General features: G+C 41.1%; 59 protein-coding genes and 1 tRNA gene (2 of these 60 only partly in view). 35 read left to right on the top strand and 25 right to left on the bottom strand.

What is annotated here, in order from left to right; genetic code table 11:
• The 3 genes from PQ461_RS03395 to PQ461_RS03385 form a co-directional block, all read left to right on the top strand.
• Positions 1-981, top strand: partial view of a sigma 54-interacting transcriptional regulator gene (locus PQ461_RS03395; RefSeq protein WP_274208231.1) — the 3' portion only. Its footprint begins 960 nt before the window's first position; only the last 981 of its 1,941 coding nucleotides appear in the window; the start codon falls outside the window, past its left edge; the stop codon is at positions 979-981.
• Positions 982-1,222: 241 nt separating this feature from the next.
• Entirely contained in the window at positions 1,223-1,738 is a 516-nt protein-coding gene (locus tag PQ461_RS03390; protein WP_274208230.1) for an RNA polymerase sigma factor, read from the top strand.
• Positions 1,731-2,309: a hypothetical protein gene (locus PQ461_RS03385; RefSeq protein WP_274208228.1), complete on the top strand. Its 579-nt coding sequence runs from the start codon at positions 1,731-1,733 to the stop codon at positions 2,307-2,309. The genes PQ461_RS03390 and PQ461_RS03385 overlap by 8 nt, the downstream gene beginning before the upstream one ends.
• 119 nt (positions 2,310-2,428) lie before the next feature.
• On the opposite strand, the gene PQ461_RS03380 is transcribed toward PQ461_RS03385, so the two are convergent.
• Positions 2,429-3,058: an NAD(P)H-dependent oxidoreductase gene (locus PQ461_RS03380; protein WP_274208227.1), complete on the bottom strand. Its 630-nt coding sequence runs from the start codon at positions 3,056-3,058 to the stop codon at positions 2,429-2,431.
• 57 nt (positions 3,059-3,115) lie between these two features.
• Between PQ461_RS03380 and PQ461_RS03375 the strand changes: the two genes are divergently transcribed.
• Together PQ461_RS03375 and PQ461_RS03370 are read left to right on the top strand one after the other, a co-directional pair.
• A complete protein-coding gene (locus tag PQ461_RS03375; RefSeq protein WP_274208226.1) occupies positions 3,116-3,508 on the top strand; it encodes a winged helix-turn-helix transcriptional regulator in 393 nt (130 codons plus the stop codon).
• A 97-nt stretch (positions 3,509-3,605) separates the two neighbouring features.
• Positions 3,606-4,508, top strand: a complete 903-nt coding sequence (locus PQ461_RS03370; RefSeq protein WP_274208224.1) for a DNA-methyltransferase — start codon at positions 3,606-3,608, stop codon at positions 4,506-4,508.
• Here the strand turns inward: PQ461_RS03370 and PQ461_RS03365 are convergent.
• The 3 genes from PQ461_RS03365 to PQ461_RS03355 all read right to left on the bottom strand — a co-directional run bounded on the left by PQ461_RS03365 (position 4,486) and on the right by PQ461_RS03355 (position 6,160).
• On the bottom strand, positions 4,486-5,508 hold the full coding sequence (locus PQ461_RS03365) for a MamI family restriction endonuclease (RefSeq protein ID WP_274208223.1): 1,023 nt from the start codon (positions 5,506-5,508) through the stop codon (positions 4,486-4,488). The two genes, PQ461_RS03370 and PQ461_RS03365, sit on opposite strands and share 23 nt — an antisense overlap.
• Entirely contained in the window at positions 5,492-5,716 is a 225-nt protein-coding gene (locus tag PQ461_RS03360) for a helix-turn-helix domain-containing protein (RefSeq protein ID WP_274208222.1), read from the bottom strand. The genes PQ461_RS03365 and PQ461_RS03360 overlap by 17 nt, the downstream gene beginning before the upstream one ends.
• 367 nt (positions 5,717-6,083) lie before the next feature.
• A tRNA-Met gene (locus PQ461_RS03355) sits at positions 6,084-6,160 on the bottom strand.
• 83 nt (positions 6,161-6,243) lie between these two features.
• On the opposite strand from PQ461_RS03355, the gene era reads away from it, so the two are divergent.
• Positions 6,244-7,122 (top strand): GTPase Era, encoded by an 879-nt coding sequence (gene era, locus PQ461_RS03350; RefSeq protein WP_274208221.1) that lies wholly within the window; start codon positions 6,244-6,246, stop codon positions 7,120-7,122.
• Positions 7,123-7,254: 132 nt separating this feature from the next.
• Positions 7,255-8,556: a ribosome biogenesis GTPase Der gene (der, locus tag PQ461_RS03345; RefSeq protein WP_274208220.1), complete on the top strand. Its 1,302-nt coding sequence runs from the start codon at positions 7,255-7,257 to the stop codon at positions 8,554-8,556.
• A 58-nt stretch (positions 8,557-8,614) separates the two neighbouring features.
• Here the strand turns inward: der and PQ461_RS03340 are convergent, their stop codons facing one another.
• Positions 8,615-9,154, bottom strand: coding sequence for an STM3941 family protein (locus PQ461_RS03340; RefSeq protein WP_274208219.1), 540 nt, complete (start codon positions 9,152-9,154; stop codon positions 8,615-8,617).
• Between the two features lie 312 nt (positions 9,155-9,466).
• Between PQ461_RS03340 and PQ461_RS03335 the strand changes: the two genes are divergently transcribed.
• From PQ461_RS03335 to PQ461_RS03325, 3 genes are read left to right on the top strand one after another with little or no spacing between them, the layout of a single operon-like run.
• The gene (locus PQ461_RS03335) at positions 9,467-10,423 is read left to right on the top strand and encodes a hypothetical protein (protein ID WP_274208218.1); all 957 of its coding nucleotides are present in this window, start codon (positions 9,467-9,469) and stop codon (positions 10,421-10,423) included.
• A gap of 2 nt (positions 10,424-10,425) precedes the next feature.
• Complete coding sequence (locus PQ461_RS03330; protein ID WP_274208217.1) at positions 10,426-11,478, top strand: PAAR-like protein; 1,053 nt, start codon at positions 10,426-10,428, stop codon at positions 11,476-11,478.
• 2 nt (positions 11,479-11,480) lie between these two features.
• A complete protein-coding gene (locus PQ461_RS03325) occupies positions 11,481-12,080 on the top strand; it encodes a DUF8188 family protein (RefSeq protein ID WP_274208216.1) in 600 nt (199 codons plus the stop codon).
• 100 nt (positions 12,081-12,180) lie between these two features.
• Here PQ461_RS03325 and PQ461_RS03320 read toward each other — a convergent pair whose 3' ends face one another.
• The 4 genes from PQ461_RS03320 to PQ461_RS03305 form a co-directional block, all read right to left on the bottom strand.
• Positions 12,181-12,336 carry a hypothetical protein gene (locus PQ461_RS03320; RefSeq protein WP_274208215.1) on the bottom strand — a complete coding sequence of 52 codons (156 nt, stop codon included), beginning with the start codon at positions 12,334-12,336 and terminating at the stop codon, positions 12,181-12,183.
• 103 nt (positions 12,337-12,439) lie between these two features.
• On the bottom strand, positions 12,440-12,751 hold the full coding sequence (locus tag PQ461_RS03315) for a hypothetical protein (RefSeq protein ID WP_274208214.1): 312 nt from the start codon (positions 12,749-12,751) through the stop codon (positions 12,440-12,442).
• A gap of 130 nt (positions 12,752-12,881) precedes the next feature.
• On the bottom strand, positions 12,882-14,996 hold the full coding sequence (locus tag PQ461_RS03310) for a prolyl oligopeptidase family serine peptidase (protein WP_274208212.1): 2,115 nt from the start codon (positions 14,994-14,996) through the stop codon (positions 12,882-12,884).
• Positions 14,997-15,068: 72 nt separating this feature from the next.
• The gene (locus PQ461_RS03305) at positions 15,069-16,508 is read right to left on the bottom strand and encodes an MBL fold metallo-hydrolase RNA specificity domain-containing protein (RefSeq protein ID WP_274208211.1); all 1,440 of its coding nucleotides are present in this window, start codon (positions 16,506-16,508) and stop codon (positions 15,069-15,071) included.
• Between the two features lie 107 nt (positions 16,509-16,615).
• On the opposite strand from PQ461_RS03305, the gene PQ461_RS03300 reads away from it, so the two are divergent.
• The 3 genes from PQ461_RS03300 to PQ461_RS03290 are packed head-to-tail and all read left to right on the top strand — an operon-like array spanning position 16,616 to position 19,115.
• The gene (locus tag PQ461_RS03300; protein WP_274208210.1) at positions 16,616-17,086 is read left to right on the top strand and encodes a hypothetical protein; all 471 of its coding nucleotides are present in this window, start codon (positions 16,616-16,618) and stop codon (positions 17,084-17,086) included.
• Positions 17,087-17,088: 2 nt separating this feature from the next.
• Positions 17,089-17,460: a BlaI/MecI/CopY family transcriptional regulator gene (locus PQ461_RS03295; RefSeq protein ID WP_274303974.1), complete on the top strand. Its 372-nt coding sequence runs from the start codon at positions 17,089-17,091 to the stop codon at positions 17,458-17,460.
• A gap of 2 nt (positions 17,461-17,462) precedes the next feature.
• The gene (locus PQ461_RS03290) at positions 17,463-19,115 is read left to right on the top strand and encodes a M56 family metallopeptidase (protein WP_274208209.1); all 1,653 of its coding nucleotides are present in this window, start codon (positions 17,463-17,465) and stop codon (positions 19,113-19,115) included.
• Between the two features lie 24 nt (positions 19,116-19,139).
• Here the strand turns inward: PQ461_RS03290 and PQ461_RS03285 are convergent, their stop codons facing one another.
• Positions 19,140-19,928: a DUF3108 domain-containing protein gene (locus PQ461_RS03285; RefSeq protein WP_274208208.1), complete on the bottom strand. Its 789-nt coding sequence runs from the start codon at positions 19,926-19,928 to the stop codon at positions 19,140-19,142.
• Positions 19,929-20,092: 164 nt separating this feature from the next.
• Here PQ461_RS03285 and PQ461_RS03280 point away from each other — a divergent pair, with 164 nt between their 5' ends.
• From PQ461_RS03280 to PQ461_RS03265, 4 genes are all read left to right on the top strand, one after another.
• A complete protein-coding gene (locus tag PQ461_RS03280) occupies positions 20,093-21,613 on the top strand; it encodes a M28 family peptidase (protein WP_274208207.1) in 1,521 nt (506 codons plus the stop codon).
• 73 nt (positions 21,614-21,686) lie between these two features.
• Positions 21,687-22,364 (top strand): hypothetical protein, encoded by a 678-nt coding sequence (locus tag PQ461_RS03275; protein ID WP_274208206.1) that lies wholly within the window; start codon positions 21,687-21,689, stop codon positions 22,362-22,364.
• Between the two features lie 41 nt (positions 22,365-22,405).
• A complete protein-coding gene (locus PQ461_RS03270; protein WP_274208205.1) occupies positions 22,406-23,791 on the top strand; it encodes a LutB/LldF family L-lactate oxidation iron-sulfur protein in 1,386 nt (461 codons plus the stop codon).
• Positions 23,788-24,348: a dihydrofolate reductase family protein gene (locus PQ461_RS03265; RefSeq protein WP_274208204.1), complete on the top strand. Its 561-nt coding sequence runs from the start codon at positions 23,788-23,790 to the stop codon at positions 24,346-24,348. Before PQ461_RS03270 ends, PQ461_RS03265 begins: the two co-directional genes overlap by 4 nt.
• Here the strand turns inward: PQ461_RS03265 and PQ461_RS03260 are convergent.
• A complete protein-coding gene (locus PQ461_RS03260; protein ID WP_274208203.1) occupies positions 24,345-25,196 on the bottom strand; it encodes a DUF4198 domain-containing protein in 852 nt (283 codons plus the stop codon). The two genes, PQ461_RS03265 and PQ461_RS03260, sit on opposite strands and share 4 nt — an antisense overlap.
• A gap of 60 nt (positions 25,197-25,256) precedes the next feature.
• Here PQ461_RS03260 and PQ461_RS03255 point away from each other — a divergent pair, with 60 nt between their 5' ends.
• Positions 25,257-27,233: an alpha-ketoacid dehydrogenase subunit alpha/beta gene (locus PQ461_RS03255; RefSeq protein WP_274208202.1), complete on the top strand. Its 1,977-nt coding sequence runs from the start codon at positions 25,257-25,259 to the stop codon at positions 27,231-27,233.
• A gap of 22 nt (positions 27,234-27,255) precedes the next feature.
• Here PQ461_RS03255 and PQ461_RS03250 read toward each other — a convergent pair whose 3' ends face one another.
• On the bottom strand, positions 27,256-28,152 hold the full coding sequence (locus PQ461_RS03250; RefSeq protein ID WP_274208201.1) for a menaquinone biosynthesis family protein: 897 nt from the start codon (positions 28,150-28,152) through the stop codon (positions 27,256-27,258).
• A gap of 50 nt (positions 28,153-28,202) precedes the next feature.
• On the bottom strand, positions 28,203-28,895 hold the full coding sequence (gene mqnB / locus PQ461_RS03245) for a futalosine hydrolase (RefSeq protein WP_274208199.1): 693 nt from the start codon (positions 28,893-28,895) through the stop codon (positions 28,203-28,205).
• A 76-nt stretch (positions 28,896-28,971) separates the two neighbouring features.
• Between mqnB and PQ461_RS03240 the strand changes: the two genes are divergently transcribed.
• From PQ461_RS03240 to PQ461_RS03220, 5 genes are all read left to right on the top strand, one after another.
• Complete coding sequence (locus tag PQ461_RS03240) at positions 28,972-29,388, top strand: 6-pyruvoyl trahydropterin synthase family protein (RefSeq protein ID WP_274303973.1); 417 nt, start codon at positions 28,972-28,974, stop codon at positions 29,386-29,388.
• Between the two features lie 7 nt (positions 29,389-29,395).
• Positions 29,396-30,034, top strand: a complete 639-nt coding sequence (folE, locus tag PQ461_RS03235; RefSeq protein ID WP_274208198.1) for a GTP cyclohydrolase I FolE — start codon at positions 29,396-29,398, stop codon at positions 30,032-30,034.
• Between the two features lie 122 nt (positions 30,035-30,156).
• The gene (gene fabD, locus PQ461_RS03230) at positions 30,157-31,041 is read left to right on the top strand and encodes an ACP S-malonyltransferase (RefSeq protein ID WP_274208197.1); all 885 of its coding nucleotides are present in this window, start codon (positions 30,157-30,159) and stop codon (positions 31,039-31,041) included.
• Between the two features lie 81 nt (positions 31,042-31,122).
• Complete coding sequence (locus PQ461_RS03225; RefSeq protein WP_274208196.1) at positions 31,123-34,866, top strand: ATP-binding protein; 3,744 nt, start codon at positions 31,123-31,125, stop codon at positions 34,864-34,866.
• 100 nt (positions 34,867-34,966) lie between these two features.
• Positions 34,967-35,866 carry a metallophosphoesterase family protein gene (locus tag PQ461_RS03220; RefSeq protein WP_274208195.1) on the top strand — a complete coding sequence of 300 codons (900 nt, stop codon included), beginning with the start codon at positions 34,967-34,969 and terminating at the stop codon, positions 35,864-35,866.
• 2 nt (positions 35,867-35,868) lie between these two features.
• Here the strand turns inward: PQ461_RS03220 and PQ461_RS03215 are convergent, their stop codons facing one another.
• Positions 35,869-37,152, bottom strand: coding sequence for a BamA/TamA family outer membrane protein (locus PQ461_RS03215; protein WP_274208194.1), 1,284 nt, complete (start codon positions 37,150-37,152; stop codon positions 35,869-35,871).
• A 203-nt stretch (positions 37,153-37,355) separates the two neighbouring features.
• Here PQ461_RS03215 and PQ461_RS03210 point away from each other — a divergent pair, with 203 nt between their 5' ends.
• The 4 genes from PQ461_RS03210 to PQ461_RS03195 all read left to right on the top strand — a co-directional run bounded on the left by PQ461_RS03210 (position 37,356) and on the right by PQ461_RS03195 (position 41,849).
• Positions 37,356-38,420 carry an acyltransferase family protein gene (locus PQ461_RS03210; protein ID WP_274208193.1) on the top strand — a complete coding sequence of 355 codons (1,065 nt, stop codon included), beginning with the start codon at positions 37,356-37,358 and terminating at the stop codon, positions 38,418-38,420.
• Between the two features lie 149 nt (positions 38,421-38,569).
• Complete coding sequence (locus tag PQ461_RS03205) at positions 38,570-39,583, top strand: SDR family oxidoreductase (protein ID WP_274208192.1); 1,014 nt, start codon at positions 38,570-38,572, stop codon at positions 39,581-39,583.
• 64 nt (positions 39,584-39,647) lie between these two features.
• On the top strand, positions 39,648-40,559 hold the full coding sequence (locus PQ461_RS03200; RefSeq protein ID WP_274208191.1) for a LytR/AlgR family response regulator transcription factor: 912 nt from the start codon (positions 39,648-39,650) through the stop codon (positions 40,557-40,559).
• Positions 40,560-40,691: 132 nt separating this feature from the next.
• Complete coding sequence (locus tag PQ461_RS03195) at positions 40,692-41,849, top strand: acyltransferase family protein (protein WP_274208190.1); 1,158 nt, start codon at positions 40,692-40,694, stop codon at positions 41,847-41,849.
• Between the two features lie 19 nt (positions 41,850-41,868).
• On the opposite strand, the gene PQ461_RS03190 is transcribed toward PQ461_RS03195, so the two are convergent.
• Positions 41,869-42,552: a GNAT family N-acetyltransferase gene (locus PQ461_RS03190; RefSeq protein WP_274208189.1), complete on the bottom strand. Its 684-nt coding sequence runs from the start codon at positions 42,550-42,552 to the stop codon at positions 41,869-41,871.
• Between the two features lie 141 nt (positions 42,553-42,693).
• Here PQ461_RS03190 and PQ461_RS03185 point away from each other — a divergent pair, with 141 nt between their 5' ends.
• On the top strand, positions 42,694-43,407 hold the full coding sequence (locus PQ461_RS03185; RefSeq protein ID WP_274208188.1) for a DUF4397 domain-containing protein: 714 nt from the start codon (positions 42,694-42,696) through the stop codon (positions 43,405-43,407).
• A gap of 114 nt (positions 43,408-43,521) precedes the next feature.
• Positions 43,522-43,668 (top strand): hypothetical protein, encoded by a 147-nt coding sequence (locus PQ461_RS03180; RefSeq protein WP_274208187.1) that lies wholly within the window; start codon positions 43,522-43,524, stop codon positions 43,666-43,668.
• A gap of 7 nt (positions 43,669-43,675) precedes the next feature.
• Here PQ461_RS03180 and PQ461_RS03175 read toward each other — a convergent pair whose 3' ends face one another.
• The 6 genes from PQ461_RS03175 to PQ461_RS03150 are packed head-to-tail and all read right to left on the bottom strand — an operon-like array spanning position 43,676 to position 49,708.
• On the bottom strand, positions 43,676-45,022 hold the full coding sequence (locus tag PQ461_RS03175; protein WP_274208186.1) for a DUF58 domain-containing protein: 1,347 nt from the start codon (positions 45,020-45,022) through the stop codon (positions 43,676-43,678).
• Positions 45,022-46,002 carry an AAA family ATPase gene (locus PQ461_RS03170; RefSeq protein WP_274208185.1) on the bottom strand — a complete coding sequence of 327 codons (981 nt, stop codon included), beginning with the start codon at positions 46,000-46,002 and terminating at the stop codon, positions 45,022-45,024. The genes PQ461_RS03175 and PQ461_RS03170 overlap by 1 nt, the downstream gene beginning before the upstream one ends.
• Before the next feature lies 1 nt (position 46,003).
• Complete coding sequence (locus PQ461_RS03165; protein WP_274208184.1) at positions 46,004-47,170, bottom strand: DUF4350 domain-containing protein; 1,167 nt, start codon at positions 47,168-47,170, stop codon at positions 46,004-46,006.
• A complete protein-coding gene (locus PQ461_RS03160) occupies positions 47,167-47,895 on the bottom strand; it encodes a DUF4129 domain-containing protein (protein ID WP_274208183.1) in 729 nt (242 codons plus the stop codon). The genes PQ461_RS03165 and PQ461_RS03160 overlap by 4 nt, the downstream gene beginning before the upstream one ends.
• A 3-nt stretch (positions 47,896-47,898) precedes the next feature.
• Entirely contained in the window at positions 47,899-48,753 is an 855-nt protein-coding gene (locus tag PQ461_RS03155) for a hypothetical protein (protein ID WP_274208182.1), read from the bottom strand.
• Complete coding sequence (locus tag PQ461_RS03150) at positions 48,737-49,708, bottom strand: stage II sporulation protein M (RefSeq protein WP_274208181.1); 972 nt, start codon at positions 49,706-49,708, stop codon at positions 48,737-48,739. Before PQ461_RS03150 ends, PQ461_RS03155 begins: the two co-directional genes overlap by 17 nt.
• An 87-nt stretch (positions 49,709-49,795) precedes the next feature.
• On the opposite strand from PQ461_RS03150, the gene PQ461_RS03145 reads away from it, so the two are divergent.
• Positions 49,796-50,545, top strand: coding sequence for an RDD family protein (locus tag PQ461_RS03145; protein WP_274208180.1), 750 nt, complete (start codon positions 49,796-49,798; stop codon positions 50,543-50,545).
• Between the two features lie 4 nt (positions 50,546-50,549).
• Here the strand turns inward: PQ461_RS03145 and PQ461_RS21205 are convergent, their stop codons facing one another.
• Positions 50,550-50,870 (bottom strand): DUF2752 domain-containing protein, encoded by a 321-nt coding sequence (locus PQ461_RS21205; RefSeq protein ID WP_443192779.1) that lies wholly within the window; start codon positions 50,868-50,870, stop codon positions 50,550-50,552.
• 37 nt (positions 50,871-50,907) lie between these two features.
• Positions 50,908-51,288 (bottom strand): DUF805 domain-containing protein, encoded by a 381-nt coding sequence (locus PQ461_RS03140; RefSeq protein ID WP_274208179.1) that lies wholly within the window; start codon positions 51,286-51,288, stop codon positions 50,908-50,910.
• Between the two features lie 266 nt (positions 51,289-51,554).
• Here PQ461_RS03140 and PQ461_RS03135 point away from each other — a divergent pair, with 266 nt between their 5' ends.
• Genes PQ461_RS03135 through PQ461_RS03125 form a run of 3 tightly spaced genes read left to right on the top strand, consistent with a single transcriptional unit; the run spans position 51,555 to position 53,427 of the window.
• Positions 51,555-52,529: an ROK family protein gene (locus PQ461_RS03135; RefSeq protein WP_274208178.1), complete on the top strand. Its 975-nt coding sequence runs from the start codon at positions 51,555-51,557 to the stop codon at positions 52,527-52,529.
• Positions 52,530-52,563: 34 nt separating this feature from the next.
• Positions 52,564-53,061 (top strand): hypothetical protein, encoded by a 498-nt coding sequence (locus PQ461_RS03130; RefSeq protein WP_274208177.1) that lies wholly within the window; start codon positions 52,564-52,566, stop codon positions 53,059-53,061.
• Positions 53,062-53,109: 48 nt separating this feature from the next.
• A complete protein-coding gene (locus PQ461_RS03125; RefSeq protein WP_274208176.1) occupies positions 53,110-53,427 on the top strand; it encodes a ferritin family protein in 318 nt (105 codons plus the stop codon).
• 76 nt (positions 53,428-53,503) lie between these two features.
• On the opposite strand, the gene PQ461_RS03120 is transcribed toward PQ461_RS03125, so the two are convergent.
• Both PQ461_RS03120 and PQ461_RS03115 read right to left on the bottom strand, forming a co-directional pair.
• On the bottom strand, positions 53,504-54,499 hold the full coding sequence (locus PQ461_RS03120; protein WP_274208175.1) for a fatty acid desaturase: 996 nt from the start codon (positions 54,497-54,499) through the stop codon (positions 53,504-53,506).
• A gap of 126 nt (positions 54,500-54,625) precedes the next feature.
• Positions 54,626-55,087 carry a DUF4268 domain-containing protein gene (locus tag PQ461_RS03115; RefSeq protein WP_274208174.1) on the bottom strand — a complete coding sequence of 154 codons (462 nt, stop codon included), beginning with the start codon at positions 55,085-55,087 and terminating at the stop codon, positions 54,626-54,628.
• Positions 55,088-55,380: 293 nt separating this feature from the next.
• On the opposite strand from PQ461_RS03115, the gene PQ461_RS03110 reads away from it, so the two are divergent.
• Positions 55,381-56,499, top strand: coding sequence for a Gfo/Idh/MocA family protein (locus PQ461_RS03110; protein ID WP_274208173.1), 1,119 nt, complete (start codon positions 55,381-55,383; stop codon positions 56,497-56,499).
• A gap of 93 nt (positions 56,500-56,592) precedes the next feature.
• Positions 56,593-57,401: the 5' portion of an alpha/beta fold hydrolase gene (locus tag PQ461_RS03105; protein ID WP_274208172.1), read on the top strand. It continues 109 nt past the right edge of the window; 809 of the gene's 918 nt are visible here — the first part of the coding sequence; the start codon lies at positions 56,593-56,595; its stop codon lies beyond the right edge, outside the window.

Here is a 57,401-nt window from a genome sequence, read left to right as displayed (position 1 = left end):
AACATATCCAGCCAGGCGGCAGCGCAAAGCTTTAACGGCATTATTGGCCAAAGCCCACTGCTTAGATCTGTATTTGACAAAATAAGTATTGTTGCGCCCGACGAAACCTCGGTTTTAATTATGGGCGAAAGCGGGACAGGCAAAGAAAGAATTGCGCAAACCATACACAAGCTATCGCCCAGAAAAAACAAGCCTATGGTTACGGTTAACTGCGCCGCATTGCCCATCAATCTGATAGAATCGGAACTGTTTGGTCACGAGCGCGGCGCATTTACAGGTGCTACAGATAAGCGTACCGGTAAGTTTGAACAGGCGGATGGCGGTACCATATTTTTAGACGAGATAGGCGAAATGCCGCTGGAGGCACAGGTGAAACTGCTGCGCGTATTACAGGAAAGAGAAATTGAACGTTTGGGCGGGAACTATAAAAAGAAGATCAGCGTAAGGATTATAGCGGCTACCAACCGCAACCTCGAAAAAGAAGTAGCAGAAGGCCGTTTCAGGCTCGACCTGTATTACCGCCTTAATGTATTCCCCATTGAGCTTCCGGCGTTGAGGCAACGTAAAGAGGATATACCACTACTGGTTAATTATTTCCTTGACCGCTGGGCGAAAAAATCAAACAAAGAAATTACCGGCATCAGCAGCGAAGCCCTACAGGCATTAACTGATTATGACTGGCCGGGTAACATCCGCGAGCTGGAACATCTTATTGAACGCAGCGTGCTGCTAACGCAGGATGGCATGATCGATCATATCGAAATTCCGAAATTACCCGGATCCATTGTATCCAACGCAGAACCTGGTATCCGCATACTCACTATGGAAGAAATGGAGCGGGAACACATATTAAACATACTAAAGGTTTGCAACGGAAAAGTTTTTGGCCCCGGTGGTGCTGCCGAAATGCTGAACATCCCTTCTACAACGCTCAACTCAAAGATCAAAAAGCTGGGTATTAAATATGAGTTTGTAAAATAATGCGCGCAATATTATATGCTAATAGCTTACTTGATAGATTCTATCTCCATTAAGTAAATGTAATTATTTGCACTATTTGAAGACATATATGTATGAGATTGCAAACCAGACAGCGCAATAAATATCTTTTAAAGATTGAAATATTCGTTTAGCCATGCGAACATGAAATAGTCAATTAAAATTTTTCTTTATTTTTTGTAATAAAACAAATTTGTTCCTGACTAACACCTAAAATTCAACCGTGTACAAGCCTCAGCAACAGGAAAGCTTATTTAATGATTTGGTTAAAGACCATAAGCCAAGTATTTACCGTATTTGCCGCGCCTACCTGTATAATACAGATGAAGCTGATGACCTGTACCAGGAAATTTTATACCAGATCTGGAAAAGCCTTAAAAACTTTAAAGGACAATCACAAATTGGTACGTGGATATACCGGATTGCTGTTAACACAGCCATCAGTTATAACTTAAAGCATAAACGGAACCAACACCTGCCCCTGCCGGCATCTTTACAATTGCCTTATGAAGAAACTCTGACCGTGAAGCGCGAGCAGGAAGCCCAACTTCAGCAACTATATCAGGCTATAAGCCAGCTGCCTCCGGAAGAACGGTTAATTATTTCGCTTGTGTTGGAAGAAAAGAGTTATAAAGAGATTTCGGAAATCACTGGTGCAAGTATCAGCAATACCGGCGTAAAAATTAACCGGATCAAGTCACGCTTACTTCAATTAATCAATAAAATAAATCATGGATAATTTTGAACAACTACGGCAAAATTGGCTGGGTCAGCCTGTTAACCAACAGGTAATTACTAAGCAATTGGATAATCAATGGCGAAACCGCCAGCTAAAGGTTTTAACTGTAAACGTATTTCTGACGCTTAGCTTTTTAGTGGCCTTTGTAATTACTGGCTGCATTTATTATAAGTATCATAATCAATACGGTTGGCTATTTAGTCAGAGCATTATTGCTATATACCTGATTTTAACTATGTTTTTAGTAACTACCTGGAAAAGTTTAGGATTTAATCAGCAAAAAGGTGATATGCCTGTAACAGAATTCGTCGATTATCAGCTCCGGAAATATGACTGGCAACGTAGAGTACTAAGCATTTATGTATGGATATATGTTTTGTTATTATGGGTTGCCTTGTGTGGTTTTATTTTAACATTTACTGATAAAGGTTTGCTGCAAACATGGTCTATTATATTAACTACTTTTTACATTTTGGGCATCAGTTGGGCTTCACGTCGTTATAATAAAAAAAGGCTGATATCAATAGACGACTCCATTCAGGAACTTAACACCATGCGTGCAGGGTTTTAGTTCATAGGTAGGAAATATTTAATATGCGCAAATGTATTTTATGCCTTTAAAGCTTAAAACCCATAAAAAGCCTTTGATTTACATCAAAGGCTTCCGCGTAATTAGTCTACAAGGATGTGTTATTTTACAAAAGTTGCAAAATCAGATAGCGGGATCCTTACTTTTTTAAAGCTTGCAAAATAATCGTTTTCAGCATCGCGGTAACCTAAAGATAAAGCAACTACTGATTTAAGGCCTTTTTGCGTAAGTCCGAGCAAAGCATCAAATTTTGCGTTATCGAAACCCTCCATGGGCGTAGAGTCTATTTTTAATTCTGCTGCAGCAATCAGTGCAGTTCCTAAGGCAATGTAAGCTTGCCTTGCAGCCCAGTCAAAGTTATCTTTATCAGACCTTGAAAGTAGTCCGCCTACCAAAGCTGCTTTAAAATCTGCCAGGGCCTCCTCAGCGATGTTACGTTCACTTGCTACATAAGCAATGTAGGCGTCTATCTGTTCTTTAGTTACCTTTTCAAAGGCAGCAAATACCAAAAGATGCGATGAATCCGCAATCTGAGCGTTAAATGAACCTTCTGCAAGTTGTTTCCGTAGCGCGTCATTCTCCACAACAAAAACGCGGTAAGGTTGAAGGCCTGTTGAAGAAGCTGATAAATTGGTAGCTTCTAATATAGTATTCAAATCAGCAGTACTTACTTTCTGTTCATTAAATTTTTTGGTAGCGTAACGCCACTTAAGGGTATCTATAATATTCATCTTTTTTAATTTTTTAATGAGCAAAGTTGAGCATTATTGATTTACTTTTGTCACCAAATGACAAAATATCATAGTGACATCGAGGTAACCACGCCCACAATTACTCCAATACCATCACACGAGTGCAGAAAAGCCATAATGGGTGTGCATGATGCCATGTACATTCTTGGTGGCAAATGGAAAATACACCTGATAGCGGCTTTATTATTTGGCCCAAAGCGGTACTCTGACCTGTTGAGAGATATTAAGGGCATCTCCGGCAAAGTACTAAGCAGAGAATTAAAAGAAATGGAAGTTAACCATTTGGTGAAACGTACGGTGAACAGCACCCAGCCTATCACGGTAACTTATGAGCTGACAAAATACGGGGAATCAACCAAAACAATTATTGCCGTGCTGGCGCAATGGGGAGAAGCCCAAAGAGAAGTGATTGCTAAAGAGGAATTATAATAATATTTATAAAGTAATTATTAACTTCATATACCTACTTAAGATTATTTTTGAAATTTACAAGAATTAGAATAAATTTGCATACTATAATTAGCGCATGAACACTATTGTATTAGGAGATTGCATTCAGGAGCTAGAGAAGCTTGAAACAGGTTCAGTTGATTTAGTAATTGCTGATCCTCCTTACTGGAAAGTAATAGGGGAAAAATGGGATTACCAATGGAGAACGGAACATGATTATGTTGAATGGGCAAATCAATGGATAAAAGAAGTATCGAGAGTCCTGCGGTATGGAGGAACCTTCTATTTATTTGGATATTTTAGGACTTTAGCTTTGTTAATTCCTCATTTTGAAAGGATGGAACTAGATCTAAGGCAACAAATCCTTGTAGATAAAGGGTTACGCTCCGTTTCTGGACGAGCAACTAAAAACTATAAGTTATTTCCAAACACTACTGAAAGTATATTATTTATAATTAAAGATAATAAACAATTTGTTAAGCCTTTCTTGAAAGAACATCAAAGCATTCAAAAGCTAAGCGCCAAACAAATAAATGAAGCATTGGGTGTAAAAAGTAATGGAGGTGGAATGTGGAGTATATATACCGGTAAAAACGTATGTGAACAATTCCCTACTAAAGACCTTTGGATTAAATTACAAACTATTCTTCGATTTAATTTGCCATATGAAAAGGTTGCCCAAACATTTAATCCGCAGCTTGGTCTTACTGATGTATGGCGCGATATAGACTTTTATAAAGAAGATAGGGTTCATCCAACACAAAAGCCATTAAGTTTAATAAAACGTTTAATACTTGCTAGCAGTAATGAAGGAGACTTGGTTGTTGATCCTTTTGCAGGGAGCGGCTCTAGCGTCATAGCATCAATCCAATTAAAGAGAAAATACTGTGCATTTGAATTAGACGGGAAGTACTATGAGGAGATAAAGCAACGTATAGAAAAAATCCAAAACCCTCTTAAAAACTTTGCTTTCGTCTAGCATATAATGATTTGGCTACTGATATTATATCAGTATCTCGTAATTTTAAATAAGCCCTTGTTGATTCATTAATACATGGCAGCATTGACGTCAATTCAGTCCAATCCAGTTTTCGTTGCCTTGCAGTCTTTTGTATATCTGAATAATCAAACCCTTTAGAGAGTTGCATAACAATCATCTCTTCCGGAACATTTTCAATCAATTCTTTTATTTCCATAGGATCTAAAAGAATAGTAGGCATACTTTCAGGTTGAATGTTTGATCTATCATGAAATGGATCTACGAAGTGATCTACTTTGATAGTTGGATTGGTGTTAGCGTTAGTTACAATACAGTTAAAAACTTTAACAGGGTTACAAAGATAAAATTGGTATGAAAAAGGCCAAAAGTTTTTAGGTGCCGGAGTTTTGTTTGCATTACGTTTCTTATGCTCTAAGAAAATTTTGTAATAATAGTTAGACATAAGTGTTTCAAAGTGCTTATGTCGATCTGTGTTATTCCAAATCTCAAATGCTTGAATACGTATAACATCAAAGTTGTGGGACCTAAAATGTGGATAGTCGGCAATCGTCAAAAATACTCTATCTATATCTTTAGTAAGCAACTTTAATTCTGATTCCGATCTAATACCAAACAACCACTTGCTATCATCCATCCTTTTTATATTGGTAGATTCACAATGTGGACAAATCGTTTCAATTCGTAAAACTTTATTGCCGCAATAATTACATGTATCAAGTTGGTCAACTCTACTGCATGATTTTACTTCTGTTCCATCTCTTAGATCATCGCCTCTTGCACCTGTTCTAGCACCTTCTATACCTGTTATCAAAGAAGCTAAGTGTTGGCCTGGATATCCAATTTTCATGTTTGGAGTCTGTTTAGTAACTTTTGACCACTCCAACGCTTTAAGTCTGGGTTGTAGAACTAACTCTTGTAATAATGCTTCAATCTTGTTTACATTATCTCCTATTGTTATAAGGTCACTTTTGGGTATCATCAAATAGTTCTATAATATTGACATTTAATGCTCTAGCAATCTTTTCAATATTAACAAGAGTTATGTTCTTCTCTGCTCGTTCGATCATACCAATATAGGTTCGATGTAGACTAGCTTTAAATGATAGCTGATCTTGAGAGAGACCTTTTTGTTTTCTAAGCTCTCTCACTTTTTCACCAAAGGCATGTAGTATATTCTCTTTGCTCATTAAAAGATTAAAGCTAGTAAAGCTATTTATAGTAGGCATCGAAATCAACATACTAAAGTTAGCATTGTATATATAGAAGAAGAGATTTACTTAAGCGGAAACGCGAATTGAGAAAAACGTCCTCATAGAGATTGCCGTAAAGTTCTTTTTGTTGGCTTTTGGTTTATAAAGACAGGAAAAAATACTAAAATGATGTAGCATAACCTGTTGTTAAAAGCTGACAATTACAATGCCGATAATATTAACTGATATACAGATGATACAGGAAAATATTACGCATATCTCGGAGGTCTTTAATGTGTCTTGGGCTTACCTCAAACACCAAAGCAAAAGCCTCTCAGATTTCTCTAAGAGGCTTTTCTTTTCTTGGGTAGCGGGAGCAGGACTCGAACCTACGACCTTCGGGTTATGAGCCCGACGAGCTACCAACTGCTCCATCCCGCACTATGTTTGTTTTTTTATTGGACTGCAAAGATATAATTCGTTTCTTTGTACTCCAAATAAAAAGTAAAAAAAAAAAAATTAAAATGAGTCACCGGGCAGGTTTTGTGAGTATTGTTGGTAAGCCCAACGCTGGTAAATCGACGTTAATGAACGCTCTTGTAGGCGAAAAAATGTCAATCATCACTCCCAAAGCGCAAACTACCCGGCATCGCATTCTTGGTATTGTTAACCACGAAGACTATCAAATTGTTTTTTCTGATACGCCCGGTGTTATAAAACCTGCTTATTTATTACAGGAAAGCATGATGCACCAGGTGGAGGGATCAATTGTAGATGCTGACCTGATACTTTTTGTTACCGATGTCAACGAAAAGTATGATGAAAGCGATGTAGTACTTAAATTACAGCATACCCAAGCCCCGGTAGCTGTGCTGATTAACAAAATAGATGAAAGCACACAGGAAGCCGTGATGGCTAAAATTGCTTACTGGGAAGAGCAGCTACACCCTAAGGCCATATTTGCCATTTCTGCATTAAAGCAGCATAATGTACAGGGCATCATGGATTTCATTACCGAAAACCTGCCCGAGCATCCTGCTTATTACGAAAAAGATTTTCTGACTGATCGTAACGACCGCTTTTTTGCTGCCGAAATGATCCGCGAGCAGGTGTTTAAACAGTACAAAAAAGAAATTCCTTACAGCACCGAAGTAATTGTCACCAGCTTTGAAGAGGGCGATAAGCTTTACCGCATCAGCGCAGAGATCATCGTGGAGCGCGAGTCGCAAAAAAATATACTGATCGGCAAAAACGGTGACATGCTGAAAATTGTTGGTACCTATGCCCGCCGCAGTATGGAAGATTTTTTCCAGCGTAAAATATTTTTACAAACCTTTGTAAAAGTTATTCCAGACTGGCGCAGCAAAAAAAACTACCTGAAAAAGTTCGGGTACGAAGACTGATTTCAGATATGAGAAACAAGAATCAGGAATTAAGACATTTTCCTGATTTGTAAAATTTATAATTAAGTGGAATCATGTAGCCTAATGAAATATGTCTTGTTTCTTGGCTCTTGATTCTTGATTCTATAAAATATGAGCAATATAGTAGCTATAGTCGGACGTCCGAATGTTGGGAAGTCGACTTTATATAACCGACTTACCGAAACCCGCAAAGCCATTGTTGACGACATGAGCGGCGTTACCCGCGACCGTCATTATGGTGTAGCCGAATGGACCGACCGTAACTTTACCGTTATTGATACCGGCGGTTATGTGGCAGGCAGCGATGATGTGTTTGAAGCCGCTATCCGCGAGCAGGTAGTTATTGCCATTGAAGAAGCTTCGGTTATCTTATTTATGGTGGATGTGACCACAGGCATTACCGACCTGGATGATGAGATTGCCACGCTTTTACGCCGCAGTAAAAAGCCTGTTTTTGTAGTATCAAATAAGGTAGATAATACCAGCCAGGTACATGAGTCGAGTATATTTTACAGCTTTGGCTTAGGCGAGGTTTATAATATTTCATCCATGACGGGCTCTGGCACAGGCGAATTGCTTGACGATGTGGTTAAAGCTTTTGATGATGAAGTAGTAGAGGAAAATACGCTTCCCAAGTATGCCATTGTAGGCCGTCCCAATGTTGGCAAATCATCCATGATCAATGCCCTGATCGGTAAAGACCGCAACATTGTAACCCCGATTGCAGGTACCACACGCGATAGTATCCATATCCATTATAACCAGTACGGGCATGATTTTATGCTGGTTGATACTGCAGGTTTACGCAAAAAGACCAAGGTAAAGGAGAACATCGAGTTTTATTCGGTGATGCGTACCATCAAAGCTTTGGAAGAAGCCGATGTGGTGATCCTGATGGTGGATGCCGTGGAAGGACTGGAGTCGCAGGATATTAACATTTTCCACCTTGCAGAGAAAAATAAAAAAGGTATCGTGATTGTTGTAAACAAGTGGGACCTGATTGAAAAAAACAATAAGACCATTAAAGTTTTTGAAGATCAGATCCGCGAGAAAATAGCGCCGTTTACCGATGTGCCTATTGTATTTACATCTGTTAATGAAAAGCAACGCTTGCTAAAGGTTATTGAAACGGCCAACCAGGTTTATGAAAACCGCAGCAAAAAAGTACCAACCAGTACGCTTAATGATGTAATGTTGCCCATTATAGAAAACTATCCGCCGCCGGCATTAAAAGGTAAATACGTTAAGATCAAATACATTACACAGATTAATGGCGTATCGCCAATGTTTGCCTTTTTCTGTAATCTGCCACAATATGTTAAAGAACCATACCGCCGCTTTATAGAAAACAAGCTTCGCGAAAACTTTAACTTCAGTGGTGTGCCGGTGCAGATCTTCTTCAGGCAGAAATAATAAATACAAAAAGACAAAAGATAGAAGGACAAACTAATTAAAGCTTTGTCCTTTTCTTTTATATCGGGTTTTTATCCCCGTATGAATAATATTTTACGAAGTAAGATTTCACAATGTCGTGTATTTCGTCAAGGCTGATTTTAGTTTCATCATCCGGGATGTTCACAACAATGCCTTCTCTCGCTAATAAATTGTCCTTTGTCTTGTTAGCAAGTTTGGGAAGATACTTGTCCTTATCTTTTACTTTTATAGCAACAGCCCGGTTTTTATATGCTACAATAACCGCTACTTCATTAACATCGCTCCAGGGTATAAAACCTACCTTACGTCCATCAAGTGTAACTCTTGATAAAATGCCATCATCGTTTATAAGCAGGGCGGTTTGATCTTTATCCAACAGTTGTTTAATAACGGTAAACACTGCAAAAAAACAGAGTACTGATAACGCTAAAGATAACAGTACGTAATAAATGTATATTTTTTCTGAAAAGAAAAGCAGATAGGCAAAGGCAGCCAGTAAAACAAGCCCGCCTATTAAAAAGCCAATTAAAAGTTTAACACGCTTTTTATTATCATATTCAATAACTGTCTCTGCCATAAGTAGAATAGGTTAGATTAAGTATCTGTTTAACTCTACTTAAAACATAAATGTTTTTAATCTGAAATTTATTAATGCTTATATATTCCATTATGGGATTGGAGATTAACTAATTAATGATTTATTAGGCAACCCTTTCGGCAGAAGGCAAACTTGTTAAATCAAGATATTTCAAATGGAATTAGCTGTATAACACTTGAGTACCAAATTTCGTTAAAATATATTTATATATACTTGCCGTAAAACAAATTAATAAATATACCGTATTTATTAAGCACAGATTAATGGTGTGTTACCCCAGTACCTGATCTTATGAGCAAATTTAAGTTTTTTGAAGATGAAGCGGACTATCAACCTATTGCTCCGGTTCAAACAGTTAAGCCTCAAATCGCTATCAATGCCAAAACAGAAAGTTTGGCAAACCTACCCGAAGAAAAAGCCCGTTACCGTGTAGAACAAATGACAATGACCCGCTTAAATGGCATTGTGCAAAGCCATGCGGAAACCCGTCGTGAGTTTTTGGTTACCCGTAAAGGAACCGGTAATAGTTTATGGGTGAATGTAACTCTGGTAGAAAACATTATTAACGTTTACCCTGAGGCCTTTAAAGATGCTATTGCGATGGTAAGCGATGTTGACCTGGTTAAAAGCGACGTGCAGGCGCAGGTAAATATGCAAACCGGTAAAATACTGCACATACTTAATCACCAGGAGATTATTGAAAAATGGAAAAAGCATAAAGCTGCAGTATTGGATAAATACAGCTTTTTGCGTGACCCGGAGACTAAAAACAACCTGTTGAAATTTCTAACTGTTTGTGAAAGTATTATTGTTAACGAAAAAAACCTGATCGAAGACCTGAATACCAAACTTTTTTACGATCTGTTTTTCGATAAGCACCTGGTAGCCAATAATAATGCATTCGAGCCGTATTCGCGGCCGTTTTACTCGCAGTTATTTGAAGGCGAAACCTCGACCCTCGATTTTACTCAGCAAATAACCGGTGAAACAGCGGATAGTGTAAGCCTTTCAAAAACCGGCAAACTGAAGCCCGGCAGCTACAATAGTGCTGAGATAGAAAAACAATACGATCAAAAGTATAAACCTGTAGTGCAATATCGGTTCTCTGAATACGATGTAAAAATTACCGAACAAACCTTGCTGGATACCGCCGGGAAGTGGATTGAAACCTCAGATGTAAACATTACAGAAGCGGTGAAAAATAACGTTGAGATACTGATCGATTACAAACTTAGAAAAATTGAATAATCATGTCGCAATCATATGTACCGCAAAACACCAAGGTGATATGTACCAACATGACCACCAGCACACCGCAGGAAATAAAAGCCACACGCTCATACATCGTTATACATAAAAGTAACAATCAGCCCTTACTAACCCTTGTTGATACTAAATTATCCAATACTTTTAGCTGCAAGGTATCGGGCAAATTGTGGGGCGGTTTTCAGGCGCTTTGCATAGGCATAGCTATAGGTGCCGCTATAGTACTTACAGGCGGCTTAGCTACAGTGGTAATTATCGCAGCCCTCGCTGTGAGCGTTATTGCCGGAGGCACAGCTATTTATAAAATGGCGCACGACTGCGATGCTACATTGCAGGTGAAATGGAAAGATTACAATAAAACAGTTTTTATACAAGGTCAGCAGGCCATACTTCATAATTCTACCTTGCCCTGCCCTAAAAAGGGTGTAGTCAGCATCATTATGGATCCGGCCATCGCAGCTGATGCGGCTAAGGAGATAAGCAGGAATAATAACGACGAGATTTTAGCTCAAATGACTTCCCAGATGTTTATAGGTGCTGTAGGAACAGCTACCGCCGGGGCACCTGTTGCTGCTGTGTTAGCTGCAAGCTTAACCGCTGGTATGTATTTCCCTGCCGAAGCAGCTGGTAATTCATCAAACGAAGTTTTAAAAAATGCTGCTACTACCAATATTGGCGGGGCAGCAATTACAGACGGTGTTGCCGGTGCTTTTGGCAAGGGTGCCATAGTGAACAAAAATGTGTGGAACCTTTTAAAAGGTAGCTACCAAAGTGCGGCAGCAGAAGTAACCGGCGATGCTGCCCAGGGTTTAGAAGGGGCATTTAGAATTGCTATAGCAAACAAAAACCTTAAAGGCTTTGAAGAAGGAAGTAAGTTTAGCGGCTATACGGCTATTGGCGGAGTACTGGCTAATATTACGGTTGGCTACGCTTCTGATAAATTAGAAGAACATTTTGCAGAAGAAGCAGGAAAAGCTAAGCAAGAGGCGAGTGACAGTGATAGAAAAAATGGTATAAATGTTTTATCCGTTAAATAATTATGAGTGCATATAAACCATTTTTCTTTTTATTATTTGTGATTCTTTTCTTTGTAGTTCTTTATAAAGTATCACACAGTCCAGAGAATGATGCAGAAAAGTATTTTAAGTCATACTATACCAACATCATCAAATTAGAAATTATGCCAATTGATAGATTTGAGCATAATTATACTGTTGACTACACACATTATAATACTGGCTTCAGCCTAATAGGTTATAAAGCCCTATCGGGAAAGATATTTGTATTTAACTTCCAAGACTCCATTAGTAAAAAATATTTCTCATTAAGGATTTTTGATAAGAGCATGGAATATACAAATTACATACTGCCACATCTTTTGGATAAGCATATAATGGTTTATGCTAATAAAGAAGATTTTGATAATCCGGCTTACGGAACCAAGCAAAACCCAGTTCCTATTTTTAGCTTCAAAGGGATAGAAGAACCTATTAGAATTACCTCAGAGGCTCCGGAATCAGTAAACGGATACGAAAGCATAGAGCCTACGCAAGCCGAATACGAACATAATGTTCTCCTTTATTTAAAATATATTATGCCTAAAGAGGATTTTAAGAAAAGATTTGAGGGTGGGAAGTAAGTCCAATTAATACTCATAAGTATAAATCTATTTGCCAGTGTTATTAATGTTAAAAAGTGGCCAGACTTAATTTATCAGGCCACTTTCTACGCAGGCGAAATTATTTAGGTTGAGTAGTAGTGTTACCGGTATTGGCACTATGGTTTGAACCGGCAAGATAACCGGCAAGTGTACCTAAAAGGCCTACAACAGGCGTTATTTGTGCATTATCGAAACCGGCAGGTATTAAAAATACCGACACAGTTCCAATAAACATAATTCCAATGAGTTTATAAATTGGAAAAGTATTAGCTTGTGAAGCACTCTTAAATAATAGCACAATTAATATTAAAACTACGCCGAACACAAGTGTAGCAATACTAAGTGTTGTTGATTGGATTTCCGCGCTTGCGGTTTGTGCAGGCTGCATGCTTTGCACTTTTTTTTAACACTTTCAGCTGATCGGCAAGGGTATCGCTTTGCTTTTTTAGCACATCTGCATTTTTTGCGCCTGGCGCCATTTTCAGGATTTGCTGGTCGATCAGTATTAAAGAGTCCTGCTTGGCAATAATCGCCTTTTTCAATGAATCGGCTTTTTCTTTTGCATCCAGCTTAGTTCTAAACTGACCTGGACCGGCAAACATCGTCTGGCAAAGGCAGACGAACAGTAAGGTTATAAAATATCTTTTCATGTTATGATGGTTTAGTTATACTAAATTATATATACCACCATAACTACAATACCGTTAAAATACCTTATTTTCAATCACATACAAAAAAGGCCATAATAAATTATGGCCTTTTTAAGAATTACTTTTCTTATTACCAGTTGATGCCCATGTTGGCAAACATAAACGCCCACTTATCTGCCTGCTGATTAATCACTTGTGCAGTGCTTTGTCCGGCGCCGTGGCCTGCATTGGTTTCAATACGGATTAGTACAGGTGCTGTGCCTTTTTGCATCTCCTGTAAACGGGCTGCAAATTTAAATGAGTGTGCCGGTACCACGCGATCGTCATGATCGGCAGTGGTTACCATTGTAGCAGGGTATTCTGCCGGTTTTAAAGCATGGTATGGCGAATAATGATACAGGTATGCAAACATCTCGGGCGAATCTTCTGCCGTACCATAATCATAAGCCCATCCTGCACCTGCTGTAAATTTATTATAGCGCAGCATATCCATTACACCTACAGCCGGGAAAGCAACCTTGCATAGGTCCGGACGCTGTGTCATGGTCGCGCCAATTAACAACCCGCCGTTTGATCCGCCCGATATAGCCAGGTAGTCTTTAGATGTATATTTATTTTTGATCAGGTATTCGGCAGCAGCAATAAAATCGTCAAATACATTCTGCTTATGCAGCTTGGTACCGGCCTTATGCCAGGTTTCGCCATACTCACCACCCCCACGCAGGTTAGGAACAGCATATACGCCGCCATGTTCAAGCAGCACAATGTTGCTGGTGCTAAAAGCAGGTGTTAAACTCACACCAAAACCGCCGTAGGCATACAGCATGGTAGGGTTATGGCCATTTAAAACAATACCCTTTTTATAGGTGATAATCATTGGGATGCGGGTGCCGTCCTTTGATTTATAAAATACCTGTTTTGACTCGTACAGATTAGGGTCAAACTGCACGTCAGGTTTTTTCCATACAACAGACTTCCCTGTATTTACATCATACTTAAAAACAGTTGGCGGGTATATGTATGATGTGAAAGTATAATAAAGTTGCTTTTCATTCTTCCTGGTGCCGTAAATGGCAGCCGTACCCACACCCGGCAGCTCGACAGTGTGCTCAAGCTTGCCATCCATATTATATTGCTGTACAAATGAAGTGGCGTCCTGCAAGTATTCTGCGAATAATTTACCGCCGCCAGTAGTCACGGTAAGCGCATTTTTAGTTTGCGGGATAAGGTCTTTCCACAGCGTGATTTTAGGATTGGCAGCATCAACTGTTACTACCTTATGGTTAGGTGCGTAAAGATTAGTGTAGATGTAAAGCTTACTTCCAACATTATCTACCACACTATGCTCATTGTCGAAATTGTTAACAATAGGCACAATACTGCTATTAGGCTGCGACAGATCCTGGATATACAATTCATTACCTGTTGTACTATTGGCCGCAGTGATTACCAGGTAACGTTCATCTTCGGTTAAGTAAGCACCTATGTAACGGCGCGGCGTTTGTTCACCGCCAAAAACCAATTTGTCTGTATTTTGAGGGGTGCCCAATTGATGATAGTACAATTTATGATACTGCGTCATCCCGCTGAGGGTGCTGCCTTCTTTAGGCTTGTCATAACTGCTGTAATAAAAGCCTTCATTTCCCTTCCAGGCTATGCCACTGAACTTAACGTCACGCAGGGTATCTCCTACTTGCGATTTAGTTGCAGCATTAAGAACAATTACCTTGCGCCAATCGGACCCGCCTTCTGAGATCTGGTAGGCAACCAGGCTGCCATCTTTGGTGAAATCCATTCCCTGTAAAGAGGTAGTTCCATCTTTAGAGAAGGTATTCGGGTCAAGGAAAACCTCGGGTTCCTGTCCGGGCTTTTGCCGGTAAACAACGTTTTGGTTTTGCAAGCCGCTGTTACGGCTGTAGTAGGTCCAGTCACCTTCAATCATGGGGGCGCCAAACTTTTCATAGTTCCACAATACCTCCAGTCGCTTGCGTATGGCATCGCGGTAAGGGATCTGGTCAAGATAGGCGCGGGTTACTTTATTTTCCTCCTGTACCCAGGCTTTGGTATCAGTAGCATGGTCATTTTCCAGCCAGCGATACGGGTCGGGTACGGTGGTATCGAAATATTTATCAACCGTGTCTACCTTTTTGGTAGCCGGGTAAGGCAGCGTTTTCAAATTCATGGTTTGCGCAAATGTAGAACCGCCCAGCAGAACAGCTAACGGTAAACAGATAAGTTTTTTCATAGCTTTTTAGGGGTGTATAAAAAGCTAATATAGGCGTTAGCGTTCTGTTCGGCAAATAGTTGCAGCAGCTAATTAAGCTGCTGATGGTTCTTCCGTTGCCGGGGCTTCTTCATTTCCTAATTCGACACGCTGATGCTGATAAGGTATTTCTACATTTTTAAAGCCCACGTTCTCTAACTTTTGAGCAAAGTGCTTTTGCGTTTCAAACTCGCCATGTACTAAAAATACTTTTTTCACCTGCGCGGGATCCTGGCACGACATAAATTTGAGCAGGTCTTCATAATCGCCATGAGCACTCATGGATTTGATCGACTTCACCTCGCACTTTACATCATAATCTTCATGGAAGATATTTACCACACGGTCCCCTGCCAGCAAATGCCCACCCAAAGATGATGGTTCGCAGTAACCAACAATAAGTATGGTGTTTTTTTCCTGGCCGATATTGTTACGTATATGGTGCCTTACACGGCCGGCTTCGGCCATGCCTGATGAAGAGATAATCACACATGGTCGCGGATCATTATTAAGGGCAATAGACTCTTCTGTAGACTGGACAAAGCGCAATCCTTTAAAAGAGAAGGGATCGGCATCCACTTTCATAATCTCCGTTACACCTTTATTATATTCTTCCGGGTGATCCTTTAAAACCTGTGTAGCCTGGTCGGCAAGCGGGCTGTCTACATAATAAGGCACATCTGGTAATTTGCCATCTAACTCAAGCGAGTTTAAAGCAAAAAGTAATTCCTGCGTACGGCCAACACTGAACGCCGGGATAATTACCTTGCCGTGGCGCACGTTACAGGTATGCTGTATGATATCATGTAGTGCGGTTGCAATTGGTTTAAGGTCTTTATGAAGCGAATCGCCATAGGTTGACTCCAGCAAGATATAATCCGCCTGTGGAAATGGCTGCGGGCTTCTTAAGATCAGGTCGCCGTAACGGCCAACATCACCGCTAAAAGTAATTTGCGTGTATTTGCCATCTTCTAAAATGGTTAAATGTACAGCAGCGCTGCCAATTACGTGACCGGCATCTGTAAAGCGAACTTTTACACGAGGAGATATTTCGTAATCTTCATTGTATTCTACCACCTTAAATAAGCTCATAGCTGCCATAGCATCCTCTTCGGTATACATGGGGTCTTCCAGCGGCAAGCCTTTTCTTTCGCGATAGCTATTTGCGTATTCGGCGTCAGAAGTTTGTATGCGTGCCGAATCTGCCATCAGTATGCGGGCCAGGTTCATGGTTGCAGGTGTCGAAAAAATCTGCCCTTCAAATCCTTCTTTCACTAATCTTGGGATCAATCCGCAATGATCAATATGTGCGTGCGATAATATCAGATAATCAACCTTTTTAGGGTTAAAACCAAAGTGCCCGTTCAGGTCATCGGCATTGTATAATCCCTGAAACATGCCGCAGTCTAATAATATATTGGTGCCATCATTCAGTTGCACCATGTGTTTGCTGCCCGTTACATTACGTGCAGCACCATGAAAAGTAATATGCATTTATATAGGTGTTTATTTATTAACCCTCAGTAATAAATAAAAGTTTGTAAAATAATTTGTATAACTAAATATTTAGTTATACCTTCATGCTATTAGCAGTCAATATCATGAAAAAACTACTGATAATCGTATTTGCACTTGGTATTAAGTATGCGCAAGCGCAGCATATTGCTGATACTTTTCAACAAGCTGAGGCTAAAGGCTACAGCATGCAAAGCTTGGACAAAAAATATCCAGGTGCGATTGGTGCCGGTGAGGTTGTTTTTAAAGGTGATGACGAAAAGCGACTGATAGCAGCATACAGTAATATGATGCAGGATTTGAGTACCTATCTGAATAAAAATGATTTTTACTGGGACAAACCTGTACGCATATTTAATCGCGTGTATTTTGAGCCTGATGGCAGTATAAGCTATTATCTGGTCAACCTTGCCCCTGTCGGACTGCAAGAGGTCAAGCAGCAAAGATTTTTATCCTTGCTGAATTCATTTATTCAAAACTATAAAATTAACATAACCGCTAAGAGCAGGTTTGCACAATGCAGCCCTGTGATATATAGTAATATAAACAAAAACTGATGATGGAAATGAAAGAATTGACACGTGCCGAAGAGCAGTTAATGCAGGTACTGTGGCAGATAAAAAAGGGATTTGTAAAAGACGTAATAGATCAGTTACCCGAGCCTAAACCAGCGTATAATACGGTATCTACCTTTATACGCATACTGGAAACCAAGGGCTTTGTGGGGCATACCGCACATGGCAAAAGCCACGAATACTATCCTCTGATCAGCAAAGAGCAATACCAAAATTTTGCGACCGATAAGTTGCTGACCGGCTACTTTGATAACTCGGTTAAACGGATGTTCTCCTTCTTTGTGCAAAAAGAAAAAATTGACATGAAAGAAGCCGATGAGATTATGAAACTGATTGAAAAACTTAAAGATAAATAGTTATGACCTGGTGGCAATATCTGATACTGGCAAACATTTATTTGGCGCTGTTTTATGGCTTCTATGCCTTACTATTCAAGCGCGAAACATTCTTTCAGCTCAACAGGGTTTACCTGGTTAGCTCAGCAGTTTTATCGTTTATTATTCCATTAATCCAGTCTGATTGGGTGCGCAACCTGTTTATCACCCAACGTATCAATCAAACCATCTATCAGCTACAGCCGATAAGCATTGGCAATATTCAGCAGCAGGACACCTTACAGCATTATACCATTGGACAGATCATCGGCTTTATATACTTCGCGGGTATTATCATCTTAGCTGGCAAGCTGATCATGCAGTTGATATTGGTGCGCCGAAGCCTTAAGGATAATCAAAGTGACGATGCCTACTCGTTTTTCGGAACGATAAAACTGAGTGGAAAAATTGCTGATAAGGATATTATTATGGCGCACGAGGAAGTGCATGCTAAGCAATGGCATTCTGCCGATGTGCTGTTGATTGAATTGGTGATGATTGCCTGCTGGTTTAATCCTATTGTTTATTTATATCGTAAAGCGGTTAAGCATATCCACGAGTTTATTGCCGACCGCAACGCTATAAAAAGCGGCACCAGCAAGTCAGAATATGCATTGCTACTATTAAGCGAAACCTTTAAAACACCGGCACACCAGTTGGTAAACCCTTTCTTTAATCACAGTTTATTAAAACAACGAATTATGATGTTACAAAAAAACAACTCTAAACGCAGGGCCTTGCTTAAGTATGGCTTGTCGGCGCCACTGTTTGCATTAATGCTGATCCTCTCAGCAGCAACAACACGTACCAATTATGTAGTACAGGCACTGAACTCTAAAACGCAAAAGGTGTTAGACATTGTTGTCGACCCGGCGCAAAAAGACAATGCCACTAATTCAGGTAATGAGGATAATGGGCAGGGCGCAGAAATCTTATCGCCAAGAACACAAGCCTCTGAGCCTATAACTGAAGAATTAAAGGCGCCACTGCATACTGCTAATGAGGATACGACAAAAGCAAAAGGTGCAGTATTTACTGCTGTTGAACATACGGCAGAATTCCCTGGCGGTTTAACAGCTTTTAGCAAATATTTGGGCAAGTCAATCCGTTACCCTAAAGATGCTCCTGGCCCTGAAAAAGTGATAGTACAGTTTATTGTTGAAATGGATGGCAGCCTTAGTGATATACATGTATTAAGGGGCAAAGATCCATTTGCTAAAGAGGCTATACGTGTTTTAGAGGCATCGCCTAAATGGATTCCAGGCACACAGAATGGGAAAAAGGTAAGGCAGCAATATACCGTTCCTATTAGCTTCTCAAAACCTGAGCAGATGGGTAACGTTACAAGGGATACAGTTAAAAAATTAGATGAAATACGCATTGTTTCTATGACCGGGGATACTGCCGGTATATCAAAAGCGAGGTCAACAGTTAGAATTGATACGAAAAACCCTGAAAAACAACCTTTATATATTGTAGATGGTAAAGAGGTTGCCGGTGATGCCCTGAAAAGCATTGCCCCGGATAACATAGAATCTATAAATATACTTAAAGACGCTGATGCAGTAAAGACATACGGAAAGAAAGCTAAAAATGGGGTTGTAATTGTTACAACTAAAGAAGCTAAGGACAAATAAGAAAAGCGGCGAATGCCGCTTTTCTTATTTAAAACGTGTAAGCAGATCAGGCGCTGCCCCGCTTAACTTGATCTTATAACGGTACATGCCGTTGAAATTATCTTCTTCCTTCAAAAATTCATGATTTTTCTTGCTTATCCAGTAAGTCTCGGTATATGTGGTGCCATTAGGTGATTTTCCCTCTGTAGATAGTTTCCAGCAATCAACCTTTTGATTATCCAACAAAGTAATTATCTCGTCTCCGGTCACTTTATAATTTACGTAAGCCGGAGGAGTTAGTCCCGCATCGTAAAAATTAATGGCAAAGATTTTACCCTTAGCTAAAGGCAGCATCTCAAATGTTTCTATATCCAGGTTCCAGTTCAAATTAGGCACTTCAAAATTCAGTTTAAAATCTTTAGCCAGATTTTCTTTAACTGTATCTGCTCCTGCAACCTGTTTTGGGCCCCAATTGTAAGCTTTCAACTTTCCGCCGATACTTTCTGAGTGATACAGCGGTGCAAAATCAGACTTACGATTAATTGAAGTTATTGCACGGTAAGTGGCAGTATCACTACCATACCAGTGCTGTTCTGTTTTAAACACCTGCTCACCGTTAAACTGCTCCAGTTTAATGTTCCGCGTCCATAAGGTTAATAATAGGCTTTTATGCCTGTCTGCCCTTTGGAAATAAACAAGGTATTGCCGCAAGCCAGGTTTAAGTTGCGCTGTAATCAGCTTATGGCTGCTCACGTTGATGGTGTCAACCTGTGCCTGGCTGCGCAATATGCCCGTAAATAAAAATAGAATGGTAATGGTAAAAAGATGTTTCATATCAAAAAAATAAGGTTGCTATTATGACCTTATGATAAGCCAAATGTTACATGCCTTGTCATATCATTCCCCTGAGATCCGATATGATGTGTAACGGAATTGAAACAATACTTGGCAGCTGTAATAAAAATTACATATTTGTTAACAGTTACATAATCTAAAAAATGAAGAGAATTTACCTGGGTGCTTTTGCCTTACTTGCAACAAACTGCACCTTTGCACAAAAAGATCCTGTGGCAGAAAAATTTGCCAGTTATATTAATGTTGATGATGCACGCAAGCATTTAAGTATTCTTGCATCAGATGAGTTTGAAGGTCGTGAAACAGGCAAGCCAGGCGCAGAAAAAGCCGCCAATTACCTTGCAGGCGAATTCAAAAAATTAGGTTTGCAAGGCGCCAATAAAGGCTCTTACTTTTTAGATATTCCGCTTTCTTCTGTATCAAGCAAAGTGAACAGCTTTACGGTTAACGGCTCGGCGCTTGAGTTTGGTAAAGACTTTGTGGCTTTAAGCATTACTGCTGATGGTAACATCAATGCAAATGAAATAGTTTATATAGGTGCTGGCACCGATGTAAATACAGATCTTGCCGATAAAGTTGTTTTGATCAGCAACGAAGGTAAACCTGCTGCCAATGAAACCACGCGGCAGGTGGCCATGCGTTTTCAGAAAACTCTAGTGCAAGTAATGGCGAAAAAGCCGGCGTTAATTATAGTAGCCAGCAGTGGTGCACGTATGCGTGCTCGCAACGTTGAGCGTATTGTAATTAAAAAAGATAACCCTGGACCCAATGTACCAACTCCAATTTTTAGCATTACCGCTGCTGCTGCCGATCAGCTGTTAAAAAACAGTGGTAAAACGTATGCGCAGCTGGTACAGGAACCACAGGTACAAACTATTAAAGCTACTGTAGCAGCCAGCTTCCAGTATATTGTTAAGGATGTAAAAGCGGTTGACGTACTTGGTTTTCTGCCAGGCTCTGATGCGAAGTTGAAAGACGAAGTGCTGGTATTCTCCGCACATTATGACCATATCGGCTTAACTACCGAAGGCCCTGATAAAGTAAATAACGGTGCGGATGATGATGGTTCTGGTACTACCGGCATCCTTGAAATTGCAAGTGCATTTACACAGGCTAAAAAACAAGGCCATGGCCCTCGCCGCAGTATCCTTTTCCTGGGTAACGTTGGCGAAGAAAAAGGGTTATTAGGTTCAGAATACTATACCGATCATCCTGTAATCCCGTTAGAGCGCACCATTACCGATCTTAACATTGATATGATTGGCCGTACAGGTTACGAGTATCAGGGCAAAGCAGATTCTTCAAACTATGTTTATGTAATTGGCTCGGCTATGCTAAGCACTACCCTGCGCAAGGTAACCGAAGAGGTGAACAGCAAGTATACGCACCTTGATCTGGATTATAAGTATGACGATCCGAACGACCCGAACCGTTTCTACTACCGTTCAGACCACTACAACTTTGCTAAACACAATGTGCCAATCATATTTTACTTTGATGGCGAACACCAGGACTACCACAAACCAGGCGATGAGGTGAGCAAGATTAATTTCCCGCTGCTCGTTAAACGCGCACAGCTGGTATTTTACACCGGGTGGGACTTAGCCAACCGCGATGTAAGGCCAATTGTAGATGTTAATACAACGCCACAAGGCAATAAATAAATTCAAAAAAGCGGCATTAGCCGCTTTTTTTGTTTACAGGTAAATCGTACTTTTAAGAGTCCTAAATCTTAACATGAAACGGTTTCCCTATTTAATTATTCTAGTAACTATAATCGGATTTAGCAGTTGTAATGGCCCAAACAAATCATCTGATTCAGACACTGTTATTATAGATACAACAACAAGTAAGCTTGGAATAGATACAACTTTAACTGACACTAATTCAGCTCAGAAATCTGAGCTTGATGATAAACTCAGTGCATTAAAACAATTTGATGTAGATGAGAAAGCTTGGAATAAGCTTTATTCATCTATGCATAAAAGGAATGATGAATTTAGTTCTTCAATAAGATTAAGCGATCCGACATCACCGAAATACGTTAATCGTAACGGTATTTATTGCGAAGTTGAGAAGTCGGCTGATGGAGCAGACTTATATTTTGCAATACAATATTATGCCGATGATTGGCTATTCATTGATAATGCGATTTTCAACTTGGACGGAGAAAATTCCACCTATACTCCAACTGAATTTAAAAGAGACAACGGTGACGGAATGATCTGGGAATGGAGCGAGGAAAGGGTTGAAGATTGGGCAATGCTTAGTAAGTTGGCCACTGCAAAAAAAGCTAAAGTAAAATTCATTGGTCAGCAATATTATAAAATTGTAAGAATCACGCCTCAACAACAAAAGGCAATAAGAAATATGCTTACACTTTACAATGGCTTTTTAAAAGGCTATAAAAAGTAACTTATTGGATTATTGTCGGCAAAAATTTTAATTTTACCGACATGTCTGCTACCGCCGAAAAATTTCTGGCTGACTCTGAAGTAAAAGCTTTTGATCAGGACCATCGTCGTATTATCAATTATAACATTGGTAAGTACGATACTGCCGTGGCCAAAGGCCTGGCAAGGCTGATCAACCTTGATTATGCCAAACGCAAAGGCCACGTAGTTAAATGGCGGGTAATGGAAAACCTGGATAAGTTTTTGCCAGAGTTTGAAGCCAATTTTCAGAAACGGGGTGGCAAGGTACTTTGGGCTAATGATGCGGAAGAAGCCCGTAAAGAAATCCTGAACATCATTGAGCGTGCCGGTGCAAAAACAGTTGTCAAATCCAAATCAATGACCACCGAGGAGATCGGCATCAACGAATACCTTGAAGAACATCACATCGAATCCTTAGAAACAGATTTAGGCGAATACATTGTGCAGTTGCTTGGCCAAAAACCATATCATATTGTTACGCCTGCTATGCACCTGTCTAAGGATAACATTGCCGAACTTTTTAACCAGAAGTTTGGAACCCCCATAGATGCCACACCTGAGCAGCTCACTTTAAAAGCGCGCGAACTGCTGCGCGAAAAATATGTACAGGCCGATGTAGGTATTACCGGTGCAAATTTCCTGATTGCAGATACAGGCAGCATAGCCATTAGCGAGAACGAAGGTAATGCACGCCTGAGCACCACCTTCCCAAAAATCCATATTGCAGTTGTCGGTATCGAAAAACTGATCCCTTCCATCAGTGATCTGGCTTTGTACTGGCCCATGCTATCTACGCACGGCACAGGTCAGAATCTGACGGTTTATAATACTATTTTCAGCGGCCCAAGGCAGGAAGGTGAAACCGACGGCCCTGAAGAAATGTATGTGATCTTGCTTGATAATGGCCGTACCGATTTATTAGCGCAAAAAGAACAACGCCAGGGTTTATATTGCATCCGCTGTGGCGCATGCCTTAATGCCTGCCCCGTGTATAAAAACATAGGTGGACACACTTACGAAACTACCTACAGCGGCCCCATAGGCTCGGTGATTACACCGCACGAACAAGGTATGCAGGATTTTAAGCATTTAAGCTATGCATCGAGCCTGTGTGGTAAATGCACCGAGGTTTGCCCTGTAAAGATCGATATTCATAAAATGCTGCTGCTTAACCGTCGCGATGCTGTTAAGCAGGAAATGGTGACTAAAAAAGAGCAATGGGGCTGGGCGCTGTTTCGCAAAGCCATGCTGAAACGCAGCTGGGTAGATATGATCAAAGGCAAGTTTAAAAACACAATTCTTAAAACATTCTTTAAAAAGAGTTTTGGCGCTTACCGCGAATTACCTAAAATTGCCGACCAATCATTCACCGAGCTTTGGAAAAAACGCCATAACGAAAACTCATGATGCGTAAAGTAGTATTGAACCTGGCCGTAAGTCTTGATGGTTTTATTGAAGGCCCAAACGGCGAGTATGATTGGTGCCTAATGGATCAGGATTATGGTTTAACTGATTTTTGGAATTCCATTGATACCTTGTTTGTAGGCAGAAAGAGTTACGAATTACTTACAACTACGGGCGAGATCAGTCATTTTAATTCTGCTAAAATATATGTTTTTACTAATACACTGGCTGAAGTGGAGCATGATAATGTAGAAATTGTCTCAGGTGCTGATCTTGTTGCCGATGTTAGTGCTATTAAAAACCAGGATGGCAAAAGCATCTGGTTGTTTGGTGGAGCCAGCCTTTTAAGCAGTTTTATGGCCAATGGCTTGGTTGATGAATTTTTGTTGTCGGTACACCCGGTATTACTTGGTGGGGGCAAACCACTGTTTCAGTCAATCAAAGCGCGTACAGGGCTGCAACTTACCGAAACTGTACCTTACTCATCGGGTTTAGTACAGCTTCGGTATACGGTACTGCCAAAGTTTGATCTCAATAATATAGCAGGGTCAGACTATTAATGCATGTTTCCTAAGCCAAACTCGCGGTAGCTGTAAGGCATTACATTACTGCTGCTAAAAGCAAAGGTCAGTGAAGTTTGGTCTATATCAAAATCATAATCCGGATCTTTTGAAGGCACAATGTTAATGGCGCGCAGCAAATACACACCTTCACGGGTCATTTTAAAATAGAACTCCCCTTTCTCGTTGGTAGAAAGCTCCTGCGGAAACTCGGTACCTTTTCCGCTGCGGATAACCAGATTTACCCTTGCCGCTTTAACTGGCTGGCCTTTAAGTAATACTACGCCGGTAATATCGTCGCCATAATTTTGTTTGTATGGGTTCTGCTCAAGAATGACCTCGAAATCTTCCTTCATCGGCTTTTCGTAAGCATTGCCGCCATTCTTATCCACAGCAATAATGGTTTTAAGCACGCTTACACCCTTCTGTTTAAAGCTTTGCTGAAACTGTTTCAGGTTATCGGCGATCTTATCCAGTCCATCTTCAGAAAGAAAGTTTTCAAAGTCTTTGCGGTCAATTTCGTCAGTAGTATGCTGAATGGCAGTAAACATTTGCACACCGTCTTTTTGTAAAACGGTAGTTATTATAGGCGCAACTCCATCCTTAGCTAAGGCAGTAAGGTCTGTACCGCCCTTGCCTGCTTCACCCATAATGATTTTCATTTTGCTTTGCGCATCGTATTTCATTTCTTCGCCTTTACTAAAGGTATTGCCACCGAACAAGTGCAGTTTCAGGGTATCACCTTTATGCGGAAAGAAATCTTCCGGAACCATATAGCGGTCTACCTGACAAAAAGCATTACTTAAACAAGTAAAAATTACCCCGGCTGTGAAAAAAATACGTTTCATTTGCTGCTTCATTAATTTCCCAAACATACAAAGTTTTAAATTTTGATTAGCTTAGCGTACATGAATTTCGACCGCAAAGATCTAAGTAATGACACACTGCTGAATTTTTACAAAGCATTAGTGTGGCCGAGATTAATAGAAGAAAAGATGTTGGTGCTGTTGCGCCAGGGGCGTATTGGCAAATGGTTCTCAGGTATCGGGCAGGAAGCAATAGCAGTTGGCGCCACCCTGGCCATGAACCCCGACGAATATATATTACCCATGCACCGAAACCTTGGTGTATTCACCAGCAGAAACATTCCGCTTTTTAACCTGATGGCCCAATGGCAGGGAAAGGCAGCCGGTTTCACAAAGGGGCGCGACCGCTCTTTCCATTTCGGTTCGCAGCAGCATAAAATAGTCGGGATGATCTCGCACCTGGGTCCGCAGATGGCGGTGGCTACCGGAATTGCTTTGGCCGATAAACTGCAGGGCAGAAACAAGGCTACACTTGTTTTTACGGGTGAGGGTGCTACCAGCGAGGGTGATTTCCATGAAGCAATTAACGTTGCAGCCGTTTGGAATCTGCCTGTCATATTTTTGATAGAGAATAATGGCTATGCTTTATCTACACCCATAACCGAACAATATAAATGCGAAAGCCTTGCCGACCGTGCAAAAGGTTATGGCATTGAAGGCCGCCAGATTGATGGTAATAACCTGTTAGAAGTTTATCATACCGTGAAAGAGCTGGCAACAAGTATACGCCAGCAGCCAAGGCCTGTGCTTATTGAGTGCATGACCTTCCGCCGTCGCGGGCATGAGGAAGCATCAGGTACCAAATATGTTCCGCAGCATTTAATGGATACCTGGAAATCAAAGGATCCGGTGAGCAGTTATGAGAAATACCTGATAGCTGAACGGATTTTGCAGCCTAAATGGGTAAGCTACACGCTTAACGATTTTATCCCAAAAATTGAAGCCGAAGTGGAGCGGGCATTGAATGAACCTGATATTGTATCGGATATACAAACCGAAGTAAACGATATGTACCGTCCGTATACGCCACAACTTGCAAACGGTACCGGCGAACATGTTCAAAAGCGTTATATGGATGCCATAAGCGACGGTTTAAGGCTATCTATGCAGAAACACCCGAACCTTATACTAATGGGCCAGGACATTGCAGAATATGGCGGTGTTTTTAAAATCACAGATGGCTTTGTGCAGGAGTTTGGTGCATATAGGGTACGTAATACGCCGCTATGCGAGTCGGCCATTGTGGGCGCTGGTTTAGGGCTATCTATCAACGGCTATAAATCGGTTATTGAAATGCAGTTCGCCGATTTTGTGACCGAAGGCTTTAACCAGATTGTAAATAACCTTGCCAAAACGCATTACCGCTGGGGGCAAAATGCCGATGTTGTGATCCGGATGCCGGCAGGTGCGGGTACCGGCGCAGGGCCGTTTCATTCGCAGACTAACGAAGCCTGGTTTACTAAAACGCCGGGATTAAAAGTAGTATACCCGTCTACCCCTGCTGATGCAAAAGGGTTGTTAATGGCCGCTATTGATGACCCCAACCCGGTCATTTACTTTGAGCATAAATATTTGTACCGCACATTGCATGATGAAGTTCCCGAAGGCGAATACACCGTTGAGATAGGTAAAGCTCGTGTGGTAGAGGAAGGCACAGATGTAAGTATTATTACTTATGGTATGGGCGTACACTGGTCTTTGCAATATGCAGCTAAGCATCCCGAAATATCTGTAGAGATCATTGACCTGCGTAGTTTACAGCCCTGGGATAAGGAAACTGCGATAGCCAGCGTTAAAAAAACAGGCCGGGCAATAGTGGTGCATGAAGATACATTGACCAGCGGCTTCGGTGCAGAAATTGTAGCAACATTAACAGAGCATTGTTTCCGTTATATAGATGCCCCAATTATGCGCTGTGCAAGCCTGGATACTGCCGTTCCTATGGATTTGGGGTTGGAAAGGCAGTTTTTAGCCAGTTCAAGGCTTGAAACAGCAATGAGTGTTTTATTAAAGTATTAGAGGAGACATAAGCCATAAAGGCTTATGTCAAAAATATCTTCTCTTTAATTTCAGGAATAATACCCTTCTCCAATGCGGTATCAAACATCAGCTGAATAGCTTTACGGCCTTCAACGCCTAAGTCGACAGAATATTTGTTTACGTACAGATCAATGTGTTTGTACATTACTTCTTCGCTCATTTCCTGTGCATGTGAACGTATGTACTCAAGTCCCGATTTTGGATTGGCAAAGGCATATTCTACCGATTTGCGCACCAGGCGATTTACTTTAAGCTGCACATCTAACGGCAATTTACGGTTAACAACAATACCTCCTAACGGTATAGCACAGCCAGTTTGCTTCTCCCAGTAGTCGCCCAAATCAATGATCTTTTTAAGCCCTTTGTCCTGGTAGGTAAAGCGGTTTTCGTGGATGATCAACCCAGCATCAATTTTACCGGAAATAACGGCATCTTCAATTTCAGAGAAAACCATGATCTCTTTGTTAGTTGCTTCGGGAAATGCCAGGCCCAATAAAAAGTTGGCAGTAGTGTATTTGCCCGGTATGCCTATTTTAAGTTTTGGAACAATTCCGAAAATATCAGTTACCTCACCAATTCCATCCTCTCCTTGAAATGTTCGATCTGGTTTATCTATAAACCTTTCAAAAGGGGGTTTATAGATTAGCATAGGCCCTACGCCAAATCCTAAGGCGCTGCCAGCATCTAATAAGGCATATTTATCTACTACGTATGCAAACGCATGATAACTTAATTTAGTAATATCCGGTTCGCCGCGAAAAGCTTTATGGTTCAGCGTTTCCACGTCGTCGTAAAAAGGCTCAAACTCCAGTCCTTCGGTATCAATTTTACCGTGGATCAGCGCATCAAAAATAAAAGTATCGTTAGGGCAAGGCGAAAAGCCGAGAGTTAGTTTCATAGATTATGAGTTAAGAGTAAAAAGCTAAAAGTTCAAAGTACTTTTTACTTTCAACTTTTAACGTTCAACCTGGATATCACATTACCGGCAAAGGTATTCAGATTTTTAACGGCCAGCCCAATCTTCCATGCATCGCGGTTACGTTTCTCTACATAATTTGACACAGCCCTGATCTGCACACAGTTTACCTCGGCTTGTTTACAAGCATAAAACACAGCTGCACCTTCCATACTTTCTAATTGTGGCTGTATCCGGCTTAAGGTTTTTTCTATCGAGGCCTCGTTACCATGCACCTTGTTTACAGTAATAGCGCCTACCTGCTTTATATTAAGAAATGGGTGGCGTGACGGGTGAAATGTAATATCGCCAAAGCCCAGCTGTTTAAGGCTGATGAAATCTGCATCATCCTCGGCGCCAAGCTCGGCAAAGGTATCCTCAATAACTTCCACTACTTCGCCAAGTTCAATGCTGCGGTCGAAACTACCTGCAATACCCAGATTCAGTACGATGTCATACGTATTTGCGGCAAGCTGGCGGCCTAATGCATATGCGGTAGCAACCATACCTACCCCTGTAATCAGTATCTCGTACGTATTGCCTTCAATTGTAAATTGAAGGTCGTTGCCCGCTAGCTCAACAGTGCCGTTGTCCTCTTCGGTACTCCAGGCGCCAGAATGTGCCTCGAGTGTTTCAATTAGCGGTGCAATTTCAGCCCCGGTGGCTGCTACAACTAATACGCGCATGGTATAAATATTTGATGACTAAGATAAAACAACCCTCGTGTTTTTGTTTTGTATATTTGCACCAATTTTTATTATGATGATATATATAACGCGCAGAGAGCATTTTAATGCCGCACACCGGATGTACCGTGAGGAGTGGAGCGCTGAAAAAAATCAGGAAATGTTTGGTAAATGTGCGAACCCTAACTGGCACGGGCACAATTATAATTTGTTTGTAACTGTAAAGGGCGAAATAACGCACGCTACAGGCTACCTGATGGATTTAAAAGACCTTAAAAAAATTATTAATGAATATGTGATCGATAAGCTCGACCACATGAACATTAATAAAGATGTTGAGTTTATGCAGGGCAAAATGGCATCGACCGAATTGCTGTGTATTGAAATTTTTAACCAGCTTAAAGCACCTATTGAAGCTTATGAAGGCGTGTTTCTGCACTCTGTAAAGCTGGCCGAGACGGAAAACAATTATGCCGAGTATTTTGGCGATTAAATAACCTATGGATCACGACGAAAACATACCTGACCGCGATGCGGGTATTAATGGCTACCAGAAAATAGACCGTTATAACCCTGAACTGATTAACAGCCTAAGCGGACATTATAAAGAAGTATTACAACTTATTGGCGAAACGCCGGAACGTGAAGGTTTACTTAAAACACCTGAACGTATGGCAAAAGCCATGTTATATCTAACACATGGCTATGACCTTAATGCTAAAGAGATCCTTACTTCGGCCATGTTTAAGGAAGAGTACAGCCAGATGGTAGTGGTAAAAGATATTGAGGTATACTCGATGTGCGAACACCACATGCTGCCGTTTTTTGGCAAGGCACATATTGCGTACATTCCTAATGGCTATGTAGTTGGTTTAAGTAAGATTCCCCGTATTGTTGATGTGTTTTCGCGCAGGTTACAGGTACAGGAAAGGCTTACCAATGAGATACGCGACTGTATACAGGAAACATTACAGCCGATAGGCGTAGGTGTGGTAATAGAATGCCGCCACCTTTGCATGAGCATGCGTGGTGTACAGAAACAAAATTCGGTTACAACAACATCAGCTTTTACCGGCGAGTTTTTGAAAGAGAAAACCCGTACCGAGTTTCTAAATCTGATCTCGAGTAAGCTGTCTTAATAGAAACGAGAGACCAGAAACGAGAAACAAGGGCCAAGAATCAAGATATAAGACCACACAATCGTCATTGCGAGGAGTAGCTAAATATTAATCATTCAAAATTCACTAAATCACTCACTGAATTGAAAGCATACATTTTCCCCGGTCAGGGTGCCCAGTTTATTGGCATGGGTAAAGACCTTTACGAACAATCAGAACAAGCCCGCGCATTATTTGAGCAGGCCAATGATATTTTAGGTTTCCGCATTACCGATATTATGTTTGGCGGCACCGACGAAGAACTGAAACAAACCAGCGTTACCCAGCCTGCTATTTTCTTACATTCTGTAATTTTAGCTAAAACACTGGGCGAAGACTTTAAACCGGAGATGGTAGCCGGCCACTCTTTAGGCGAGTTTTCTGCCTTGGTTGCTGCCGGTGCTTTATCATTTGAAGATGGCCTGCGCCTGGTAGCGGCTCGTGCTAATGCGATGCAAAAAGCCTGCGAGATACAGCCTTCAACTATGGCGGCAGTATTAGGCCTTGATGATTTTACCGTTGAAGATATTTGCCATCAGGTAAGCGATGTGGTGGTTCCGGCTAATTACAATTGCCCGGGCCAGTTAGTGATATCAGGCACTATTGCAGGTGTTGATCTGGCTTGCGAAAAACTGTTAGCCGCAGGTGCTAAACGCGCATTGAAACTAAACGTAGGTGGTGCATTCCATTCGCCGTTAATGGAAGCGGCACGTGTAGAATTGGAAGCGGCTATAGTTGCTACTGAAATACAAGAGCCTGTTTGCCCTATCTATCAAAATATTGATGCCAAGCCATATAAAGATCCTCAGCACATTAAGCACAATTTAATTGCGCAATTAACCGGCGCTGTTCGTTGGACACAAACGGTAAAGCATATGTTAGAAGACGGTGCAACTTCGTTTACAGAGGTTGGGCCCGGAAATGTATTGCAGGGTTTAGTGAAAAAAGTAGACCGCGCCATACCCACAAGCAGCGCAGTATTATCCTGATAAAATGTAAAAAGCCACAAACTAATGTGGCTTTTTTGTATTTAATAGTACATTTACGTTTAAACGCTACCTATTTTTCCGTTGACAGCCTTTGCTAAAATACGATTGCTGCTGGCATTGATATGCGCCAGCCTCTTACTTACAGCTATTGTTGTACAGCGAACTTATACCCCTACCAATAACTTAAAGCAAGCTGCCGAAACCCTTGAAGATGCACTGCAACAGAAAGAAGATTATATAAACAGCTTTTTAACCGACAGCACAAAATATAACTTTATAAAAAGGCTTTCTAAGAACGAGCATTCGAGTATTGCCTTTATAGATGATTTAACCAACAAAAAACGGATCTGGCTTACTACCATTTATGACGGAAAAATAACTTTTTGGTCTGGCATAAAGATCCTGCCTGAAAATGAGTATGCTATCAAAGAAGGGCGGTCTTTTATAAAGCGGGACAATGGCTACTATGAGGCCATCCGTCATACCGATGGCAAGTTTGCGGCCGTGTTTTTTATCCCTGTTAAGTCTGACTATAAACTGCAGAATAAATACCTTCAAAATATTTTCGAGCCGCAGCTTACCACAGACAGGAGCCTCGAACTTGCCGACTTTACCGATAAAAACGTTTACAACGTTCACAGCATTGATCATAAGTACCTGTTTTCTTTAAAACAGAAACCGCATAAGATCAGTCATCAGTTCTGGGTATTTGAAACCGTACTTTGGATACTTACGTTTTTATTTTTGTGCCTGTTTATTAATATGCTGTGCAATTACCTGGCACGGATAGGGCATTTGGGCTTCGCTATACTTTCTCTCATTGTTTTTATAATTCTTTTACGTTTCGTCAATATTTATTTCCACTGGCCCGGCTATGTATCAGATCTTGATATTTTCGATTCGCAATATTATTACGGTGGTGCGTTTTTTCCTTCGCTTGGCGATCTGTGTGTAAATCTGGCCATGCTGTGCTGGCTTGCCTCATTTATATATAGTTATCGTTTCAGGCTGGCAAAGCCGGTTCATGACAAAGCTAAAGGGTACTTTATCATAGTTGCAGTTGTTGCCATTCTGTTCATCTCACTTACAGGTTTTGTATCCATTTTCTACGATCTCATTGTCAATTCAAACATCAACTTTGATGTAAACAATGTGCTCGGCTTATCGGCCTACAGCTATGTTGGCATGCTGATGATCTGCGTGGCCTTCCTCATATTCGGGTTTGTAGATGAGATGCTGCTGGTGATTTTATCCAAAATCAAAATACCTGTAAAACATACCATATTGATTTTTGTGGCGGGTGTGATCATTGCTACAATTTTAAGCGGTATCAACAATCCGTTCAGCATATTCTACATCATTGCAGGTGCTATTATATTAATCAGAGGATATGTAGTATGGTACCGTAATGCAAAACTTAGTGCAGCTTCATTTATCGCCATAATCATTTTAAGCGCTTTTTTGGCCTCTGTTAAGCTTAATTACTTTCAAAAGGTACGTGAGCATGAAAACCGCAAAACACTGATGAAAAAGCTTGAGGCTGCGGACGACCCAAATGCGGATATGATTTTCAGGCGTATCGACAAACAGATTGTAAACGACCCTTACCTGATCAAGTATCTGCTTAATAAAGACCACCCCGAAAGCAGCAGCTACCTGCGTATATATTTTAAAAAGAATTATTTCGATGGCTATTTGTCAAAGTATGACTTTAAGATCTATGAGTTTAATACCAAGGGGCTGTCGTTGTCAGATGATAAGCACCTGATACTTGACAACTTTAAAGATATGGTGCTTTACAGTGCCTTTAAAGTATCTAACTACTTCTACCGCGAAAACGACTCGTTTGGTTTCCAGAGTTATTTTGGCCTGCTGCCTATTTATTACAACAATCAGAATTTAGGCACATTTGTTATTGCCCTTAAATCTAAGCCGCTGCAGTATACCAATTCTTTCCCCGAATTGCTGGTCGACAGCCGGATAAAGATGACTAATGATCTGAAAGATTATTCTTATGCCTTTTATAGCGATAACATGTTGTTAAGCCAAAGCGGCCAGTATGTATATAGCCTAAAGAATAACGAATTTAATGCTCCGGCCAAGCAGTTCGCTTTTAAAACTACTACAGAGAACAATGCCCCCTGGTATCATTTCTTTACCAACTACAATCATTTGGTATACCGTGTAAGTTCGCGAAGGGTGATTGTACTCAGTAAACCCGAATTTCCGATCATATACGGCGCTACATCGTTGGCGTTCTTTTTTGTATTTATACTGCTCTTTAACGCAATTGTTATGGCTGTACGCTGGATATGGGGCCGGCTTAAGCTTATTAATATTGAGGGTGATGAAATAAAATGGACCTTTCGTCTTAATCTGGACAGGATACTCTATAAAACGCGAATCCAGTTTTCGATGATATTTGCGGTAGTGGTTACCATGATATTTGTAGGGATTATCACCTATCTGTCTATCACTACCCAATACCAGGAGCAGCAGGATGCATCAATTACAGAGCGTATCACACGTATAGCTTCGGCATTTGAAAATCATATAGATGAGCAGACCGACTTTCAGGATCACGAAACCCAGGTAACATTTAATGCCTTTGCCGATGCTTATTCTACCGACCTGAGCCTTTTTGACCGAAACGGTAAATTATTATACACCACTCAACCCAAAATATATTCGCAAGGGCTATTGCGACCCCGCATGAATGCTTCGGCATTTATTTATCTCAACAAGCTTCAAAAATCAGAGTATGTAAATAAGGAGCAGATCGGTAACCTTCGCTACAAATCAGGCTATGCCCCTATCAGAAACTCTAATAACGAGACCATTGCCTTTTTACAATTGCCTTTCTTTTCTAATGAGGCAGAGTATACCGAGCGTATAGGCTCACTGCTTAACGCCATGATCAATGTGTACGCACTGGTATTTATTTTCATAGGTATTTTTGCAATTGTAGTAGCGCAGCAAATTACAGCGCCTTTAAGCTTTATACAGCATACGTTGAGCCGTACTATTTATGGTCGTAAAAATGAGCCTATTATATGGCGCCGTAATGATGAGATTGGTGCGCTGGTAAGAGAGTATAACAATATGATTGCTGCGCTGGAGAACAGTGCCAACAAACTGGCGCAGTCTGAAAGAGAAAGTGCATGGCGCGAAATGGCCAAACAGGTAGCGCATGAGATTAAAAACCCGCTTACGCCTTTAAAACTTGGCTTGCAGTTGCTCGAAAAATCGTGGAAGGATAATGATCCTAAATTTAACTCCAAGTTCGAGCGTTTCAGTAAGTCGTTTGTGGAACAGATAGAAAGCCTGTCGCAAATTGCTTCCGAGTTTTCCGCATTTGCAAAAATGCCTGAAACCCGCATGCAAAGGCTTGACGTTTTTGATATGCTGATGCAGGCAGTAACTATATTTAAGCAAATGGATGGTGTATCCATCAACATGGAAACACCTGATGATCATTTCTTTATTATTGCCGACCGCGATCAGCTTTTACGCTGCTTTAATAACCTGCTTAAAAATGCTATTGAGGCCATCCCGCCCGGCCGTCCTGGTGAAATAGATATAAATTATACTATTACACACGATGCTATTTTAATTAAGATTCAGGATAATGGCAACGGTATTCCTGAAGACCTGCGCACTAAGATATTCGAGCCTAACTTTACCACAAAAAGTTCGGGTACAGGCCTGGGGCTGGCATTTGTTAAAAATTCTATTGAAAATGCCGGTGGTAAGGTATGGTTTGAAACAGAACTTGAAAAAGGCACCACATTCTATCTTAACCTGCCTAAAGCAAAAGAACAGTAGCCTCATTCATCGCGCTTTGATTGTAAGCAATGTGTTGCATTAACAGTGAATTAATATCAATTATCTACTTTGCAATGGTTTCGGTTATCCCTACAATATCATGCAAAGAAGATCAGCCTTAAAAAACATCGGTGGTTTATTAATTGCGCCATCGCTTTCATTCAATCTATCAAACAGTAAAAGGAAAGCATTGCGCATAGCACACATCACTGATGTACATCTTAAAAACCAGTTTGATGCACCGGCACGATTTACAAAGTGTTTAAAGCATTTGCAGCAGCAAACGCCAAAGGTTGATTTCATTCTGAACGGCGGCGATATCGTCTTTGATATGAACAAGGAAAATATCGATACCATTAATGGCCAATGGAAATTGTACAAAAATGTTTTTCAGTCAGAATGCAGCCTGCCCGTTCATTACTGCTTAGGCAACCATGATATATGGTGGAACGAGGATGATAAAGGACAGGCCATTTATGGCAAAAAGTACTCGATGGATCAGCTTGGTTTAACTAAGCCATACTACAGCTTTGAAAAAGCCGGGTGGAAATTTATTATTCTTGACAGCGTTCATCTGGATATTGACAACACTTGGTATATTGGCAAACTTGGCGATGAGCAGTTCAGCTGGCTTGAGCAGGAACTGAAGAATACAGATCCGGCAAAGCCTGTTTTGGTACTATCACATATCCCGATATTAACAGCTACCAACCTGATAGAAGATAATATTGTAAATAAATGGGTAATGCTGGGTGGCGATATGCATACAGATACGGCCAAGATCATCAACCTGTTCTATCATCACCCGAATGTTAAATTATGTTTGAGCGGGCATATCCATTTACGTGAAAAACTGGTTTACAACAACGTTACTTACATATGCAATGGCGCGGTAAGCGGTGCCTGGTGGGAGGGCAACCGTCGCGAGACCAAACCTGGTTATGGAGTGATTGACCTTTATGATGATGGCTCTTTCGAGGAGGCTTACATCAATTATTAAGCTTAGAAAGCATCATTTAAGCCCAGGAAGAAGCCCCTGTTACCGTAACGGCCCCATGCATAGTCGAGGCAAAGATTAGTACGTGTAGCTTTGTTAAACAATACGCGTAAGCCGCCGCCACCGCCGGGCTGCCATTTTTCAAAGATGCGGGTATTAATACCATCATTGGCGGTTTGCAAACTGCCAAAGGCAACACCGCTTAAAAATTTATTGTTGAGGATGGGGAAACGATATTCTAACTCCATATCGTGGTATTTAGTACCCTTAAAGTAACCAGCAGTATAGCCACGCCCGCTGCGAAAGCTGCCATCTTTACCAGTACCGGGCAACTCAAGGTATGGAACGGATCCGCTAAGCAGGTATGAACCCCATGTCCAGAAAGCAATCACATGTTCAGGATGGGTTGATGACAGGCTCCAGTATTTTCTAAAGTCTACCGTAAATTGTAAGTCGTTTTTCGAACTCCCTATAAACGTTTGATTGGTGCGTATGCCAATATCGGTATAAATGCCCTTATAAGCACGGTTGGGGTTATCACGTGTGTTGTACTGCACGTTAAATAAAAATCCGTTGGCGGCATAATGATCGTTGTCAAATCCGTACCTGGCATTATAAACATTGTAAGGGCTTAACGGATTTTCAGTGCCTTTTTGTTCAATCTCCGAACGCATATCAAACGATAGACCGGCACCTACAAACAAGCCTTTCTCTACTTCTTTATAAACCTTTTCGCGGATGTTGAAATAGTAAGAATTGTAAGCATAACCTTTACGGCCAGGGTTGGTAAGCGCCTTGTCTAAAGCGTTGCCATTATCGGCTACATTACCTATGCCCAGGCCAAAATCAGGCGTTACCGATTTTGATGCTACCAGGTTACCCTGAAAGTTGTAGGTATTGCCGGGTGTAAATACATTATGATTTAAATAGAAATAAATAATGCCTTTTGTAGTGATGGATGCAGAGGTGGCAGCTACAGACAAATAGGTACCAGGTATATTGCCCAATACACGGCCTGCCACCGCTTTAATACCCAGCTGAAAACCAATAGTTGGATTAGCCGATATATTAGGAACAACCGTAATTCCTGAAGATTTTTTCCTGACAGAATCCTGACGGCGCCCCGGATGGAAAATATCCTTAAATGCATCGCCAACATCGTACTGGCTGTTAAGTTCTGCTGCATTACGTTTGGCCAGTAACATTGCCCTTTGTACAGAATCTGTTTTCAAGGTATCAGTTGGCACCTGTTCCTGGGCATAACTGTAACCCGAGATACATACCAGCAAAACAGATGTTATAATTTGACAGAGCAGTTTGCCCCGGTAAAGCCATTTATTTTTATATGGATTAACTATCACTTTAGCTTATTTAAGTTTCAATGCCAAAAGCATTGATCTTTTTAACTCACTGCTTAAAAAAATGTTTTAATGCGTCTTTGTTACCCATATTTATAAATGATTCATTATCTTGAATAACAAACCAATTAAACTTGAAACCTCATTACCCTATTTTAGACGGGCTGCGCGGTACTGCGGCCTTGTTAGTTGTTATTTATCATTTATTTGAAGCGTACTACCCGGTGCCTGCCAACCACCCCATGCACCATGGCTATATGGCTGTCGATTTCTTTTACCTGCTTTCGGGTTTTGTGGTAGGTTATGCTTATGACGACCGCTGGGAGCGGATGACGGTTTGGGAGTTTCTGAAAATAAGGTTAGTACGCCTGCACCCGCTGGTGATATTAGGCACTGTAATTGGGGCAATCGGGTTTTGGTTCGATCCCTTTACCCCACTTTTGCCGGGCGTTCCGCATGTGAGCATATTGAAACTGATAGGCGTTATGCTCATTAGCTTTACGCTATTACCTGCTCCGGATGTTCGCGGCTGGAACGAAACCCATCCGCTCGACGGGCCTTGCTGGTCGCTGTTGCAGGAATATATAGCCAATTTACTTTATGCTTTTTGGGGGCACAAAATGACCAAGACTGCACTTTGGATAGTGGTTACGATCAGCGGCATTGCACTTACGGCTACGGCAATATGGCACGGCGATGTTGGCACCGGCTGGAGCTTTGAAACCTTTTGGATAGCCATAGTGCGCATGATGTTTCCATTTTTCGCAGGGTTGCTGTTGTATCGCTCGGGCAAGCGGCTTCACATTAAAATGGCTTACCCGTTATGCTCATTATTATTATTAATTCTATTTTTTCTGCCTACCTGGAAATACAACGGGATTTATGAAGCGGCATGTATCATTATCGCTTTTCCAATAGTGATTGCCATGGGTGCAGGTGGCACCATAAGCGGCCGCTGGGAAAAGATCTGCCGGTTCTCGGGTGCTATATCTTACCCTATTTATATCCTGCATTATCCATTTATATACATTTATACTTCGTGGGTTATTGCAAAGAAGCCCGCTCCAGACCAGATCACTCTTGTAGCATGTGCATTATTCTTGTTTTTTATCCTGCTTGCCTATTCCTCCCTTAAACTATATGATGAACCTGTAAGAAACTGGCTAAAAAGACGCGCACTGCAAAAGGCAGACAGATAACATATCCCTACATACCCATAATAAAGCTCATGATTTTCATGGGCTTTACTGTTTTTTAGGCGTTTGTATTATTTATTACAACTTTAAAAACCTATCGTTAAAATTTCAGTTACTTAATTATTAATTAAGTTAATTGATACAACATCGCCATGAACGAAACAAACAAACTCAGCCGCCGCCAGGTAATTGGCGGATTGGGTGCCACCTTAGCCGCAGCCGCAGTATCGCCGGTTTTTGCAGCAGATGGAAGACCTAACAATAACAGTAATACTATGGAAGCACAAGCATTGCAGGACCCGACCACAAAATATCCAAAACCACCCTTCAATGGGCAATCGCAGCCATGGCCAGGCTTGGCAAGCAAAATGGACCCACGTCCGGATCATGGCGAAAAAAGCTACAAAGGGTCAGGCCGTTTAACGGGGCGTAAAGCCTTAATTACCGGTGGCGACTCTGGTATGGGCCGAGCAGCAGCTATTGCCTATGCCCGTGAAGGCGCAGATGTGGCTATTAATTACTACCCGACCGAAGAGCCGGATGCACGCGAGGTAATTGAACTGATAAAAGCAGAAGGCCGTAAAGCGATAGCCATCCCCGGCGATTTGCGCGATGAGGCTTTTTGCCAGAAACTGGTTTCAGAAGCGGTACGCCAATTAGGTGGATTAGACATTGTGGTAAACAATGCTGCCCGCCAGCAAAGCTTACCTTCTGTTTTGGATGTTACCAGCGAGGAGTTTGATGCAACCATGAAAACCAATATTTACGCGCCATTCTGGATCATCAAAGCAGCATTGCCGCATTTACAGCCAGGATCTGCTATTATTGGTACAACATCAGAGCAGGCTTATGACCCATCACCAGATCTGTATGCCTATGCGCAAACCAAAGCTGCTACCATGAACTATGTGAAGTCACTGGCTAAGCAGTTTGGCCCTAAAGGCATCCGTGTAAATGGCGTTGCCCCAGGCCCTATCTGGACACCATTGCAAGTAAGCGGTGGTGCGACTCAGGAGAAATTAAAACAATTTGGCGGACAAACACCGCTTGGCCGCCCCGGTCAGCCGGCAGAGCTTGCATCTATATATGTGCAGCTTGCCGCAGCCGATGCCAGCTACGCTACCGGACAAGTTTACGGTGCGGCAGGCGGTGGAGGCCAGCCATAAAAAATTAAAGCCCCGAAAGGGGCTTTTTTATTGCACAATCTTGCAATCTTTGTAGTAACAGGCTATGCAAGTTTCTACAATAAAAGCGCATCTTTTAAATGAGATCAGTTATCCCCATAGATACAAGTCATCAGCACTGTTAAAAACGGTTAGTATCCAATTTGCCGTTATCTTTTTCTTTCTGCTGTTGTTTAAACCGTTTGGAGTATCACCAGCTGAACAAAGATTTGGATACGCCATTACTTGTGCCCTACATGCGTTTTTTCCTGCAGTCATTATTTATAGCTATTTCTTTGCATTAGGCCGCTTTTATCAAAATTCCATTAAACCCAGAACCTGGACTTTATTACGTGAATACATCCACATTGCTGTTATTTTCTTTCTGATCGGTATTGCCAGCTTCTTATTAAGGAAATTAGTATACAACAATCCCGACAATTGGTCTTGGTATTATTTGTGGGAAGAGATAAGAAACTGCTATCTGGCAGGTGTGCTATTTTACTTTATCTTACTTATCTCAAGTGCTTACTTTGAACCTGACACTAAAACTGTACAAATCACTAACGCCGATCTGAGTACTGCAAATGAGGGTAATGCAAATATTAACACAGATCAGGTCTTTATAAAAACACAGGTGCAGCAGGATGATTTTCATTTTAATCCTGCTCAGTTATTGTTTGCCAAGGCTGATGGTAATTATATCACTTTAACGCTTTGCACCGATAACCATGTGAGTGCTGAATTGAAAAGAATTTCTTTAAAGCAATTTGAGTTACAAGTAAGCGATTACCCTTTCTTGTTCAGGTGCCATCGTGCTTACCTGGTTAATTTGCTCCAGGTCACAAAGTTTTCAGGTAACGCCCAGGGCTATATCCTATCCTTAAATGCAACAGACGAAAAAGTGCCGGTTTCACGAAGCCAGGTTGAAATTTTTGAAGAGACCTATAAGCGGCATACCGGTATTGCTTATTCTTAGTTGTTGCTCATCACAAAGTCTTGTTGCTGGTCACAATGGCCTTTAAACGTTGTAGGGTTCATAGTAAGTTTGCCAATAATCTCCCGGACATTATTAATACGCTTTATAAGGAGGTATAAAAACGAAACTAAAATGCCTGCTTCACTAACATCCCCACTGCCTGCTCAACGGCTTAATGACGAGAAACTATTTTATGTAGATAACATCAGGATAGTGCTTACTATACTGGTTATCTTACATCATGCCTACATTACTTATGGTGCGCCCGGTGGGTGGTATTATAAAGAACCGACAACCAATATTGCAGCTCTTATCCCTTTAACCCTATTTGTCAGCATCAATCAGAGTTTCTTTATGGGATTCTTCTTTCTGCTGGCAGGCTTCTTTAGTTATTCATCCTATCATCGTAAAGGCACCCAAAAGTTCATCACCGACCGAGTGACCAGACTTGGTATTCCTTTAATATTTTATTCCTTTATATTTTCGCCTTTTCTAAGTTTCCTGGTCTATAGATTTGGGAAGGAACAGCCCATCAGTTATTATCAATATCTGGCAACATTCGATGACTGGATCGATTTCGGGGTACTATGGTTTGTGGCAGCCTTGCTACTATTTACAATTGTTTATGTAATGTGCGGGAAACTGTTTATCAAATGGACGAAAAAACAACTACCAGCACCTACCATAAAAACGATAATGCTAACCGCATTGATTGTAGGCATACTTAGTTTTATTGTAAGAACAATCTTTCCGGTTGGTTGGGTACTTAAACCTTTAGGCTTTCAGTTAGGGTATTTTTCTCAATATGTATCTCTATTTATTATTGGTTTACTGGCTGCAAAAAACCAATGGCTTAAGCACCTAACTTATAAAACAGGGAAACAAGCATTAAAGATCGCCCTTTTGTTGTTCTTATTCTTCCCGGTGTTTTACGTGATCAAAACCAAACTTAATATCCCTATTGAATGGTATTCCGGAGGCTTTAACGTTTTCTCTTTGCTTTATGCGATTTGGGAACAGTGCATAGGCTTTGCTATTATCACAGCCTTTTTAGCTATTGGTAAACAGCGGTGGAATACGTCTTCATATCTATTAAGCTATATGTCAAGACGCGCTTTTGCAGTGTATATCTTTCATCCAGTAGTGCTTATCGCATTAGCATTGATCCTTCGCAACTGGATTGCCGATCCGGCTTTAAAACTTTTGTTGGTTGCCCCCTTAGCAGTAATTGGCAGTTTTGTACTTGGAGCAATTGTACTATGGCTACCCGGGACTAAACGGATTATTTAAATCATGAGAAAGCAGTCTTCTACTGTTCTTTCATTACTACATAGAAAAAGGCATCAGCGCGGCGCTTAAATCCTAATGACTCGTAAACAGCTATCGCACGGGCATTATCGCCACGTACATGCAGGTAAGGTATCGTGCCGGCGGCTTTCATGCGTTTAACCTGTGAAATAAGTAATTGACGTGCATAGCCTTTTCCTAAATGATCAGGATGGGTACATACGGCACTGATTTCCGTATAAGGCGTAGCGTATAACCGTTGTCCTGCCATAGCCACTAATTTGTCACTCTCCAATACGCCGTTGTAATGTCCAAACTCAATAGTGCGTTTTGCAAACGGCCCTGGATTTGTCAGTTTGGTCAGTTCTACCATTTGCGGCACATGCAGCTCGGTTAAAGGAACTATTATATCTGAGTTGAGTTCTGGTAATTCATCAGTTTCATGTATCATTTGTAAGCCTTCAACAGTGCCCAACAGTTTCCAGTCGCCGTAAAGTTCCATTTTGGTTGTCGACATCAACAGCACAGGGCGATTGGCCGGGATCAGCTCAAATAATTCAGAAAAATATTCCTGAGTGTTTTCAACCATCCCTGCAAAAGGCGATACCTCGCTGTCAAAAAACTTTACAGTGTTACTGCCAAGCGCCAGATTGCTGTTGCCTGATGTAAGTGCATGCCATGCCGGATTATCTAAAGTGTGCTTCATTTGCAGCAAACCTATAAAAAAGGCTGCGGTTCATTTGCACTGCACTAACAATAACAGCTCAACTACATGAAAAAAATTTCAACTATAGAGTAGCGTTTGCCTAAAAACGGTCGTAATGGTTAACAATTACACACTACACACATGATACAACAGTTATTTAAAAGACGGGCAGGCATTTTCGGGATGATGTGTTTGCTAACCATTTCTTTAAGCTCATGCTTAAAAGACCATCACGATGATTATGTACAACCATCAGTTGCACTTGTTTCAGCCATTAATGCAGTGCCCGACCTGGCAGCTGCAGATTTTTACCTTGACCAGAACCGGGGAAATAACCAACCGATAGCAACAGGTACCAGCATGGATTATATTAATGTTTATACCGGCAAACGCACCTTTACTTTCACATCGAGCGGCACTACCACAAAAGTAAAATCAGATACCACCACCTTTAAAGCCAATACAGGTTATTCTGTTTTTATCTCAAACGTGGCAGCCAAAGCTGATTACCTAATCACTGTTGATTCAATTGCACGCCCGGCAACCGGTATGGCAACTGTACGCTTTGTAAACCTTAGCCCTAATGCCGGTGCTACAGACCTGGCCATTACCGGCGGAAACGTTGTGGCTACCAATAAAGCTTACCGTACAGTTTCTTCATTTGTTCCGGTTCAGGGCGATAAAGCTTATACATTTGAGGTTCGTAATGCAGGCACAGCCAATGTAATATCAACCTTGCCAAGCCTTACTTTACGCAGTGGTTCTGTTTACACTATTTGGGTACAGGGTATTGCAGGCGCAACCGACCAAACTAAACTAAGCACACGCATACAAAACAACGTTTACTATTATTAAGCAAATACTTACATCATAACAAAGGCTGCGCTTGTGCGCAGCCTTTGTTATTTAAAGCCAATATCTTTTAGAAGCATTAACCGTAAACGTTATATTTACATAAATACCCATGCCATGAAAAACAGACTATTCGCTTTTGTATTCATATTAGTATTGACAGGGACTATGAGCAGCTGTTTTGTATCTCGAGATGCACAAGGCCGCCACACCGACAGAGGCGCCCGCTTTCCGCATGATGAGCATCCTGAAGAAAAACATTAAGCTTAGTTTAGATCTTTTGCGAGGCCTTTAGCTGGAAATAAGTGTTGATGGTGTTGACTGTGAGGTTTTGAGGGGCTGTTAAAATTGATTGTATGCCCTGAGCGCTTAGTTCCTTTACAATCAGCTTTTTCTCGTACACAAACTTTTCGGCAATGGTTTTAATATAGATGTTCTCTACATCTGTGGCCGCTTGTTCGCCCAGCGACTTTAACTCTGTATTCTCAAAAAACACTACCAATAGCTTGTGAAAGCGGGCAATCTGTTTGAAAAACGGAAGCTGCCTTCTCAAAGCCGAAAGGCTTTCAATGTTGGTGAAGTATACTACCAAGCTACGTTGCTTTAAAGTGTTTCTGATGGTATTGTAAAGCAGCTCGATGTTGGTTTCCATGTAGCGCGTTTTTTCACGGTACAGTACTTCCATAATCTTGTTTAACTGGGTAGGGCGGTTATCTGCCGGAATAACAGCACCGCGTTTATCTGAAATGGTGATCAGCCCGGCCTTGTCTTGCTTGTACATGGCCACGCTTGATAATACAAGGCTGGCGTTGATGGCATAATCCAGCAGGCTTAAGCCCTCGAAGGGCATTTTCATTACCCTCGATTTATCAATCACACAGTATACATGCTGCGACTTTTCCTCGATGTAAGAGTTCACCATAAAGTCTCCGGTACGCGCTGTAGCCTTCCAGTTAATGGTGCGGTAATCATCGCCCTGTACATAGTTTTTGATCTGCTCAAACTCCATGCTGTTACCCAGGCGACGGATACGCTTAATACCTACCTCGCTAAGGCGGTTTGAGATTGCCATGAGCTCATACTTGCGCATTTGTAAAAACGAAGGATAAACGGGCAATGTTTGTGCCTGCTTAAATACATACCTGCGGCTTACCAGGTTCAAAAACGAATGCACATAAACCTGCAGATCGCCAAATTCATATTCGCCGCGCTTGGTTGGGCGTAAATGATAAGTAACTTTCTGTTGTTGCCTTGGATCAAGCTTAATATCAAACCATACATCGCGTTTTTGAAACTGAAAAGGGATTTCATCTATGATCCCTACTCCAGCTTTAAACGCATAACGGTTTTCTACCTTGATATTAATCTCGTTCTCATCGCCATTACTTAAACGCTCAGGTGCCTGCCTTAAAGCAACTATACCATCCTTCTGCCTGTAAAGCAGGATGATGTCAGCCAGTAAAATGGCAATAAGCACAACAAAAAAAGCATAAGGCAAAATGCTGAGCCACGGAAAAAAGAAAGCCAGCAGAAACAGAAACACAGCAACGCCCAGGCCTGCAAATAAGCGGCGCGATAAAAACAGGTTCTTATAGAAGTTGCTGAAAAATGCCTTCACTATCTTGGTATTTCTATTTTTTGAAATATTTGTGCCACTACCTCATCCGGTGCAACACCTTCCATTTCTTTTTCAGGCGTAAGCATAATGCGGTGCCTTAAAACGGCCGGGGTAACTTGTATGATATCATCTGGGGTAACAAAGTCGCGGCCGCTGATAGCAGCAATTGCCTTGGCAGCATTAACAATAGCTAATGAAGCACGTGGCGATCCGCCTAAATACAATGAACTGTTGGTACGCGTTTCCTGAATCACTTTGGCTACAAACTCTAAAAGCTTAGGCTCTACATGCAGATTTTTAACCTGTTTACGCAGCTCTATCACCTGTTGCGATGAAAGTACAGCTGCGATCTCTGCTAACTGATCTGTGCTTTTGTGCTGATGCTGTTGGGTAAGTATGGCGATCTCTTCCTCAAGAGACGGATATTTCACTTCAATTTTAAATAAAAAGCGATCGAGCTGTGCTTCGGGCAGGCGATAAGTACCTTCCTGGTCAACCGGGTTTTGGGTAGCCAATACAATAAATGGCTCGTGCATTGGATAAGTATGCCCATCCATGGTGATCTGGCGCTCTTCCATTACCTCAAACAAAGCAGCCTGTGTTTTTGCAGGCGCACGGTTGATCTCATCGATAAGAATGATGTTACCGAAAACAGGGCCTTGCTTAAATTCAAATTCTGTGGTTTTAGGGTTGAATATCGAAGTTCCCAAAACGTCTGACGGCATCAGGTCGGGCGTAAACTGTATGCGCGAAAACTGTGCATCTATACTTTTTGCAATCAGCTTAGCTGTTAATGTTTTTGCAATTCCGGGTACGCCTTCAATTAAGATGTGGCCATCGGCAAGTATGCCTGCAATCAGCAGGTCAATGGTATCGTGCTGGCCAACTATCACCTTTGCAAGGTTATCCTTTATTTGTGTAACCGCATTGCTTAATGCGCTAAGGTCGGTACGTTGTTCAAAAAAATCCTGTTCTTCCATATTATCTGGACTGGCTATAAAATTTTTCTATATTTTGGTTAAGTTCTATCAATTCACTGTCGCTTACCGACTGGTTGTTTTTAATTAAAATGATCTGTGCAATCAGCCTTTTTACCAAAGCACTTTCCGCACCGCTTTTTTGCGTTAATGCAATGGTAAATTCATCATTAAGTACGGTAGTTTTCAGGTAGTAATGCGTGCGGACGTATTCAAGGAAATAGGTGGCTTTCTTTTGCGCGATGTTTGAGTTATCGCGCTGCTCATAATACACCATGCCAACTGTTTTTGTAAATTCTACAGTTGTATTGGTAAGCGGTTCTATTACCGGAATAATCCTTTGCCTGCGCTTAATTTCATAAGCAATAAAAATGAGCAAGCTAAAAACTGCGATGTAAAACGCCCATTTAAGCTGTGTATTACGCAGGAATACGCGCATCAGCGACTCATCGCCAGCCCTACCCTGGGTATAGTACTGATCCCATAGCACCCACCTGGCGGGTTGCATGTATGATAATGCCGTACCTGCATATTTAGCACCTTTTGGCTGTAGTAAGTTATAGTTGGTAAACAAAAGCGGGTTAGTGTTTAGGTAAAGCGCACCTTTACCTAAACTGAATTTAATAAAATTGGCATCATCCTTTTGGTTTTTGCCCAGCACAATGGTTGATGCCGTATCTATTTCGCGGAAGAAGCCACTGCCGCTGTTTTTATCAGTCGGAAAAACTTCATCGCCCAGTTTTTTATTGCTGAAAGTTAATGCATTGGTTTTGTCAAATACCCAGCCTGTTTTAAATTTCAGCTTCTTCTCCAGGTATTGCCCAAAGTTTGATGCTGCGATAAATACGTTGTTACCTTGTTTAATAAACTTCGACAGCTTATTAAAATCGTATTCATTGATCACGGTCGATTCGCAAATGATCACATAGGCAGCTTTGCGGCTACCATTATCAACTATGGTATTGTATGCTGGTTCGCGGTAATCTACCACCTGTGCGCCCGGGAAAACATCTGCTAACCTGTCATGCAGTATATAAGTGCCAAAAGGCATTTTATCGTTATCGCGGTAGGTCTCTGTCCAGTCAAGCGGTTGCGGCTTGTTATACTGGGCCATGATATAAACCACCAGCAAAATAGAGGCTATGAATATGTAAATCTTCAGGTCTTTCATTTAATGTTTTGTTTAAAATGGTTAAACAAAGCATTAATGCTGTTAAATGCACTACCGTCTATCGGGAAATTACCGTACCATACATATTCAAACTGCCGGGTGATGGTGCCAAACTGCTGGCGTTTCTCGGTGTCTGTAAGCTCCCGCAGGTAAGCCGCATTGGTTTTCTCTATACGCCAGTTGATCAGCCCGGCATCATCCAGTTGCTTTAAGGTGCGCAGGTAAAGCAGCCTTACGGCCAAACGGTAATTGCCCGCGGCAACTGCATTGTTTATCTCTTCGTCAAAACTGATCTCGTGGATGTTTTCGTTGATAAGGCCTTCTAATCCTTCAATTTCAGCAGAAGGTTTACTGAAAAGCCCACCCGAACCCTGTAACACAAACTTGATGATCAGAAAGATAACAACACCACCTACACCAATCCATATAACAGTAGAAACCCAATTGCCCGATGACGGCGAGAACATCCGCATAATGCTTTCGACCATGGTCCAGAACCAGCGCCAGAAACGATCCCAAAGGCTTAATTTATGGATGTTGTTTTCGCGGTAGTAATCAAAAGCCGGATTATCCAACAGCCTTTTTAAAGCAGCATCATTAAACTTCCTGATGTTAACATTGGAGGTATCAACTTTCAGCAAATAATGAACAGCATGCTTCACCCCATTTGCCACAGGCTTGGTATGGGTTGCCACTGTATCTATAATCACTTTTGAAGCTGCCATCAGTTAATATTCTTCGGTGGCCAAATGGTCATTATTACTCTTACCTGTAGTTCCCAGCATTTCAATGCGACGCATCAGGCTCGATCCTTCTTTTTGCTCAATAAGGCTAAAATAGTTTAGCGTTAGGGCTATGATGGGTAAGGCATACAGCACCTGTACGCAAACAGAAGAAATCAATACAGGAATCTGGTATATTTTGGCAAAGCTGCCACCTGTAATAAGCGCGTAGACCTCGGTAATTAAGCCAGCCGGTACCATAAAGGCCAATGAAAATGCAGACAATACGATAGTCACCAAAAATAAGCTGCCGAATACCTGCCACCAATGGCCTTTTACCAGTTTAAAGCACCTGTCAAAAGCATAGCCGAAGCGCGCTTCTTCCATCATCATAATGGGTAAAATTAAGGATAGCACAGGTAAAAAATACAAGCCCGGCAGTATGCAAAAAACAAACGCAATAGCTACGATGATAGCTATAATAACATTTGCAGCAAATATTTTAATAATGTGCGATTTTACGTAAGCCCATACTTCCTGAACTGTTGGCGCTTCATTGCCATTTTTTCGGTACAGGGTAAGATAGGATAAGATAGTGGTTACCGTCATGCTGACGCTTATAAAATTAAAAAACGTCGACAAAAAGTAGGCTATACTAAATACAGATGTTCCTTCTTCAAGCCTTACACGCATCTCCAGGATATTAATAACACCTAAAACAAGGCTTACAAATAAAAAGAAGCCACAAATAGAAAAATATACTTTTAGTAACGGTTTAAAATTCTGTTTAAAAAACACGATGGAGTCACTTACTACTTCATCAAGGTCTCGGATCTGCTCAAATTCAATTTTCGGTCGCATCAGGTTTTAAAAGATTTAGGTTGCGTGCCAAACGCATCGGATAAATAACAACATACCATAAAATAAAGGCAAGCGAGCCGGCAAGTATACAAACACTTAACCAGGCAGGCATTTCGGTATGGCGGGTAACAAAGCTTTCAAAAATGGCGGCTACTACTATAATCGGTAATATACCGATGGTTATTTTAAGCCCTTCCATTACTCCTTTTTTTAATGAAACAAAGCGGCTAAATGTTTTAGGAAATAAAATACTGTTGCCAAAAACCAAACCTGCCCCGCCTGCAATAATGATACTTGAAATTTCAAGGGTGCCATGTATCCATATTACCAGGATGGATTTTAAGCCAAATCCCTTGCTTAAAAAGAAATACTCGAAGGCACCCAGCATTATGCCGTTTCTGAACAATGCCACAACAGTTCCTACAGAAAGGAATAAGCCCATTACGAAGGTGGCAACGGTAACATAAAGGTTGTTGCCCGCTATCTGGAAAAACATCTCGATCTCGCCTTCATGCTTATATACGCCAAAAGGGTCGCCCTTGGCAATGTTATCGTTCGTCATGTTCACATAAGCATCGCCCATTACCAATCGCACAAAAGCATTGTCATATTTTGCGGATATAATGCCAATAAGCATTGACACCACAAAAAACAAAAAGGAGTACAATATCTTAAAACGATGCTTATAAAAGAGCAAGGGCAGCTCAAACCGCCAGAATTGTGCAAAGCGGTTCGTACTTTCTTTTTTATTACGGTAAATAGACTGATGAAACCCCGAAGCTATTTTGTTAAGATAGCTTATCGTTTTTGAGTTGGGATAGAAAGTTTTAGCGTAAGACAAATCATCAGTTATGGCAACAAAACGTTCGGCAACTTCATCCGGGTTTTTAGTCGGTTCGGTTTCGTATTGTTTCCATCGCTCTGCGTTTTGTTTTATAAACAGTGCCTCACGCATATTTACTGTGATAATTTATTCGCTATAATAAAAAATATTTTCAGCATTATACCAAAACAACATTGCTAAATATATATTTGTTTAAGTATGCATACCATCCGTATCACGACATCGCAAAATATAGATATTGATTATGAACTGGCAGGCTTTGGCGACCGCTTTCTGGCCCGTATTATTGACTATGCCATTTTCATAGGCTTATACTTTTTCATATTTGTTGTTTATTTCATTTTTTATGGCGCAAATAGCTTTGGTGTAAATAACCAATATGAAATTGTATTTATTGTACTGATCTGGCTACTACTTTGCGTATTTTATGATTTTATATGCGAAGTTTTCTTCAACGGGCAAACCATTGGTAAGCGTGGCCTGAAAATAAAGGTAATCAGCCTTAACGGTGGAAGACCTAAAGTAGGCCAGTATTTACTCCGCTGGATTTTTCGCATTGTTGATTTTACAATTACATTTGGCGGCGGAGCAGTGATCTGCATGGCACTTACAGAAAAAAGGCAGCGCATCGGTGATTTTGTAGCTGGTACCGGTGTAGTTAAAACAGCGCCTGCATCGCGTTTTGAAGAACTTGTTTTTGCGCCAACTTTAACCGAAGGTTACGAGGCGAAGTTTCCTGCTGTTGCACAGTTAAACGATAGCGATATCGTATTGATCCATGATGTGATTAAAAACTTTAACTACACCCGTAATAATATGCTGGTTTACAAATTAGCGTTGCGTATAAGGCAGTTTTTAAACATCCCCTTACCTGAAAACGTAAATGATTATCAGTTTTTAGAAATGGTACTCAACGACTATAAATACTTTACTTCGAGATTAGGTTAAGTATCTATATCATTAGTTTGTTTATATAGGAAATAATTATAACAGCAAAGGTGGCCGTATATATTGCCTTCCCTACAATTCTGTTATTAACATTTAAACGGGTACCTGCTGCACTATAAAACACAGCTATTACCAATAATAAAAGAGCCGGATATAGTTTAAAGCTTTGCGTGAAATTGCCGTTTAATAATGCAATGATTGAACGTTGCAAGCCACAAAAAGGGCAATCAATACCTGTGAGTCTTTTAAAAGGACAAGGGATCAAATGATTCTGTATCCACTTGATCCCTTGTGAGTAATATGTGTTTATTGATAAAATAGGCATATCGTTTTAAAATCTCAATATACCAATTCACTATTATTTATAACTGTGGTACTTGCGGGTCAATTGGGCGCTGATAATCATTTGCTCCAAAAACACTGTCGTTTTTAGGGTCAGGTCCATATTCATTAGGGCCTACAGTTCCCGGTGTAAGTGCAAATACAAGGTTTACAATAGGTACAATGATAAACCAACCGCTGCGGCCGGTATCATGCATGCGTCTTACTCCAACTGCAAGGGTCGGAATTATTGATGCCAGATAGTATAACCAATAAATAATCAAGGTTCCAATTAATCTCGAAATGATACCAAGAACAATGAAAATAATCACTTGAAAAAGGATAAACATCCAATACTCTTTACGGCGCGCTCGGCCACTAAACTGTGCGTATTTACGCATTACATCTAAATACCAGTTCATATGTTTTCATAAGGTTTAATTATCCCTACTCGTATGGCTTTTCGGTTACGCCCCGTTTGTTTAGTTTCTGGTCTCTAAGCGGATTTATAACAAATTTATTGCTCAAATCGTTTTAAGTAAGGTGATTGTTTTTTTATCTGTGCAGAAAGCTTATATTAACAGTTAATTAAACCGCTTATAACCACAACAGCAGAATGTAATTTTGATTATACGGTAACACAATTACCATAACAATTTACTTTATTGCTTTGCATTTATTTACAATTATGAACCAGGCTTTCGCTATAGGCATTGATATTGGCGGCACTAATACCAAATTTGGTATAGTTGACCAGCAAGGAAAAGTTTTAGATGAGGGTGAAGTAAAAACCACCTCTTTCCCTACCATAAATTCATTTGTTGAAGGCATTTATAAGCAACTGCAGCCTTTAATAGCCAAAGCCGGAAAAGAAAATATAAAAGGTATTGGTATTGGCGCACCTAATGGCAACCATTTTAACGGCTGTATCGAACATGCACCAAATCTACACTGGAAAGGCATTGTACCTATTGCCGACCTCGTGTCTAAAAAATTTGAGCTTCCCTGCATATTAAATAATGACGCGAAGGCTGCTGCACTTGGCGAATTGCATTTCGGAGCTGCCCGCAACATGAAAGATTTTATCATGATTACGCTTGGTACCGGTGTTGGTAGCGGTATTGTAGTAAACGGGCAATTGTTGTACGGGCATAAAGGTAACGCCGGCGAGTTAGGGCATACGGTAATCCGGCCTAATGGCCGCCAGCATTGGTCTACCGGCTTAAAAGGCACAGTTGAATCTTACTGCTCAGCTACAGGTATCGCCATCACCGCCCGCGAAATGGCGCAGCAATCTGAAGAGCCAACCTTACTTAAACGTTATTCTGCTGCCGAGATCACCTCAAAAGTGGTTGATGAATGTGCTGAAAAAGGCGATGCTGTTGCTAAAAAGGTATATCAGTTTACCGGCGAACTTTTGGGTGAAGCTTTAGCCAATTTTGTCTTGTTTTCGGCACCCGAAGCTATCATATTGTTTGGCGGTGTTACAAAGGCGGGCGAATTGATTTTAGAGCCAGCAAAAAAATCAATGGAAGAACATTTGCTTACGGCCTTTAAAGGGCAGGTGAAACTGATGTTCAGCCAGCTTAAAGCATCAGACGCTGCGATTTTAGGTGCCAGCTCTATGGTTTGGAACCTTAAAACAGACGAGCAGCCTGATTAAAGAAACTTTTTAGGTAAACGGCTGTAATACATACATGAAAATACATGCCGTTTGCCTTGCTGCATTGTTATTTGCAGCATGTTCATCCCCATCAAATAAAACGTCGGGAAAGGATACTGTAGTTGCCGGAGATACCCTGGCTAAATCATCAGCCACAGCAACCACTAACCATACTCCAACGATATCTTCTCTTTGTTTTTTGCGCACTGAGGGTAAAGCCAACCAGGATACCACCAGTATTGAGCTGGTAGTAAAAGGCAATAAAGTAACCGGTGTAATGAACTGGCTGCCCTACCAGAAAGACAGCCGTAAAGGCACACTTGACGGCACATTTAAAGGCGATACTATCAATGCCGTATGGACTTTTATGCAGGAAGGTATGAAAGACACCCTAAACCTTAAATTTAAACTGGATAATGATCAGCTTGCGCAAAAGCCGCTTAAGTTAAATGCCAAAACCGGCCGTGAACAAACGGATTTATCTGCCGGATATACGTTGGAATACAAAGCCAGCACAAAAGTTAAAAAGTAATAATGGCATAAGCCTAATAATCGCATTTACCTGTTAAAACATATTATCATGTCATTTGATCAATATCACGAACCGCCGGAAGAATTATCTGACGAAACCCGCACCTTTGCCCGTATGATAGTTTCACTTTGTGAAGAAGCAGAAGCTATTAACTGGTACGAACAGCGCATTGCTGTAGAGAAAGACAAGGATGCAAAAGCCATTATGCAAAATGCCCAGCAGGAAGAGTTTAAACACTTCGGCATGGACCTTGAATTTTTATTACGAAAAAAGGAAGTTTGGCGCACAACGCTGAAAGAAATCCTGTTTAAAGAAGGTGACATTGTGGAATTAGGCACCAAAGGCGAAGAAGCCGCAGAAGATTAATACATCGAAATGCGCATCAACAAAAATGGGCAGGATGATCATCCTGCCCATTTTTGTTTAATATCTGTATTGTTGCTTATGCTTCTACAACCAGTGTTTTAATTTCGGTAACGTTTACCTTTTTGCCACGGTTAGAACGTGCGGTACGCGAGTAAACCGAAAGGTCGCGGTTAAATAAAAACTGCAATAACAACTTAGTATATGAGGTATGGTAGCCCAATACCTCGTAATGCTTGTTAGCTATTTTGTTAAGCTTTGGCAGGTTATTCCAGGGCACTGACGGAAAATCATGGTGCTCATTGTGGTAACCTACGTTAAGGTTAGGCACATTCAAGCGGCCATAATAGCTTTTGGTTTCCTGATGGTCGCCGTGAGTTAAAAAGTGCTCCTGCACCCAGCGAGCCCCAAGCGGGTGTAAGCCCACAGAGAAGAACAAACTGGCTACTAAATAAATCAAAGCTTTAGCACCAAATAAGTAAATAATACCTGCGGTGAAAACGATCTGCACTAAAAGGTTAGCTACCGTCCAGGCATCAAATAATTGAATTTCTTTTAAACGTGCAGGGCGCAATGATTGAAAAAGTGGGTAAAATAATAACCAAACTGCTTTACCGAAGGTAGAATTGTCTATCAGCTTGGCTTCCCAACGGAAAGGCATATCAGCATCTAACTCTTCCACACCCTGGTAAGCATGGTGTTTCATGTGATATTTGGTAAATGATACCGCAGATGGAAATATCATCGGCAAATTAGCCACCATACTACTTAACGTATTTAAAGTACGGTTTTTAAATACCAGATTATGCGAACACTCGTGTATACATACATAAAGGGTATGGCAGGCAAAAGCACCGATAGCATAAGCAGCTATAATGCTCCACCACCAGGCTACATCTTTTAAAAAATAAGCTAAGGCTATTTGTACCCCTACGCATAGTAATATAACCAGAAAAGTGTATGGGTTACGACCTATTAATTGTCGTATTTCCGGGTGTTCTTTTATAATGGCTTTGGTACGCAGTTTATGCGGCTCACACTCGTCCGACCAGTTAAAGCTTGTTCGTTTCGTCATTAGTTTAAATTCGTTTGTCCTCTTAATCTGCCCAAAAGTTACATATAAAACGGCATTTGCAAGGGATTTATTTTCAAATCGAGTAACAAAACTTTCTTTCTGATTAATTAAATCTACGCCAAACAACTATTTAAGCGCGTCAAAACTGTACCTGGCATCGCTCCAAAATTCATCGAGCGCAATAATACGCGGCTTTAAAAAAGAGATGATCTCCGGCCAGTCGGCTTTATTAAATACATTTACCGGCGAAGTCTCTTTATATATACGGCTAATGGTTTTGCCATACTCATCAGTAGTATGTAAATGCCATTCCCATTCTTCGTCCAGGTAGCCGTGCAATACATTTTTCAGTTCTAAGAACTGCTCAAAAAATAATTCCTGTATGCCAGTATCCGGATGCGCGATCTCAATACTGATACTCGCATTACGTTTTTCTGCCTGCATCCTGAAATACAAATGCTTGATGCCGGTTTTGTAGTTTACCCAGTTAACCTTTAAACCTTCAGCAGATAATTGCGGGGATATATATTGCCCGAAGGCCGTCCAGAATGCTTGCTTTATTTGTGATGCCTCGTCTTTAGAATACATTAACTATAAACAGATATAAACTGTAAAAATGAATTAAAATATCCGGTTAAAAAAGGCATAAAAAAGACCAGCTGGTTAGGTTGGCCTTCAATAGTTAGTTAGTATTGTGATGGTTGTGCTCAGGTTGAAATAGTACGTCTCTGTAAAAAGCTTAGCAGCTTTTTAACTTAAGTTTATAATTGGTTAATGCTTTTTTACGTGCGTTTGTTGTATTAAGTTACGCTTTGCTGAAATATTTTTTTTTAAAACCATCAGTTGATTTTTTTCTTAATAATTTATAAACCCATTCGTTTATGAAAACATCTCCGAAACTTTCGCGCCGTAATTTTATTGGTTTAAGTATGGCAGGTGCCGGCGCATTGGCGCTCGGTTCAACCGTGTCTGCAATGGCATCGTGCATTGGGCAGCCAGGCAAAAGGCTTGGAATAGCGCTTGTAGGTCTCGGAGGCTACAGCATAGGACAATTAGCGCCGGCCTTGCAACAAACAAAAAATTGCTACCTGGCTGGTATTGTTACCGGTACACCCGCCAAAGCAACGGAGTGGGCTCAGAAATATAATATCCCTCAGAAAAACATTTACAATTACCAGACTTTTGATCACATTGCCAATAACCCGGATATAGATATTGTATACGTGGTGTTGCCTGTTGCCTTACATAAAGAATATACCATACGTGCAGCAAAAGCTGGCAAGCATGTAATTTGCGAAAAGCCAATGGCGCTTAACGCTGCCGATTGCCGCGAAATGATAGCTGCCTGCAAAAAAGCCAACCGGATGCTATCTATCGGTTACCGTTTACACTTTGAGCCGCATAACATGGAAGTAATGCGATTAGGACAGAAACAGGTTTTCAGAAAAGTAACAGGCATAGACAATGCCAATGGTTTCACCTACGGCGGTGATCCTAATGCCTGGAGATTAAACAAAGCCCTTGCTGGCGGCGGCGGGTTAATGGATATGGGTATTTATGCCATACAAGGCACACGTTATACACTTGGCATGGAACCAATTTCGGTAATGGCAACTCAGGAGAAAACCAAACCCGAGTTATTTAAAGATGTGGACGAAACCGTTTTCTGGGAATTAGAGTTTCCGGGGGGACTGAAAACTAAAGGCAAATCAAGTTATAATCACGACTGGGGCTACTTAAAAGCACAAGCTGAGCGAGGTAAATTTGAGCTTGAACCGGCTTATGGTTATGGCGGCATACAAGGGAAAACATCAAACGGGCCGATGGATTTTCCGCAGATTAATCAGCAAGCTGCTCAAATGGATGATTTCGCCCATTGTGTAATGACAGGTGCTCATACGCGTGTTCCGGGTGAAGAAGGTTTAAAAGACATGCTGGTAATTGATGCGATTTATCGTAGCCTTGATACCGGCAAATGGGAGAAAATACAAAAGGCTTAAAGCATTTAACATTAATTAATAATTGAAGGTTAAATACTGTTAAATAGTTTTCGTCAGAAAAAATGGTGAGTAGATTTATCTAAAATCTAACTCATGACACAATTTTTCTTCAGCTTGTTCAGCCTGCTTATTCCTTGTGTTGCGATTGACACCTCGAACTTTAGCACTAAACATTACCCTGTAATCAATCCGGCTCCGCCCCACCCAAAGATCAGCCACAAAGGCGTAAACATTGCTTATACCGACGAGGGAAAAGGCCCATTAACTTTACTGTTTGTGCACGGCTGGGGAATTAACCGCACTTATTGGAATAACCAGCTTAATTATTTCAAGAGCAGGTATAGAGTAGTTGCCATTGACTTGCCCGGTTTTGGCCAGTCGGGTAAAAACAGGAATGATTGGACAGTTGATGCATTCTCAGGCGATATAGTTGCTACTATCAATCAGCTGCATTTAAGAAATGTAGTTTTGATAGGCCATTCGTTCTCACAGGATTTTATTGCAGGTGCAGCGTTAAAATCAAAACAGGTGATTGGTTTAGTTGGTGTAGACAATTTTAAAGGCTATGGCAAGGCACTTGATACCACCGGGAAAAAAGAAGTAGATAAAGCTATACACCAGTTTAAAGCCGATTTTAAATATTGCGCCAGGCAGTTTGCCTTGCAAATGGGTTACGGCGTAATGGATTATGCCCGTCAGCAGCGCGTAATTATAGATTATGTACATACCGATCCGCGACCGGGTATTGCTGTTTTTGAACAGCAGGAAGATTTTGATGAAAGTGTGCAAGCCGCTGCCTTGAAAAAACTGGGCCTTAAACTTTACCTGATCAATAGTGATGCTACCCCTACAGATATTTCGGGTTTAAAGGCCTTAGGCATTCCTTACGAATTATTGAGTAT

The organism is Mucilaginibacter sp. KACC 22063, from assembly GCF_028736115.1.
Lineage (GTDB): Bacteria > Bacteroidota > Bacteroidia > Sphingobacteriales > Sphingobacteriaceae > Mucilaginibacter.
The sequence above is the reverse complement of the archived record's forward strand: the minus strand, read 5'-3'. Positions and strand labels throughout refer to the sequence as shown.

Bases quoted from the DNA above. Each gene is read 5' to 3' on its own strand.
- PQ461_RS03195 (WP_274208190.1), top strand. From the start codon at position 40,692: ATGCCTGCTTCACTAACATCCCCACTGCCTGCTCAACGGCTTAATGAC.
- PQ461_RS03220 (WP_274208195.1), top strand. From the start codon at position 34,967: ATGCAAAGAAGATCAGCCTTAAAAAACATCGGTGGTTTATTAATTGCG.
- PQ461_RS03115 (WP_274208174.1), bottom strand. From the start codon at position 55,087: ATGTATTCTAAAGACGAGGCATCACAAATAAAGCAAGCATTCTGGACG.
- der (WP_274208220.1), top strand. From the start codon at position 7,255: ATGAGCAATATAGTAGCTATAGTCGGACGTCCGAATGTTGGGAAGTCG.
- PQ461_RS03125 (WP_274208176.1), top strand. From the start codon at position 53,110: ATGTCATTTGATCAATATCACGAACCGCCGGAAGAATTATCTGACGAA.
- PQ461_RS03315 (WP_274208214.1), bottom strand. From the start codon at position 12,751: ATGAAAAGATATTTTATAACCTTACTGTTCGTCTGCCTTTGCCAGACG.
- PQ461_RS03375 (WP_274208226.1), top strand. From the start codon at position 3,116: ATGACAAAATATCATAGTGACATCGAGGTAACCACGCCCACAATTACT.
- PQ461_RS03300 (WP_274208210.1), top strand. From the start codon at position 16,616: ATGAAAAAACTACTGATAATCGTATTTGCACTTGGTATTAAGTATGCG.
- PQ461_RS03370 (WP_274208224.1), top strand. From the start codon at position 3,606: ATGAACACTATTGTATTAGGAGATTGCATTCAGGAGCTAGAGAAGCTT.
- folE (WP_274208198.1), top strand. From the start codon at position 29,396: ATGGATCACGACGAAAACATACCTGACCGCGATGCGGGTATTAATGGC.
- PQ461_RS03240 (WP_274303973.1), top strand. From the start codon at position 28,972: ATGATATATATAACGCGCAGAGAGCATTTTAATGCCGCACACCGGATG.
- PQ461_RS03130 (WP_274208177.1), top strand. From the start codon at position 52,564: ATGAAAATACATGCCGTTTGCCTTGCTGCATTGTTATTTGCAGCATGT.
- PQ461_RS21205 (WP_443192779.1), bottom strand. From the start codon at position 50,870: ATGCCTATTTTATCAATAAACACATATTACTCACAAGGGATCAAGTGG.
- mqnB (WP_274208199.1), bottom strand. From the start codon at position 28,895: ATGCGCGTATTAGTTGTAGCAGCCACCGGGGCTGAAATTGCACCGCTA.
- PQ461_RS03265 (WP_274208204.1), top strand. From the start codon at position 23,788: ATGATGCGTAAAGTAGTATTGAACCTGGCCGTAAGTCTTGATGGTTTT.
- era (WP_274208221.1), top strand. From the start codon at position 6,244: ATGAGTCACCGGGCAGGTTTTGTGAGTATTGTTGGTAAGCCCAACGCT.
- PQ461_RS03340 (WP_274208219.1), bottom strand. From the start codon at position 9,154: ATGGCAGAGACAGTTATTGAATATGATAATAAAAAGCGTGTTAAACTT.
- PQ461_RS03260 (WP_274208203.1), bottom strand. From the start codon at position 25,196: ATGAAACGTATTTTTTTCACAGCCGGGGTAATTTTTACTTGTTTAAGT.
- PQ461_RS03305 (WP_274208211.1), bottom strand. From the start codon at position 16,508: ATGCATATTACTTTTCATGGTGCTGCACGTAATGTAACGGGCAGCAAA.
- PQ461_RS03290 (WP_274208209.1), top strand. From the start codon at position 17,463: ATGACCTGGTGGCAATATCTGATACTGGCAAACATTTATTTGGCGCTG.
- PQ461_RS03190 (WP_274208189.1), bottom strand. From the start codon at position 42,552: ATGAAGCACACTTTAGATAATCCGGCATGGCATGCACTTACATCAGGC.
- PQ461_RS03150 (WP_274208181.1), bottom strand. From the start codon at position 49,708: ATGCGTGAGGCACTGTTTATAAAACAAAACGCAGAGCGATGGAAACAA.
- PQ461_RS03360 (WP_274208222.1), bottom strand. From the start codon at position 5,716: ATGAGCAAAGAGAATATACTACATGCCTTTGGTGAAAAAGTGAGAGAG.
- PQ461_RS03200 (WP_274208191.1), top strand. From the start codon at position 39,648: ATGCAAGTTTCTACAATAAAAGCGCATCTTTTAAATGAGATCAGTTAT.
- PQ461_RS03180 (WP_274208187.1), top strand. From the start codon at position 43,522: ATGAAAAACAGACTATTCGCTTTTGTATTCATATTAGTATTGACAGGG.
- PQ461_RS03120 (WP_274208175.1), bottom strand. From the start codon at position 54,499: ATGACGAAACGAACAAGCTTTAACTGGTCGGACGAGTGTGAGCCGCAT.
- PQ461_RS03185 (WP_274208188.1), top strand. From the start codon at position 42,694: ATGATACAACAGTTATTTAAAAGACGGGCAGGCATTTTCGGGATGATG.
- PQ461_RS03160 (WP_274208183.1), bottom strand. From the start codon at position 47,895: ATGGCAGCTTCAAAAGTGATTATAGATACAGTGGCAACCCATACCAAG.
- PQ461_RS03145 (WP_274208180.1), top strand. From the start codon at position 49,796: ATGCATACCATCCGTATCACGACATCGCAAAATATAGATATTGATTAT.
- PQ461_RS03255 (WP_274208202.1), top strand. From the start codon at position 25,257: ATGAATTTCGACCGCAAAGATCTAAGTAATGACACACTGCTGAATTTT.
- PQ461_RS03205 (WP_274208192.1), top strand. From the start codon at position 38,570: ATGAACGAAACAAACAAACTCAGCCGCCGCCAGGTAATTGGCGGATTG.
- PQ461_RS03295 (WP_274303974.1), top strand. From the start codon at position 17,089: ATGGAAATGAAAGAATTGACACGTGCCGAAGAGCAGTTAATGCAGGTA.
- PQ461_RS03270 (WP_274208205.1), top strand. From the start codon at position 22,406: ATGTCTGCTACCGCCGAAAAATTTCTGGCTGACTCTGAAGTAAAAGCT.
- PQ461_RS03365 (WP_274208223.1), bottom strand. From the start codon at position 5,508: ATGATACCCAAAAGTGACCTTATAACAATAGGAGATAATGTAAACAAG.
- PQ461_RS03170 (WP_274208185.1), bottom strand. From the start codon at position 46,002: ATGGAAGAACAGGATTTTTTTGAACAACGTACCGACCTTAGCGCATTA.
- PQ461_RS03285 (WP_274208208.1), bottom strand. From the start codon at position 19,928: ATGAAACATCTTTTTACCATTACCATTCTATTTTTATTTACGGGCATA.
- PQ461_RS03335 (WP_274208218.1), top strand. From the start codon at position 9,467: ATGAGCAAATTTAAGTTTTTTGAAGATGAAGCGGACTATCAACCTATT.
- PQ461_RS03385 (WP_274208228.1), top strand. From the start codon at position 1,731: ATGGATAATTTTGAACAACTACGGCAAAATTGGCTGGGTCAGCCTGTT.
- PQ461_RS03155 (WP_274208182.1), bottom strand. From the start codon at position 48,753: ATGCGACCGAAAATTGAATTTGAGCAGATCCGAGACCTTGATGAAGTA.
- PQ461_RS03165 (WP_274208184.1), bottom strand. From the start codon at position 47,170: ATGAAAGACCTGAAGATTTACATATTCATAGCCTCTATTTTGCTGGTG.
- PQ461_RS03320 (WP_274208215.1), bottom strand. From the start codon at position 12,336: ATGTTTATTGGAACTGTGTCGGTATTTTTAATACCTGCCGGTTTCGAT.
- PQ461_RS03250 (WP_274208201.1), bottom strand. From the start codon at position 28,152: ATGAAACTAACTCTCGGCTTTTCGCCTTGCCCTAACGATACTTTTATT.
- PQ461_RS03330 (WP_274208217.1), top strand. From the start codon at position 10,426: ATGTCGCAATCATATGTACCGCAAAACACCAAGGTGATATGTACCAAC.
- PQ461_RS03310 (WP_274208212.1), bottom strand. From the start codon at position 14,996: ATGAAAAAACTTATCTGTTTACCGTTAGCTGTTCTGCTGGGCGGTTCT.
- PQ461_RS03380 (WP_274208227.1), bottom strand. From the start codon at position 3,058: ATGAATATTATAGATACCCTTAAGTGGCGTTACGCTACCAAAAAATTT.
- PQ461_RS03135 (WP_274208178.1), top strand. From the start codon at position 51,555: ATGAACCAGGCTTTCGCTATAGGCATTGATATTGGCGGCACTAATACC.
- PQ461_RS03275 (WP_274208206.1), top strand. From the start codon at position 21,687: ATGAAACGGTTTCCCTATTTAATTATTCTAGTAACTATAATCGGATTT.
- PQ461_RS03325 (WP_274208216.1), top strand. From the start codon at position 11,481: ATGAGTGCATATAAACCATTTTTCTTTTTATTATTTGTGATTCTTTTC.
- PQ461_RS03140 (WP_274208179.1), bottom strand. From the start codon at position 51,288: ATGAACTGGTATTTAGATGTAATGCGTAAATACGCACAGTTTAGTGGC.
- PQ461_RS03110 (WP_274208173.1), top strand. From the start codon at position 55,381: ATGAAAACATCTCCGAAACTTTCGCGCCGTAATTTTATTGGTTTAAGT.
- PQ461_RS03280 (WP_274208207.1), top strand. From the start codon at position 20,093: ATGAAGAGAATTTACCTGGGTGCTTTTGCCTTACTTGCAACAAACTGC.